The 56,357-nt window shown below is 43.2% G+C and carries 39 protein-coding genes and 1 pseudogene; 22 read left to right on the forward strand and 18 right to left on the reverse strand.

Translation table 11 applies throughout. The features are described 5' to 3' along the window. Positions 1-236: 236 nt before the first annotated feature. Both F6K52_RS04735 and F6K52_RS04740 read left to right on the forward strand, forming a co-directional pair. Positions 237-350: pseudogene (locus F6K52_RS04735) on the forward strand (agmatinase); the annotation flags it as partial. Between the two features lie 88 nt (positions 351-438). Further along, entirely contained in the window at positions 439-1,224 is a 786-nt protein-coding gene (locus tag F6K52_RS04740; protein ID WP_293074738.1) for a Sir2 family NAD-dependent protein deacetylase, read from the forward strand. A gap of 339 nt (positions 1,225-1,563) precedes the next feature. Here the strand turns inward: F6K52_RS04740 and F6K52_RS04745 are convergent, their stop codons facing one another. From F6K52_RS04745 to F6K52_RS04760, 4 genes are all read right to left on the reverse strand, one after another. Beyond that, positions 1,564-3,480, reverse strand: coding sequence for a bromoperoxidase (locus F6K52_RS04745; protein WP_293074741.1), 1,917 nt, complete (start codon positions 3,478-3,480; stop codon positions 1,564-1,566). A gap of 427 nt (positions 3,481-3,907) precedes the next feature. Continuing rightward, positions 3,908-4,600 (reverse strand): 5'/3'-nucleotidase SurE, encoded by a 693-nt coding sequence (gene surE, locus F6K52_RS04750; RefSeq protein ID WP_293074744.1) that lies wholly within the window; start codon positions 4,598-4,600, stop codon positions 3,908-3,910. A 105-nt stretch (positions 4,601-4,705) separates the two neighbouring features. Beyond that, positions 4,706-5,872: a class I SAM-dependent methyltransferase gene (locus F6K52_RS04755; RefSeq protein ID WP_293074747.1), complete on the reverse strand. Its 1,167-nt coding sequence runs from the start codon at positions 5,870-5,872 to the stop codon at positions 4,706-4,708. Between the two features lie 282 nt (positions 5,873-6,154). After that, positions 6,155-7,672 (reverse strand): glycosyltransferase, encoded by a 1,518-nt coding sequence (locus tag F6K52_RS04760; RefSeq protein WP_293074751.1) that lies wholly within the window; start codon positions 7,670-7,672, stop codon positions 6,155-6,157. 443 nt (positions 7,673-8,115) lie between these two features. Between F6K52_RS04760 and F6K52_RS04765 the strand changes: the two genes are divergently transcribed. Together F6K52_RS04765 and F6K52_RS04770 are read left to right on the forward strand one after the other, a co-directional pair. Continuing rightward, the gene (locus F6K52_RS04765; protein ID WP_293074754.1) at positions 8,116-9,483 is read left to right on the forward strand and encodes an NAD(P)/FAD-dependent oxidoreductase; all 1,368 of its coding nucleotides are present in this window, start codon (positions 8,116-8,118) and stop codon (positions 9,481-9,483) included. Positions 9,484-9,805: 322 nt separating this feature from the next. Then, the gene (locus tag F6K52_RS04770) at positions 9,806-10,777 is read left to right on the forward strand and encodes a homogentisate phytyltransferase (protein ID WP_293074757.1); all 972 of its coding nucleotides are present in this window, start codon (positions 9,806-9,808) and stop codon (positions 10,775-10,777) included. Positions 10,778-11,287: 510 nt separating this feature from the next. On the opposite strand, the gene F6K52_RS04775 is transcribed toward F6K52_RS04770, so the two are convergent. Continuing rightward, positions 11,288-11,488 carry a hypothetical protein gene (locus F6K52_RS04775; protein ID WP_293074761.1) on the reverse strand — a complete coding sequence of 67 codons (201 nt, stop codon included), beginning with the start codon at positions 11,486-11,488 and terminating at the stop codon, positions 11,288-11,290. A 279-nt stretch (positions 11,489-11,767) separates the two neighbouring features. Between F6K52_RS04775 and F6K52_RS04780 the strand changes: the two genes are divergently transcribed. Continuing rightward, entirely contained in the window at positions 11,768-12,322 is a 555-nt protein-coding gene (locus F6K52_RS04780; protein ID WP_293074859.1) for a Uma2 family endonuclease, read from the forward strand. 343 nt (positions 12,323-12,665) lie between these two features. Here F6K52_RS04780 and F6K52_RS04785 read toward each other — a convergent pair whose 3' ends face one another. Both F6K52_RS04785 and F6K52_RS04790 read right to left on the reverse strand, forming a co-directional pair. Continuing rightward, on the reverse strand, positions 12,666-13,025 hold the full coding sequence (locus tag F6K52_RS04785) for a hypothetical protein (RefSeq protein ID WP_293074764.1): 360 nt from the start codon (positions 13,023-13,025) through the stop codon (positions 12,666-12,668). Positions 13,026-13,030: 5 nt separating this feature from the next. After that, positions 13,031-13,237 carry a hypothetical protein gene (locus tag F6K52_RS04790; protein WP_293074767.1) on the reverse strand — a complete coding sequence of 69 codons (207 nt, stop codon included), beginning with the start codon at positions 13,235-13,237 and terminating at the stop codon, positions 13,031-13,033. Between the two features lie 55 nt (positions 13,238-13,292). On the opposite strand from F6K52_RS04790, the gene F6K52_RS04795 reads away from it, so the two are divergent. The 3 genes from F6K52_RS04795 (at position 13,293) to F6K52_RS04805 (ending at position 16,868) form a co-directional block, all read left to right on the forward strand. Beyond that, on the forward strand, positions 13,293-13,550 hold the full coding sequence (locus F6K52_RS04795; protein ID WP_293074769.1) for a hypothetical protein: 258 nt from the start codon (positions 13,293-13,295) through the stop codon (positions 13,548-13,550). 106 nt (positions 13,551-13,656) lie between these two features. After that, entirely contained in the window at positions 13,657-13,821 is a 165-nt protein-coding gene (locus F6K52_RS04800; RefSeq protein ID WP_293074772.1) for a hypothetical protein, read from the forward strand. 674 nt (positions 13,822-14,495) lie between these two features. Then, complete coding sequence (locus F6K52_RS04805; protein WP_293074776.1) at positions 14,496-16,868, forward strand: peroxidase family protein; 2,373 nt, start codon at positions 14,496-14,498, stop codon at positions 16,866-16,868. A gap of 303 nt (positions 16,869-17,171) precedes the next feature. On the opposite strand, the gene F6K52_RS04810 is transcribed toward F6K52_RS04805, so the two are convergent. Further along, on the reverse strand, positions 17,172-18,098 hold the full coding sequence (locus tag F6K52_RS04810; protein ID WP_293074780.1) for a helix-turn-helix domain-containing protein: 927 nt from the start codon (positions 18,096-18,098) through the stop codon (positions 17,172-17,174). 750 nt (positions 18,099-18,848) lie between these two features. Between F6K52_RS04810 and F6K52_RS04815 the strand changes: the two genes are divergently transcribed. From F6K52_RS04815 to F6K52_RS04835, 5 genes are all read left to right on the forward strand, one after another. Further along, entirely contained in the window at positions 18,849-19,055 is a 207-nt protein-coding gene (locus F6K52_RS04815; RefSeq protein WP_293074783.1) for a hypothetical protein, read from the forward strand. Between the two features lie 127 nt (positions 19,056-19,182). After that, on the forward strand, positions 19,183-19,320 hold the full coding sequence (locus F6K52_RS04820) for a hypothetical protein (RefSeq protein WP_293074785.1): 138 nt from the start codon (positions 19,183-19,185) through the stop codon (positions 19,318-19,320). 326 nt (positions 19,321-19,646) lie between these two features. Then, on the forward strand, positions 19,647-23,261 hold the full coding sequence (locus F6K52_RS04825) for a LamG domain-containing protein (protein WP_293074788.1): 3,615 nt from the start codon (positions 19,647-19,649) through the stop codon (positions 23,259-23,261). Between the two features lie 11 nt (positions 23,262-23,272). Next, entirely contained in the window at positions 23,273-27,127 is a 3,855-nt protein-coding gene (locus F6K52_RS04830; protein WP_293074791.1) for a hypothetical protein, read from the forward strand. Positions 27,128-27,174: 47 nt separating this feature from the next. Continuing rightward, positions 27,175-27,717, forward strand: a complete 543-nt coding sequence (locus F6K52_RS04835; protein WP_293074793.1) for a hypothetical protein — start codon at positions 27,175-27,177, stop codon at positions 27,715-27,717. Here the strand turns inward: F6K52_RS04835 and F6K52_RS04840 are convergent. Continuing rightward, the gene (locus F6K52_RS04840; RefSeq protein WP_293074797.1) at positions 27,712-27,870 is read right to left on the reverse strand and encodes a hypothetical protein; all 159 of its coding nucleotides are present in this window, start codon (positions 27,868-27,870) and stop codon (positions 27,712-27,714) included. The genes F6K52_RS04835 and F6K52_RS04840 overlap by 6 nt on opposite strands. A gap of 130 nt (positions 27,871-28,000) precedes the next feature. On the opposite strand from F6K52_RS04840, the gene F6K52_RS04845 reads away from it, so the two are divergent. After that, a complete protein-coding gene (locus F6K52_RS04845; protein WP_293074800.1) occupies positions 28,001-28,507 on the forward strand; it encodes a hypothetical protein in 507 nt (168 codons plus the stop codon). Positions 28,508-28,550: 43 nt separating this feature from the next. On the opposite strand, the gene F6K52_RS04850 is transcribed toward F6K52_RS04845, so the two are convergent. After that, on the reverse strand, positions 28,551-28,808 hold the full coding sequence (locus F6K52_RS04850; protein ID WP_293074804.1) for a hypothetical protein: 258 nt from the start codon (positions 28,806-28,808) through the stop codon (positions 28,551-28,553). Here F6K52_RS04850 and F6K52_RS04855 point away from each other — a divergent pair. The 3 genes from F6K52_RS04855 to F6K52_RS04865 all read left to right on the forward strand — a co-directional run bounded on the left by F6K52_RS04855 (position 28,799) and on the right by F6K52_RS04865 (position 42,281). Further along, the gene (locus tag F6K52_RS04855; RefSeq protein WP_293074807.1) at positions 28,799-39,826 is read left to right on the forward strand and encodes a Calx-beta domain-containing protein; all 11,028 of its coding nucleotides are present in this window, start codon (positions 28,799-28,801) and stop codon (positions 39,824-39,826) included. The genes F6K52_RS04850 and F6K52_RS04855 overlap by 10 nt on opposite strands. Positions 39,827-40,044: 218 nt before the next feature. After that, positions 40,045-41,391, forward strand: a complete 1,347-nt coding sequence (locus tag F6K52_RS04860) for an FG-GAP-like repeat-containing protein (protein ID WP_293074810.1) — start codon at positions 40,045-40,047, stop codon at positions 41,389-41,391. A 233-nt stretch (positions 41,392-41,624) separates the two neighbouring features. After that, positions 41,625-42,281: a PEP-CTERM sorting domain-containing protein gene (locus F6K52_RS04865; protein ID WP_293074813.1), complete on the forward strand. Its 657-nt coding sequence runs from the start codon at positions 41,625-41,627 to the stop codon at positions 42,279-42,281. On the opposite strand, the gene F6K52_RS04870 is transcribed toward F6K52_RS04865, so the two are convergent. After that, positions 42,253-42,624 carry a hypothetical protein gene (locus F6K52_RS04870; protein ID WP_293074816.1) on the reverse strand — a complete coding sequence of 124 codons (372 nt, stop codon included), beginning with the start codon at positions 42,622-42,624 and terminating at the stop codon, positions 42,253-42,255. The two genes, F6K52_RS04865 and F6K52_RS04870, sit on opposite strands and share 29 nt — an antisense overlap. Positions 42,625-43,182: 558 nt before the next feature. Here F6K52_RS04870 and F6K52_RS04875 point away from each other — a divergent pair. Continuing rightward, positions 43,183-43,722, forward strand: coding sequence for an RICIN domain-containing protein (locus F6K52_RS04875; protein WP_293074818.1), 540 nt, complete (start codon positions 43,183-43,185; stop codon positions 43,720-43,722). 218 nt (positions 43,723-43,940) lie between these two features. Here F6K52_RS04875 and F6K52_RS04880 read toward each other — a convergent pair whose 3' ends face one another. The 3 genes from F6K52_RS04880 to F6K52_RS04890 all read right to left on the reverse strand — a co-directional run bounded on the left by F6K52_RS04880 (position 43,941) and on the right by F6K52_RS04890 (position 49,576). Continuing rightward, positions 43,941-45,710, reverse strand: coding sequence for an AAA family ATPase (locus tag F6K52_RS04880; protein WP_293074821.1), 1,770 nt, complete (start codon positions 45,708-45,710; stop codon positions 43,941-43,943). Between the two features lie 4 nt (positions 45,711-45,714). Continuing rightward, complete coding sequence (locus tag F6K52_RS04885; protein WP_293074824.1) at positions 45,715-49,116, reverse strand: pentapeptide repeat-containing protein; 3,402 nt, start codon at positions 49,114-49,116, stop codon at positions 45,715-45,717. A 313-nt stretch (positions 49,117-49,429) separates the two neighbouring features. Next, positions 49,430-49,576, reverse strand: coding sequence for a hypothetical protein (locus F6K52_RS04890; RefSeq protein ID WP_293074828.1), 147 nt, complete (start codon positions 49,574-49,576; stop codon positions 49,430-49,432). 163 nt (positions 49,577-49,739) lie between these two features. Between F6K52_RS04890 and F6K52_RS04895 the strand changes: the two genes are divergently transcribed. The 3 genes from F6K52_RS04895 (at position 49,740) to F6K52_RS04905 (ending at position 52,349) form a co-directional block, all read left to right on the forward strand. Further along, complete coding sequence (locus F6K52_RS04895; RefSeq protein WP_293074832.1) at positions 49,740-49,931, forward strand: hypothetical protein; 192 nt, start codon at positions 49,740-49,742, stop codon at positions 49,929-49,931. 164 nt (positions 49,932-50,095) lie between these two features. Then, positions 50,096-51,745 carry a uroporphyrinogen-III C-methyltransferase gene (cobA, locus tag F6K52_RS04900; protein ID WP_293074835.1) on the forward strand — a complete coding sequence of 550 codons (1,650 nt, stop codon included), beginning with the start codon at positions 50,096-50,098 and terminating at the stop codon, positions 51,743-51,745. A 286-nt stretch (positions 51,746-52,031) separates the two neighbouring features. Further along, a complete protein-coding gene (locus tag F6K52_RS04905; RefSeq protein WP_293074838.1) occupies positions 52,032-52,349 on the forward strand; it encodes a hypothetical protein in 318 nt (105 codons plus the stop codon). Positions 52,350-52,579: 230 nt separating this feature from the next. On the opposite strand, the gene F6K52_RS04910 is transcribed toward F6K52_RS04905, so the two are convergent. The 3 genes from F6K52_RS04910 to F6K52_RS04920 form a co-directional block, all read right to left on the reverse strand. Beyond that, positions 52,580-53,152, reverse strand: a complete 573-nt coding sequence (locus F6K52_RS04910; protein WP_293074841.1) for an ISAs1 family transposase — start codon at positions 53,150-53,152, stop codon at positions 52,580-52,582. Positions 53,153-53,226: 74 nt separating this feature from the next. Then, positions 53,227-53,748 (reverse strand): transposase family protein, encoded by a 522-nt coding sequence (locus tag F6K52_RS04915; protein WP_293074844.1) that lies wholly within the window; start codon positions 53,746-53,748, stop codon positions 53,227-53,229. 314 nt (positions 53,749-54,062) lie between these two features. Beyond that, positions 54,063-54,278 carry a hypothetical protein gene (locus F6K52_RS04920; protein WP_293074847.1) on the reverse strand — a complete coding sequence of 72 codons (216 nt, stop codon included), beginning with the start codon at positions 54,276-54,278 and terminating at the stop codon, positions 54,063-54,065. 56 nt (positions 54,279-54,334) lie between these two features. Here F6K52_RS04920 and F6K52_RS04925 point away from each other — a divergent pair, with 56 nt between their 5' ends. Beyond that, entirely contained in the window at positions 54,335-55,735 is a 1,401-nt protein-coding gene (locus tag F6K52_RS04925) for a transposase (RefSeq protein ID WP_293074850.1), read from the forward strand. A gap of 258 nt (positions 55,736-55,993) precedes the next feature. Here F6K52_RS04925 and sfsA read toward each other — a convergent pair. Then, on the reverse strand, positions 55,994-56,357 hold a 364-nt coding region (sfsA, locus tag F6K52_RS04930; RefSeq protein ID WP_293074855.1), incomplete at its 5' end, for a DNA/RNA nuclease SfsA.

Raw genomic sequence — 56,357 nt, forward strand, 5'->3', positions numbered from 1 at the left:
TTATTGACAAGTTATGACCTATCTTTTTTTACCATAATTCGCTCAATTTAAGATATATCAAGGGTTACAGGGCGCTTGTCGCCCCCCCAGATTACAACAAATAAATGCGGATCAGCATAAATCCTGCATTCTTGTTTGTTGGTTGCAATTCATCTCACCGCCAAATCGAAGATTATGGCGGGAGCCTGAGGGGGTGAAAAGGGGGTTGAAAGTTAGGCTGGGCGTCCCTTTGACGTTGGCGATCGCTAGTTCAAACAGGCAAAACAATTATTGGTTTTGATTTGTGCGAGGTTGCGCCTGGTAATGTTGGAGATGAGTGGGATGGAAATGTCGGAGCTAGAGTTCTGTAAAAGCTTGCTTGTTTGCAGGGTGTTCAAATAAGTTGTTAACTCGAATCGAGAAATGTTCTAAAGTTAGAAAGTTGAGCTTTGTAGACGAATGGGTGATATTCTGAGTGTTGTTGCTGATTGCATTCTCAAGGCAGAGTCTATTCTTTTCATTGTTGGAGCCGGTTTATCTGCAGACTCCGGGTTACCTACATATCGGGGTGTTGGTGGACTTTTTGAAGGTGTTCTCACTCAAGAAGGTATACCAATCGAAGAAGCTATCAGTAAAAACATGTTAGAATCTTGTCCCGAAGTAACGTGGAAATATCTGTGGCAAATTGGAGCAGCCTGTCATAAAGCAAAATTCAATCGTGCTCATGAGGTCATTGCACAAATCGAGTCTTGGAAACCAGGTACATGGGTATTGACGCAGAATATAGATGGGTTCGAGCGCGCAGCCGGAAGTAAAAACTTGATTCAAGTACATGGACAACTCTCCGAACTATTTTGTGTAAATTGTTCTTACAGGACAACTGCAGAAGAACTCCTAGCCGGATATAGTAAACCGATGGATTTACCACCAAAATGTCCAGTTTGCGAAGGATTAATTCGTCCGGATATTGAGTTATTTGGTGAACATCATATGAGTTCGTCGGAAGAAACTTTCAAGATCCTAAATAATGCTCCCATTGATCTCATGTTTGTGATCGGCACCTCCAGAGACTACCAATACATTACTAAACCTTTGTATAAAGCTCGTAGGTTAAATGTGCCCATAGTAGAGATAAATCCTGCTGAGACCGTACTTTCAGAAATAGCTAATTACCACATCAGATCTACTGCTGCCGATACACTAGATAAATTGTGGAATATATGCCAAAAACGACTGGTAAGCTAACTCTTTGCAGGGGTGGGAGTAAATACCACTTTGCTTATCAATTCCTGGGAGTTTCAGTGAAGTCTAATGCTTCGATAATTAGCTTTTACGTCCTTTATAAAATCCGATAATCTTTAAATTAGAAATTAAACTTATGCAAGGAAAAAATTTTATAACAGTATATCATTTTAGTATAATTACTCGTAAGCTATCAGCCGTCAGCTAATGCGCTACGCCCACGCTACGCGAAGAGCTATCAGCTGATAGTTTACAATTACCCTTAATCAAAATCTTCCCCATCTCCCCATCTCCTTAATGATGGGTATTCAACGAAATCCCCATCATTAAGCAGGTCAGACCTTAACGGGCACCAATCCGAATCACGTCTCCATCGAAGGTTGGCAGTGACAGCACAAAGGGATCAGTGGAATAGGTCAATGCTTGTTCTTCTAACATACCGATGGCAATTTCTTCACCCATGCGCACACTATCATAGTAGTCAGTAAAGTAGTGAACGCCAGCCATATTGCGACCAATAGAAATATTGGCAGCCAGTTTGTTCAACTCACCCTCCAGAGTCAGAAAATCCCTGGATCGCTCTGAAACAAGTGTCGCTTCACCTTTGGTGTAGGCAGATTGATCAGGGGCACGGAACACAATAGCCTGATCTTTGGGGCTAAAGCGTTTAAATCTGATCTGTGTCCTTGCTTGTCCGGGTTGTGGGTTTTTGACTGGTGTTTCTACTAAAACTGCACTGGTATCAAAGAATGCCTTAAGCATGGTCACACATGCTCCAGCAACAGTGGCATGTCCTGCACCATAGGCAGGGTGCATGGGAGACCCTTCAGGAAATGCCATTGGTAGTAGATAATTCGGTGAGCCAGAGCCATTTTGCTTGGCTAGTTCCAAAATTGAGTTGAGAGTACCGTTGGTTTCTAGTTCACGTTGGAACCTTTTAATGTACTTGATTAATGCTCTGGGTACAGTAGCTTTAGCTTCATTAGGTAGGTCTTGAAATCGCCGTAATAGTTCAATCCGGGCTGCCAATGCCTCTGGTCGCAGGCGAATATGGTTATTGAACTTCTGGAAACGGACAGCTTTGAGTGCTCGTGTGGCAACTTCAGTAACTAAAGTTAAGATGTGTGGACCGCCATAGAGGGCAAAACCACCAGCATTGCGACGGGTTGCTGGATTACCTGCTGCTACACCACCCCCAGAAAGATGATCAAAACCAGGATCGAAGGGTGTTTGCATGCCCAGCAGAATGATGCAAGCGTTGAGATACGCTTCATAGAGAGCATCGTAATGAACATAAGTAGCTAAATCCCGGGGAGTAGAGATAAACCGACGAGCTGGACGATCTGGTAGCTTAGGGTTTTGATCCTTCTGTAAAACATAGCTTTCTGTTTCTTGGTTAATCCCACGCTGAACCAAGACATAGTCTTCCATGTTGGTCATGTAATCTAGGTTAGGTGTTGCAATGGGAAGCTTTTGATCAATTTGCAAAGCACCATAGGTAATTTTACCTTCTGCAACGCTGCCACCACCATTGAGATCAACATTACCAATCAGTAGAAACTGAGAGAGATAGGGACCGACTTCCACTCCTGGAGAAGAGCCTCGGAATACGGTTTGCTCATCAAGCTTGCCTCTGGCATTCACCTTACGAGGTCGTCCAGTTTGGTTGCGAATATAGTCGAGGGCATTGAGACGATTGATAGAACTCTCAATTTGGCTATTCGCTGCTCTTTTCTCAAAGTCATTGAAGGGCTGATCCCTCAGTATGGCTAATTCGTAGACTTCTGCTATCTCAAAAATTAGCTCTTGGTTAGCCTTTCCGTTAGTATCGATTAACGGTGGTGCCGGAGGCATGGTAACCGCTTGTGGATCTGGTCCGTTTAGCTCAAAGACAACCCCTGCAGTTGGTGCTTCCCATTGTCTAAAGTTCTCAAGTAGATCAGGGTCAGTCTCAGGCTTAATAGTGTAGTCTTCACCTGTAAATACTACCTCAAATTTAGCACCATGACGTACCGGATCAGTGAAGGGATCAATAAAGCCATCGTCTATTGCACGGCGAAACGCGACAAAATCCTGTGGGTCTTGTAGTAGCCCTGTATCAGGGTTGTGGGGTAGCCCTTTAGTAAAGGACATAAAATACTGATCATCAGCATGTCGCTGTTCATCCCCATTGGCTTTATGGGTAGGATAGTCTCGACTTCTGGCTAATTTTGCAGCGTCGAGGCGAACGTCAAAAGACTTCTCTGAACGATTTGCCATGGGAACTCCTTAGGAAAAAGAATTTTGATATGTTTTGAACATGTCTATATCAAATGTAAAAAGTAATTTATAGCTCTGACAGTACCCACAAGGGTACTTTTTTCAGCCAACAAAAAATGGGTTGCTTTGTAAGCATTAAGCCCTTAGCTGACAGCATGATAGCTGACAGCTAAGGGCTGAAAATAAATCTCTGGCGAGAGAATTTTATACTTCGAGATTTTAGAGAATTGAAAGTTTGGGGAAAACCCCAACGCCAACGGCTGAGGGTAACTGCACCTCAAGTAGCGTGCGTGGCACAGGCTTCGACGCTGGGAAGTAGGGCATATGCTTAGGCAGAATATAGGCAGGAAAAGGCTTTAAAATAGGTGGTATATTGAACGGGTTTTCCCTAACCTTATAATAAATGTTATAACGGGCTTATTTGAATTTATGATAATCTAATCTGGGTGATCGCAATATTTCCTGACAAACACACATCAACGTCTGTTCCTGAATCAGATTTGCGATTGATGTCATCTCCCACATAAAGATATCCATCCTCTTGCTTTACAAATTCTGTGAGTAGGGGACGGGTACAGAGGGAACAAAAGACTATCTCTGGCTCGGTTGCGTCTGGTTCTAGGTGGGGAAAGTTGACGCTCCAGAAGGTGCCAGGCTCAGACGGTTGGTTTAATAACTTGTGCAATACCTGCACCGTCCATTGTGTTGCTCTTTCCCAGTCAAGTTCCCAGTCAGTTCTCTTAAAATGAGAAAAAGCGATCGCGTTCAGGCCGTGTATTGTGGCCTCTCTAGCCGCCGCTATGGTTCCTGAGGGATAAATGTCTGAGCCCAGATTGCAGCCCCCATTAATCCCAGAGACAACAAACTCGATATCGTCGTAGAGATAGTTGACCCCCAAACGCACACAATCAGCGGGGGTACTGTCTACACTCACCTCAGTCTGCGATCGCCATTCCACTGGAATAACTGTGCGAATATTGACCTGATGGCCACAGCCGGACTGGTGGTGTTTAGGCGCAACCACCGCTATGCGATCGCTTGTTACTTGGAATAATGCTTTGTGCAATGCGTGAATGCCGGGAGCATCAATCCCATCATCATTGGTTACTAAAAAAGCCATAATCCCAGCTCCACCGATAAACAAAATGAGGATAGCAGATCAGTCAGAGCAAATACCATCTCTACTGACCTACTAACCACTTAAAGTATCAATAAGCTACAAAAGCTAGAGTCTGGTGGCGTCTAACCACATGACACCAAATAGGTCATGACCCACACCATAGCCTGGTTGTTGCGTCTCTTCTAATTTCCGCAACGCTTGAGCTAGCATAGACTCGACCTTCTGTCGGTACAGCTGTTTGTCAGAAATCTCTTGTAATTCTTGCTGAGCCGCTGCCTTAAATCCTTGAACTTCAGGGGGCAACTCAACGGTCGCGACCGCCAAAGGCTCACCCAATAGCTCTGTGGCGTCACTCACCAAACGGTTCCACCAACCAGAGAATTTGCTGAAGAAATCTAAGATATGCTCTGGTGCCGCTCCTAACTCGACTTGAAAGATTAGTTGGCTCAAGTCTGTCTGTTGTGAGGGTGAGAGCAAACTATTGACTAGGTCCCGATACTGGGGCAACTTTGGGTTAAACTGCCTCGTTGAGGTATGGCGACCAACCATAATCGAGCGATCGAAAAACTCAAACTTCTCAACAGGACAGCCTACGGCATTCGCTGCCTGCTGCATAATTTCTTGCAAGTGTTCATGGGAGTAAAAACTCATCCATGTAGGGTCTTTATCCCCTTCGCTCTGGAAAAAGCTCATGGAGTAATTCCAACGGCTGTTCTGCCATTGGGGTGTCCACTCGATACTGTAGCGCCCCAAAACATCCACAATCACAGCACACCGGGAGCGATTCTCGCAAACATTGGTCACAATCATCGTTAAGGCTTGGTCAAGCTCCTTGTGAGTCAGATGAGAGTAGGGAACGCCGCAAGAAAGATATAAATCCAAGGGCCGAGCGAGCTTGCTAGTCCGAATATCCGCACATTCAAACCCAACGTTACTGTGGTTACCATATAAATTTATGGCAGTTTCCACCATTTGGTTACTAATATCAACTCCCAAGTACTCTAGCTCATACCTACCACTTAGTTCAGGGTCTTTTAACAATAGCGTTGATAGCAAAACATATCCATCACCTGTGCCTGCACCAATATCAACAACCCGTAGTTTCTCCCCCTTATTTTTTCTCACTGGGGCGATCGCCTGCTTAAACACTGAACGAGAGAACGGCTCCTCCCAATCAACTTTTACACCGTCACGACGACTCTTAGATAAGTAATGTTGAACCGCATTGCTTTGATCGTATACAGTCTTAATCTGCTCTGGAGTTACTTTCATAACAAATGTATGTTTCTACTAGAACTTCAAACGTCTATCGACTCAGATCTGTCACTTCAACGAACTGCTAAGTCTCTCTGGAGCAGGCTTTTAATGAATTTTAACTTTGTTCTTAAAGCATTGTATCATAAAAAATCGTAACAACAAAAAAATGTATCAAAAGAAAGCGCGACAGCTATAGCAATCCTCAATTATTTGTATTTTATTAAGACTCGTAAATCATCCCTGGGCAAGGGTTGTAGCGATATATTCCGCCACTCTTCGGCTAATATATTTGACGAATCAGATAGGATTGCTATAATCTTCAACAAAATACCAGTAGCTCAATTCTTCCAACGAAATATCATTATCTGGCTGTGGATCACAGAAATAGGAATGGATCGGAAGTAACTCAGCAGCAGGATTTGCTGATGGTTCAGAAATAATCTGTTTGATTCGGCTCAAGTAGTTTAAAGCGGTGCTATCCCAGGTGTAATAGTCCAAAACATACTGCTGACAAAGTTTATGCAACCTTTGCCACAGGTGTTGATCACAGAGTATTTCCCTGATGCCTCTAGCAATATCTGCTGGATCATTGGGATCAACTAACATCCCATAGTCTTCATCTCCTACTTTTAGACTTTCACCAACACCACTATTTTTTGTTACCACTATCGGTAATCCAGCTGCTGCTGCTTCTAAAGGAGCAAGACCAAAGGGTTCAAACAGGGAGGTAAGAGTAAACACGGAACCACGCTGAGCAAAATAGCGATAGGAAGCGGCTAGTGCTGGTTGATCGGGTACTGAAAAAGCGCTAACTTTACCCCACAAATTTTTTTCTCGTACTACTTCCCGGATCGGACCGATTACTAGTTTTTCGGTCTGTTCATCCTGGGCTTTTTCCTGCAAGGGGTTATCCAATCCACCAGTAATCAGCACCACATTGGCTTTCTGTTGCACTATCACATCCTCAGCAAATGCTTGCACCAAACCTAGGAGGTTTTTCTTGGGGTCTAAACGGCTGGATGCCAAGATAGCTGGTAGATTGCGCCGTGACTCACTGATGTCCCTGCGCAATCGCTCTTCAATCAGTTGATAAGTCGCTTCTTCATTATGAGCGATCGCATCGGAACCAAAAACAGAGCTATTCACTCCCGGTGCAATCACGGCAAATCGATGATCATCTTCTATATCCACTGCTCCACGATAAGCATGATGACTGTACTGTTGGAACCGCTCTTGTGCCGTATTAGTAATATTGAGGGCTGAATGGTTCATGCTCAACCGTTCCGCTAGGATTCGGTATCGGAAATTGTAATAGTGATCGATTTGAGCCAGATTCTCAGGAGTGACCTGGAGTTTATCCATTTTTTGAGCCCCCAGGGAATGACCTGTGAAAGTAAAAGGTATCCCTGTCTGTTGCTCAATCAGCACCCCACACACTCCCCCATCACTGTAGTGGGTAGTCATGATATCGGGGAATTTACCTTCCTCTCGATAAAACTCCAGGATGTTTGCTACCCAGTCTTGGAGGAGATGGGGCCATAACAATTCTTTGCGCAGGAACTGTTGTGGTCCGGCTGGCAATCGGATAATCCGGAGGTTGTCTACACTCCCATAGCCATCAAAGGTCTCGGCAAATTCTGGCCAATCCGGATCAAGGATTTGGCGGGTGAGAATATCTACTTGGTGACCTTGTTTTGCGATCGCATCTGCCACTTGCCTGACATAAACCAACTGACCACCGAAATCGGGATGTTCGCTAATGTAGCTATTTTTATGGTCAAAATTACCGTGAGGGTTGAGAAATCCAATGTGCATCACACTGACTCGAATAAAAACCAACTGTTATAGCGCTACGCGCAATGGCATTGGCAAGAGGCAAGAGGCAATAGTTGACTAAAACAGCTTTTGCTGATTGTATCAATGTCCTTTTAATGGGTAGTGCTTTAGCAAACCCTTACAATTCCTGGGATTGACAATCCAGCTTGAGCTTGTTTTGGGGATCTTATGTTAACTAAAAATTAAACTTATAATTTTATTATGAAATTGGGTGCTTTTCGCGATACATTTAACACTTTTTAATGTTAAATTATATTAAGAAGCATCGGGAAAAACGAGACCTCTTGCGTAAATAGCCAACAACAGCGTGATAACTACGATAGTTACCTCCTAATAATTGACTTTTGCAAAAGGTCTTCGGTTCAGGCAGGGAACTTATTCGTAATCAATAGTAAATAAATTCAGGAGAGGTAAGACATTATATGGTTAGTTCTACGGTTAGTTCTACAGTTAGTGAAGCAAAGACCACTACTCCTCACCATGTGGTCATTGTTGGTGGCGGATTTGGTGGACTCTATGCTGCTCAGGCTCTGAGAAAGGCACCAGTGAAAGTAACTCTAATCGATAAACGGAACTTTCATTTGTTCCAGCCCCTACTCTACCAAGTGGCTACCGGGGGCTTATCCGCTGGTGATATTTCCTCACCCCTGCGGGCAATCCTGAGTCACCATAAAAATACTCAAGTGCTGATGGGGAAAGTAATTGGTCTTGACCCGAACCAGAAAACCGTTCAACTAGCAGACAAAGAACTATCTTACGACTCCCTGATCGTGGCCACTGGCGTTAGCCACCACTACTTCGGTAATGATCAATGGGCAAAAGACGCTCCTGGTTTGAAAACCATTGAAGATGCTCTAGACATTAGACGTCGGATTTATTCTGCCTTTGAAGCCGCAGAAAAAGAAACTGACCCTGAGAAACGTCGCGCTTGGTTGACCTTTGTGCTAGTAGGAGGCGGACCAACTGGAGTGGAATTAGCCGGGGCGATGGCAGAATTAGCTTACGACACCTTAAAAAATGACTTCCGCGACATTGATACTTCCGAGGCGAGGATTTTGCTGTTGGAAGGGATGGATCGGATTTTGCCTCCTTACCCACCGGAGTTATCAGTAAAAGCCCAAAATTCTCTGGAACGGTTAGGAGTAACAGTACAGACAAAGACTCTAGTTACTAATATTGATAATGATATAGTTACCATGCGTCGAGGAGAGCAGGTAGAGGAAATTAACGCCAAAACTGTTCTGTGGGCAGCAGGGATGAAAGCGTCTGCCATGGGCAAGGCGCTAGCAAACGCGACTGGTGCGGAGTTAGACCGGGCTGGACGGGTGATAGTACAACCGGATATGAGCTTGGCCGGACATCCGGATATTTTTGTGATTGGTGATTTGGCGAATTTCTCTCATCAAACTGGTAAGCCCCTACCAGGAGTTGCGCCAGTGGCGATGCAACAAGGTAAGTATGTCTCTACTCTGATTCAGAAGCGCCTTAAGGAGGAGACCTTACCCGATTTTCATTACCAGGATTATGGCAATTTAGCGGTGATTGGACGCAATGCCGCAGTAGTGGATTTGGGGTTTGTTAAGTTCTCTGGTTTCCCCGCTTGGCTAGCCTGGATTTTTATCCACATCTTCTTCCTGATTGAGTTTGATAACAAGTTGCTGGTCATGATTCAGTGGGCATGGCATTACCTTACCTTTAAGCGCGGGGTTCGTTTAATTACCAACCTTGAGGAAGAACCAGCAGGCAATTTCGAAGAGAGAAGAGATTATCGGACGCCGGTACAGGTGTAGGACTTTAGGGATTAGGGATTAAGGTAAGCTATCAGCTATCAGCTATCAGCTTATGTGCTACGCACACGCTACGCGAACAGCTATCAGCGGTCAGCGATTAGCGCTACGCGCACGCGTGCGCATAAGCTGATGGCCGTAGGCCAAGGTAAACCGAACAGCTTTTGAATAAAATAAGCTGACGACTGACCGCTGTTCGCGTAGCGTGGCCTTTGGCCAACGACTGACCGCTGACCGCTGACCGCTGACCACTGACCCTTACACTAGGCTTTAGTAATTAAACTATTACTCTCACCCCTAATCCCTAATACTATTAACCTAATCCATGAGTCAGATTTCCTCTAAAACATCTACTCCTTCCTCGATTAATCTATTGGAGCAACCAGCCGCTTGGCTGTACAGTTTATGGAAATTTTCTCGTCCCCATACGATTATTGGGACGAGTTTAAGTATTTTTGCCCTCTATGTCATTGCTGTGTCCATGACTAACAGTGGTTGGACTTGGCAAGGGTTCGGTCAACTGCTGGGAGCTTGGATTGCTTGTTTGTGCGGCAATGTCTATATCGTAGGACTAAATCAATTGCACGATGTGGAGATTGACCGGATTAATAAACCCCATCTTCCAGTGGCTGCAGGGGAGTTTTCTCTGCAACTCGGTCAGGGGATTGTAGCGGTAACTGGTATCCTAGCGCTACTGTTGGCTTGGTTATTGGGACCGTGGTTGTTGTTGATGGTCAGTATTAGTTTGGCAATTGGTACATCCTATTCCTTGCCACCAATCCGGCTGAAGCGGTTTCCCTTTTGGGCAGCGCTATGTATTTTTTCAGTACGGGGAGCAATCGTTAATGTAGGTCTGTTTTTACACTTTAGTTGGGCATTGCAACAGGCACAAGTGATGATGCCCACCGCAGCAGTGTGGGCATTGACCTGGTTTATCTTAGTCTTTTCCGTTGCGATCGCAATATTCAAAGATGTCCCAGATATCGATGGGGATAAGCGTTTCAATATCACTACCTTTACCATCCGCCTCGGTAAATTGGCGGTATTTAATATAGCACGGGGGGTGATTACTGCTTGCTATCTGGCGATGGTGCTAGCTAGTGTGCTGCTCCTCGGTTCAGTAAATATCCTCTTCTTGGTAGGGACCCATCTGGTCGCATTAGCAGTAATGTGGTGGCGCTCTTACCAGGTAGACTTGGAGGATAAAAATGCGATCGCTAGTTTTTATCAGTTTATCTGGAAACTCTTTTTCCTGGAATATTTGATATTCCCAGCGGCTTGTCTTTTTAGACTATAAGATTTCTCAATTAATCGAATAAACAGCGCGTAAGCATTCAGCTGTCAGCCGTCAGCAGTCAGCCGAAGGCCTTTGGCCACGCTACGCGAACAGCCCTCAGCTAATCAAGGGGAAGTAGTAAAAGCTATAGTGTGGCACAGGCTAGAAGCCTGTGAAGTATCAGCTGATAGCTGATAGCTGATTACTGAAAGCTGTTCGCGTAGCGTGTGCGTAGCACATAAGCTGATAGCTGATAGCTGTTCGCGTAGCGTGTGCGTAGCACATAAGCTGATAGCTGATAGCTGTTCGCGTAGCGTGTGCGTAGCACATAAGCTAATAGCTGAATACTTACAAAAAAATAGCCGTGGAAATACTATCCACGGCTATTTCAATTCCACAATAAGTCCGTTGAAATTGTTTTAGGTGCGCTGCATACCTATGTCACTCAGTTCCTAAACCTAACCTGATGTGATCCTATTTGAGCAGACCGGAATTTTTGACTGGGGGGAAACCCCCCAGAAATTCAAGGTGTTATGGCAACAGCCAATACTTGTTGAGTGTAGTCATCACTTCGCCTGGAACGTCAGTCGGCTCCAGAGGAGTCCATTCGCAAATCTCTGCATAACCTAGGGCATACATCCTCTGCATACTATAAATTACTGCTTCCCGAGACCCTTTCAAAGTGTGCTGAGCAGCTTGTTTTTTGAAGTTTTGAGTAAATCCTTGTCGCATAATTTAACAATTGAACTCATTGTGGTTATTTAATGATTATTGTAATGATTATATTTTTGTTTGTCAAGGGTTTTTAAAAAGTTTTTTTTAGGGAATTTTAGGATTAATAAAAAACAGCAATGTTATGAAATATAGCAATTATCAAACTTGTGTAGAATTGCTATAATAACTAATATAGTTACAGCAGTTTGCATAACTATCAGCTACACAGGATTGTCTTTCCTGCTCCCTATTCCCTATTCCCTGTTCCCTTTGCTCATGACACAATCAATCTTGAGGATGCCAGAAAATGCCAGATTAACATCCCAACAGTTTTACGACCTGTGTTGTGCTAATCCCGACTGGAAACTAGAGCGAACCGTACAAGGAGATTTGGTAATTATCGCTCCAACTGGTGGAGAAACAGGAGCAAGAAATGCTAATCTCCTGATTCGTTTGGGAATCTGGAATGAACAATCTCAACTAGGAATAGTTTTTGACTCATCCACAGGATTTCATTTACCTAACGGAGCTGATCGTTCACCCGATGTAGCGTGGGTTAAGCGGGAAAGATGGGAGGCTCTGACACTGGCACAACGGGAAAAATTTCCACCCCTAGCACCAGATTTTGTAATCGAATTAATGTCTCCCAACGACAACCTGAAACCAGCCCAACTAAAAATGCAGGAATACTTAGAGAATGGCGTAAAATTGGGTTGGTTATTCAACCGATTAGCCAAGCAAGTGGAGATTTATCAATTTGGGAAACCTAAATTAGTATTAAAGCAGCCTGATAAATTATTAGGAGAACCAATTTTGCCTAATTTTGTTCTCAGTCTCGATGGTTTTTGGTAATAAATTGGTAAGCTATCAGCTAATGCGCTATCACAGGCTAGAAGCCTGTGCCACGCACGAGTTTTGAATAACAAAAGCTGACTGCTGACGGCTGACCACTGACGACTGAATACTGACAGAAAAATACCCCGACAAGATCTACATTACTATAATCTCTCGGGGTTTTGATGTTTTTGGTTATTACCTCGCACTCCTTGGCTTACAGATAGCGTCGAGTGGTTAAGCGTTGTAACCTATTGAGCGGCTATGCCAAAGATAATCAATTTCTAAGGGTGTGGTTATTTCAGGGAAAAACTAGCTGAAATAACAATTGATTATCTAGTAATATAGCTTGGTGCTTTTATCATTCGCACTCAAAGTCCACTGGTCCGTCTCCTTCCACTAGAAAGAAGGCACCATACTCAGGCAGGGGCAGGACTATATCCTCATTTGGGTCTATGACGGTTGACTGGTGCATAGCTGAGTCTCGTACTTTTACTACCTTGGAAGATTCGTTATGTAGTTTAGCAAGCAGATAGTCATAATCAGGAGTAACTTCAACTACGCAAAAGTGCTCATCGGGATTCTGCAGGTAAGTGACCTTTCCTCCGCAGCAATACCCGGCAAGTGCTTCCCCGGGATTAAGCGCGAAGGTGACGATTACTGTTAGTGCTACTAGGGCTACAGTTAACACTTTGCTTAGGCTAGTTTTGATTGTCTTCATGTTTTTTATTGCTGTTTATTGTTGCTATTTCCAGCTAGTTGAAGTTGGTGGGTTTGTCTGGAAATCGTATTATACCATTGGTTTGAGCGATCGCTAGCCAACGCCCTTCGGGCTAATCGCCTTTGGCGGAAGCTGAGGCCGTAGGCCACGCTACGCGTTCGCGTAGCGTCGGCTTTGCCGAAACGCTTCCGGAGCGTTTTTACCCAATCCATCGGGCAAGTATTGCTATCGGTGAGCGTAATTGATGGGAGATTGGAAGATCTTTTAATGGCGTTGCTTAATAATGGAATGATTTTAAGAGTTTTGTGGAATGGGCATCTTGCCCGTTCAGGATCTTTGTGGAATGGGCATCTTGGTGGAACTGGCATCTTGGTAGAACTGGCATCTTGCCAGTTTCCTCCTTATTTTCGTGCGGGCAGGATGCCCACTCTACTGTTATTCAAAAGAAGATTTAGCAACGCCGCTAATTCTGGATCTACCAGTGACGTTAGTGAACTTAAGCCGTCAAGTCCAGTCACCCCTTGAGTTAGGATTTTTGTAAATTTTATTGAAGCCTTGTCTTTATATTTTTTTTTGTTTATCTAAGTCAAAGAGTTATCATACCACATCCGTTGGCAATAATAAAAATGTATTGGATGCAAGGCAGAAGGCAGAAGCTAGAAGGCAAAAGGCAGAAGCTAGAAGGCAAAAGGCAAAAGGCAAAAGGCAAAAGGCAAAAGGCAAAAGGCAAAAGGCAAAAGGCAATAGTCAAGAGGCAAAAGGCAATAGTCAAGAGGCAATAGTCAAGAGGCAATAGTCAAGAGGCAAGAGGCAAAAGAGTTTCAGGGGTTTTTTTATTTAATCAAAGGTCGTTATGCGCTAAAAATTATCATAAAAATTACACCTAAAAAAAACGATGTTCTGAAAGAAATGCTAAGGGATAGCTTTGTATGTAAACTATAAGCTATCAGCTGCAGCGTTTTTATAACTATTAGGTACACAGATTTTTTTCGGTCACCTGTTCTTTGATAGAAAGCTCTTATAAGGCAAAAAAAGTAGTAAATGTAAACATATCAAATACATTCCATCAGAGAATTAAAGATTTGATATAGACTATGGAAACGTATTTACAATCCTCTCAGAATAACTTAAGTTAGTATCCAATCAAACCTGTTAAACTACTTTAGTTTATGACTCAATCTAGATAAAAATAAAAAAATATATAAAATAATTTAGCAATTATTAAATCTATAGTCTAAGCTTTCAGAAGCTCTAAAGGTAACAGAATATTATTCGTGACGTTTGTCAGCTAACCACAGTCAACCCTAAAGGTCAACCATAAAACTACCTAAAAATAGCTAGACTTTCAGGGGTCGATTCTAGTATCAGCTGTACAACAAAACATCCTAATTTAACGTAACCTCTAGGATTTTTTTTCTTACGATTGGGAACTCTTATAGATAAGCCTTAGGTTTATTTAAATGTAATGTTATGACAAATCTCAACAGTGTTCTTCAACGAGACCCATTTGCGGACAGTACATTAGTTGTAAACGATGAAGGGATTACCATTCGCCGGATCGACGGCAGTAGGAATAATTTAGACCAAGTTTCTTTGGGTATCCCTAATACGCCCTTGCTGCGTTTGGGTCCAATTGAGTATGAAGACGGAATCCAGTCACCGGCGGGTATTGCATTTGATGCAGAAGGCAATGCTCTGATTGGTATAGATGGCAATACTGTTACTCGCCAACCGATTCCGATATTTACCCAAGCCGAAGCAGACCGATTAAATGGATTGGGATTGAATGTCATATCCAATACAGAGGGATTAAGCAATGTACCTGATGCGCCTTTTGTATTGCTTAACCCACCCGATCGCCCTAGTACCCGAGTGATCAGCAATGCCACTTCTAACTTAGAAGAAGGAGAGTCTGATCCCAATGGCAATGACTTAAGTGCTTTCATTTGGGCTTTTGGTCAGTTTGTCAACCACGACACTGATTTAGCAGCGAATGGGTCAAAAGAAGAGAACGAAAACCGGTTAGAATCACTCAATTTCCCCATTGACATTCCCGCAGATGACCCGAATTTTCCACCAAACACTCCTCCCACTCAAGAAATTTCTACACAGGCAGATGGTGGCTTGCAGTTTGACTTTGAACGGGATGCCTTTTTACCCGGTACTGGGGAGTCTGGGAGCCCAGGACAAGCCATTAATATTGTTACCTCTTGGCTTGATCTTTCTGTAGTTTATGGGTCTACTGAAGAAGAATATCAAGCAATTCGTGCTTTTTCAGAAGGTCGCCTCAACGTCTTCTCAGATGAAACAGTTACCACTAATGACGACTTGTTACCCCTTAACATCACAGGTGCTGATGGAGAACTGATCAGTGGTAAAGGGGCTTTTATGGATGTGGGTTTTCTAGCGGGGGATACACGAGTTAACGAGAACGATAGTTTGGCATCCCAGCATACCCTCTGGATGCGTAACCACAACCGCCTTGCCCAAGAACTTTATCGGTTTCATACTGACTGGACAGATGAGCAGATATATCAACGCTCTCGCCAGATTAATATTGCCCAATATCAAACTATTGTGCTGTACGAGTGGCTCCCCCTGATGTTGGGTAATGTGATCACGGACTACAGTGGCTATAACTCTAATCAAACTCCAGAAGTTACTAGTGAATTTGCTGCTGCTGGTCTTCGTGTTGGTCATACCCAAACCAATAACCGTATCGACACTATTGATGCGGATGGTAATCTCACAAGTTTGCCATTACTGAGCACATTTAGTTCACCAAATATCAATGATAGTAGCGATATAGATAATATCTTGCGCGGTGCGAGTCAAACAATTACTGAAGACGTTGATACTAATATAGTTTTTGACCTGCGCAATGCTTTAGTACCAGGAGCGATCGGATTTGACCTTTACTCTGCTAATCAGCAACGGGGACGAGATCATGGTTTGGCTGACTATAACCAAGTGCGAACCAGTCTCGGTCTACCACGGGTGACTACTTTTGCCGAAATTACTTCAAATTCAGAGTTGGCAAATACTCTCGAAAACCTCTACAACACTGTAGAAGATATCGACTTATTGATTGGGCTATTTGCAGAAGATGCTGTTGCTCCATCGAGTGCCGGAGAAACTATTCAAGCAATGCTATGGGAGCAATACGAGCGGATACGGGATGCTGACCGCTTTTGGTTCGAGAGACCGATTGAAGATGGCGGTTTCTTTACCCAAGAGGAAATTGCAGCGATAAAGGAAGTGACCTTTGCTGACATTATCAAGCTCAACACCGAAATTACTACAATTGCAGACAATGCCTTTATAATCAGCTCCGACAACAATCCTTCCTCTGATGGACTGCTAGATTTAACCGGCTTGTCGGGACAAGCTACAGCAACTGTGACTAGAGAGGCGGACTATGACAATTTAATTGGCTTTTATGTAATTGCTGATCAACAGGGAACGATAATTGATTCGATCACTGGTCAATCTTTTACGCCTGGCCAAGACGGTTATGCAGAAGCGGCTATTGATGCTAGCGTGGTTGAATTCAACGTAGAGGAAAACTTGACCACGGTGAATTTTGATGTTACTCTCCCTGGTGGCTCTCTCCTAGCTCCCTACTTAGTTACAGATGGGGATTTGGATGATGTAGAAAATGGCGATGCTGAGGTATTATTTGCTTTCACAGCTGCTAACAGTGATGGCATGAGCCACATCCTTGAACTTGGAAATAGCAGTGACAACACATTCACATTCGCCTTTGAAGATTTAAGTGCTAATGACAGTGAAGAAAGCGATCGCGACTTTAACGATCTAGTGATTGACCTGACTATTTTATAATAGTTAATCTTCCAGTAGGGTGGGCAAAGTAATCTAATCCTGAATACTCAGTAAGCATTCAGCTATCAGCCCTCAGCCGTCAGCTAATCAACGGGAGGTAGTAAACAAGCTGGGGGGTGCTGCTACGGCTGGTTGAAAATCCCTGCTCGTTTTACTGATCCGACCCCGTGCAGTTAAAGCGCCTGCTACCTGATAGCTGATAGCTGACGGCTGAACGCGCACGCGTGCGCGTAGCGCATATGCTTACAATACTCACGCATAACCAAACGCTTTTTGCCCACCCTACAAGCTAGTGCCACTAATTTACTGAGCAGCTAAGCTAAAACTCCTTTGTACAACAGCACCACGTTTCCCGAGGGATTTTGGTTGCTGTTGATCCACACTATACAAAACACCTCCCGCATTCCCTGATCTAACAGTCAGTTTTTGTTTAGCAATCCAGGTTTTCTGATATCCCTTGGGTAAGGTGTCTTCCAACTCGATTTTGCCATCAACTACCACTCGTACCCAAGTTTGCTCTGTAATACTCAAGCGTACTTTAATTAATGGATTAGATGGGGAAGGTTTGGGTGTGGGGGGTGGTTTAGGTTCGGGCTTAGGGGCTGGTGCTGGTTGTTCTGGTTTATCTGGGGTTGTCTGCTCCTGAACAACGGATGAGTTTTCGATCTGTTGATTAGTGAGATAGGTGAAAACGGTGTTGAGTAGATAAATTAGTCCACCAGCAACACTGACCAAGCTTACTATTATGATGTAAGGATAATAGGGTTCTATGCTTTTGGCTACAGTCTTAACAGTCTTGCTTTTGGCTAGAATCTTAGGAATCTTTTGAGGAGAGTTTGGAGTCTGAGATTTCTCTTCTGAAGAGGTACCGGTATACAAGACTAAAGCACCAGACTCAGTGTTGTCGGTGTTATCGGTATTATCGGTATTATCGGTATTATCAGTGTTCTCGGTTTTCAAGGACAATCCAGAATTAACTGGAAATGTTTTGGCTATCCCTGGACCATCTAGACCGAAAAACTCTGCATAGCGACGAATGAAGCCTTGAATGTAAACTGGCTCGGGCAACCGCTCCGATTGCCCTGCTTCAAGGGCTTGCAATATATGCAATCGAATAAAGGTTTTGTCAGCGACTTCCTGAATAGGTATAGATTTCTCCTGCCTGAGTTGGCTGAGATAAGTCCCTATTTTCTGGAGTTGCTCCTCTTGCTCTAGACTTAAGTGGCTCACCAAATCTCTCCACCCATTAATCCACGTTAACAATTTTTATACATAAACACCGGATAGTAACATCTCCTGGGCATCTCACCATAGAACTTATAAAAAGTTAACAAAAATTAACAATATCGCCAATTGGCTGAAGAAATAGGAAAACTCTCTCATTGTAGGGTATGGTTTCCATTGGCATCCTCCCCCGGCGGGAACAATCGGAGCGCTGGGGGATTTCCAGGTTATACCGAGTTGCATTCAAAGAGAGTAGATTGGTTGGATAAAGAGATGGGGAAATGGGGAGATGGGGAGATTGGTGGAAGAGGAAGTTATACCTTTGACCCCAACTTGATATCAGTGTGAGTCTTTACCCTTTCGTTGAGTTGGCTTACTTTAACCATTCAGCCGTTGGCTATTCCCTTACCGTAGTCAACGCCTGACAGCTGTTCGGTGTAGCGTGGCCTTTGGCCAACGGCTGAATGCTGTTCGGTGTAGCGTCCGCGAGCGCGCATATGCTTAAGAATTATCAGCTAATCTTTGGCAATAATTTCAGGCATGATTTTGTTTGCTTTATTTATCGTAAATTTATGCTTTAATAAGACTTTTATAAGCCAATATTATTATTGGTAAAGTTTATTAATTTATCTATAATACTTAGCAGTATTTTAACTTGTTATTTCCTAAAGCAAAATCAAAGTTTTATCGTTTCGCTCTACTAATCAAAGTTTAGCAAAAATAGCGTTTTGTGTAGCTATAAGGTACACAAAATTTTTGCCTCTTCCCTCTTCTGACTTCCCTCTTCCGACTTTCCTCTTTTCTGCTCCCTGCTCCCTGCTCCCTGCTCCCTGCTCCCTAAAACCAAGACATTTGTACCTCACAAGTCGTAGAATTGCTATAAAAGACATGTTGGAAACAAAATGTCAACTTCTCACGGTGGTTATAACTGCCAAGTCATTTTTTTTTCCCCGACTAAAGTAAGGATTTAGGGTGTAGGGTATTGACAAGAGCGATACAAAGAGATAGGATTGCGATCGTGACCAAATAAAAGCCGATAGAACTAAATCAACAACGATTCAAGCAGTTGCCGAAGGAGGGAGTGGTAGAAATGCTCATTACTGTAGCGAAGGCTATAGCTCAGCAGCAAGCAACAATAGAAGAACTGAAACAAAAAATAGATAAACTGTCTGTAAGTAGCAGAATTAGAACGCAAAATTTTATCAAAGCCGCTATCACACAGACCTAGTCAAAAAAAAGAAAAATCAGAAATTAATAAAAACAAGATACAGGATAAAAATCTAAACGTCAACCATGCAGATAGCAAGGACATCCAGGAAAAACCTGGAGTGGCTCTCGGCCTAAGAATCCTTGGCAAAATACTGCTAATTTATCGGCTAATTGATTAAGTTTAGTAAATATTAAGTTTAGTAAAAAAAATGCTCTACTTAGGGGTGGTCTGTGATAGATGTTGAGCAAGCTAGACCGGCTCAACTTGATAAAACTGCACTTGCTCCTGGTTTGATTCCATAACCAACGTTGCTGAATCCTTAGATAGAATTCAAGGGAATTTTTATGCTCGCATACGGATTTATAACATTATTGAGTCTAGGTTCTGAGTACTACTTTAAATACGAGATTGATGCTCAGACTGGTTTCCAGATTTATTGGATTACAATTCCTGAGGGACTCGATAAAGAGCGCTATAGCAAACAAACAATCTCCGAGTTTCTAGCCGAATCATCAGTTGCACAAATTCTAAAACCTGGAGAAACCCTTGATAAGAGCATTTATCAAGCTAACCTAATCTTACCGGGATTACCTGCTTCACCTTTCGATGCATTTTATAATATTGAACTAACCTACAACAGCGATTCATTTACGTTAGGGGTTCAATCTACTGACTCTTTTGGATTTAGTCCGGAAGGTTCAACTTATTTCAAAGATTTAAATCTGAGTTTTACCCAGCAACTTAATTCCGAAACCGCCACTGTCAGTGGAACAGTAACGGCGGTTTTCTCTGGTCAAGATATTGTCCTTGAGGCCGGGGTGAGCGATGGCTCTGAACTGATTTTTAATTACAATGCCAATAATCCTCAGGAAATCCCGATTCAACCCTGGGGCAATTTAGAGTTGACGACTTTTACGGTGAAACCTGGGTCAAATCCTCTTCAACCCCAGGTGCTCTATTGGTTTGGTGAAAAGTCGGGAGAATGGGTTTATGATTGCTCCTTGAGGAATAGCGAAGATGCACCCGCCATCGACTTACGGATTCAAACGGAGCCAGAAACAGTGGAGTGGGGATTAGGCTCTATCGCTGTTAAAGATGGCTTGATCGAGAGTGAAAATGCCACCCTAGAAGCGGCAAACCTAAGTTCTGCTAGCAAACTGATCAAGGCATTCCAAGAGAGCAACGAAATCACTATTGCAACCTGGATTAAGCCTAGCAAAACGGGTCAAAAATACCCAGCTATAGTCGTTACTCTATCCGAAGATCCTCAAAATCCCTGTGTGACTCTCGCTCAAGGGGATTCAGAATGGCTAAAGGATTATGGCAATCGCTGGTCGGGGGATTGGTACCATCACGACGAGTATAGTGTGCTATTGCGCACCAACACTAATGATAGAAACCGATATTGGCAAATCCTGACCACAAGTCCCGACACAGTAACAACCGACGAGCTAACCTATGTTGTCTATACTTTCTCACAGAATAACTTCGGGGATGAGAGTGATAATGCCAAGGTGTATCTCAATGGGCAGCTAGACAATTCTAAATGGATTAATAGCGATAATCAGGAGCGTCATTTTTGGAGAAATTGGAATCAGCAGAGTAATCGTTGGAGAAATTGGACTCAGAGGAGTAATCGTTGGGAAAGTCGGGATGATGATGACGACAATCGTTGGGAAAGTCGGGATGATGAGGAGGATAATCCTTGGAAAGATAGGAATTATGATCCCGAACTTCAGCCTTGGACAAATCACCCTGCTGTTAAGTTAGCGTTAGCAAATGATGTTTTATTTAGCGATGGCAGGGGCAACTCCCGAAGGAATCAAGATTTCCCTTGGGAAGGGGAACTCTACGAGGTGGCAATTTATGACTCTGCCCTGACACCAGAGGCGATTTACCAGCGCTACTACCCCACTATTGAAATTTTGGGCAACCTGACGCTGACTAATATGCCCAGTCCTTTGAACCAACCCCTAATTGCTCAACTGACTTTGGAGGGTATGCCGGATGTAGAGCATTATTCAGAGTCTAAGCTCAATCTTAAGGTTGACACCTCTGAAATCCGGGAAGTTACTCCTGAGTTTGACTTCACCAAGATTGCCCTGGAATGGGAATCAGAAGCTGGAAGCTCCCCAAGCTGGTACTTTAAGTGGGGACAAGTGGATAGCACGTTATGGAAAACCTCAATTCCCTTTACGGCAGTTCAAGCCGATGCACCGGGTAAACTTGCCCTCAATTCACCGGAATTCGATTTTCAAATTGGATTAGGACAAATTAATACCCTAGAGGGGTTGTGTCTATTCCTGAAACCAGATACCACCGGGGAGATATGGCAGATGTCTTCCATCACCTCTGTGCCTGAACTAGTACTCCCCCAATTAAGGGATTATCGCCCATTTGATTGGACGGTAGATTTCAAGCTACTCTTTGCTCGTAACGATCAACAACGGAGTCAATTTGACCCCCTGGGGATTGAAGATGGGAAAGTGGTTCTCAAGGGCAATTGGTTGGGAGAAAACCTTGTACTCCATGGCTGGTGGCGCAATGAGCAGTTTGTCCTGGAAGGGCAAAGAAATTTAACTCTACCGTTTGAAGTTACCTTGGGTCCTATCTTTGAACCCGGTACTTCCCAAAAGATTATCGACCAGGTAGCGATCGCATCAGTGATGAACGCCACTGTAATCCTGGAACTGACTGAGTTAGGCTTTTTGGCAAAAGTCTCTGGAACCTTTGATTGGACAGATCAAGCAGGGACGGTAAACACCTTTACAGTGCCGGAGTTTACCCTAGTCCGCCCACCGCTGACTCCCAATCACATCCTGGAAGCGATTTTGGCAAGGTTAAACTCCCAAATAGATGTCATCTTTGCACAACAGTTTCGCCATCAAGCGGACTACTACTTTACGGTGGTGGAGGAAAAACCTGTTATTTATTTGGGCAATGGCAACGACTCTGCTGGGATTACCCAAACCACAACATTGCCCCAGTTATTCAGCACTGCTGCGGAGTCCAATAACATCTCCAGCACCACAGGCATCTTTACCCTTACAGAAAATGCCGATCAAAGCTGCACCCTGACCATCACTCCTCCGGAAAGCACTGACAATTGGCTAGATCAACTTAAGACCGATTACGACAACTTTATTGCTCAACTAGATACCAACAGTAATCTGATTGCTGGTACCCTCACCCTGGTAAAAACCCGCATTGCTGAACGGATGCCGTTGTTGGTTGAGGAAATTCTCTACTACTACTACGGCTTGGATAGCGTTAATGGCTCAGTGGATTTGCAAGCTGGAATGCGGTTACGGGTCGATTACCAAAACTATCAGTTTGTTCATCCAGCCCAATATACGGCTAATTCAGGGTTTGTGGGCAGTGGCACGTCCTACTATAGCCTCAACAGTTATCGGGATGGCACTAACCTAATGATTAATTTTGATGGGTTTTTGTCCCAAATTCAGCCCTATGTGACCACAGATATTGCTACGGTAGGGGCTGGAAGTAGTCTGGATACCTTTAAAGTTGGCTATCAAAAACCCTACTTGCGGCTGGTGTATCCTAGTTTGGCAGCTCCCTCTGCAGGTTCCCTCGATCCCGGACAGGCCGCAACCATTATGGGGGCAACAACAGTAACAGACCTGGATAAAAAGACAAACGTTGCTAGCTTTTATTTCCGAGGACGGGCAACAGTGATTCCAGAAATTACGGTGGTGCTACAGGAACAACCGGTATTTGTTCCGGTGGGAACGACTTTACGACAACTGATGGAGCAACATGTCAGTATTCCGTCAGTATCCCTGGGAGAATCCCTACTGAACTCTACCGGAAAACCGAGGTTGAGTCGCCTGTTACACGAAGGGGTGTCTAACGAACCTAGCTATCGGTTTATCTACCTCGACGAAAATAGTCCAGTGCTTGATTTGCCTCTGGTCAAAGGCGATCGCATTGTCCTGTAGGGGGTGAGCAGATGACTACCTTTACCCAATCAACAGCACAGGCGCTCTACGTTTTATCTGAATCCGTTAACCCTACCCTGCCCTATAGCATTGGTTTTTGGGTGAATGAAGGATCGATAGAAGGTTCTCAAACCCTTTCCCTGGAAGAAACTTGGACAATAAAGACGGGAGTATATCTATTTTTCAAAGCGGCTCTAGAAGGGAATGATGCTATAGACCCTTCCGTGTTGAGCGACCGCATTGGTGAATTTCTGATTACACCTTCGGTACGCAATACTCGGTTTTTGTGGATTGATAACCCAGAGGAGTTAGTCTCTCGCTGGCGATTTCATGCCCTGACCCTTTCCCCGACAGATACTGTAGAGCGACTGACCTTTTTTAATTTCCGCAATTATGAATTAGCGATCGCTAGTGGTGTAATTTGTCAGTTGAACGCAACCAAAGACGGATTTGTGTTTGCCCCCGATCCGTCTCTACACAACCTGCCTAGCACCGAGACTGAATCACCGGACACTGAATTACCGAAAAGTGACCCCTTTTATTTGTCCACAGGTTATGGTGCTCATCAACTCAAAGGGATTGAGGTCAATGAAGCAGGGGAAGCGATTCCGCAAAGCGGACGCTACGCGATCGCATTACCCTTTAGTGGAGAGTTGGCCGGTTGCCTGAGCTTTGCCCTGACCTTGCAAAACCGATCTCCTGGCACAGCCTCCTTTGAGGAACTAGTTTATCTGGATGTTACCCTGCGGATGTTTTTCAAATCCGCAAACTCCTTACTAGACCAGAATGACCCCTTGTCTGGTTTTGCAGGATTGAATAGCGACCAGGAATTCCTGATTTCTAGCCATCGATATCCCTTTTTGGGGGAAGATAGCGATGCTGCTTCCCATTATTCTCAGCAGGGGGATGGTAGCCAAAATCTGACCTTATATAGTGCCCTAGATCCACTCCAACCTTTGAATGGCGATCGCACTTACTTTGCCTTTGTAGAGCCAGGAAACTTGAACATTTCGGATTTATCCTTGCCTTCTTGTTATCGCACTAATTTGGGATATTCCATCCATGTCACTCCCCATGGTCATGGGGACAGTCGGCTAATCTTTGCAGAGCGTCCAGGGCAGAATTCTAGCATCTTTGGTTCACCTTTGTATCTAGTCCCCCAAGGTAAATATACTCTCTCGGTTCCCGATTACGAGAGTACCCCTATCTCCAGTGGTCAGGACTTTTCGATACGAGATGAAGATAACTTTTTGTGTGGATTAGCGGGGATTGAATACATTCAACTGTCGAGTCAACAGCTTAATATTCTGCATCTGGAAGCTGGAAAACCGACCTTTGCGCCGGATTTCGTTCCGGAGCAAATTGTAGAAACCAATGAAGCTGGGCAGCGTCTAGAATCGGAAACAACTACAGCTTGGGGATATATTGAATATGAAGATGACCAAGTCACGAATTTACCGGTCTATTTTTCCCAACCCAAGCAGTCATTGCTGTATCGAGCATCAACGTTTCAGGATGGAAACCAAGACCCAACTGATGATCCCCTCAGGTTTTTGGAGGTTCCCGTTACAGGACTGCCCAGGGGAGAGTATTTACCCTTGTTTCCCTATGGTGGCGTAAGTGGAACCCTGGCTCACTATCAGCAAATGGAGGAACAAATCCTCAATCCCCAGCGCCGCAAAAAAATTAAAATTATTGCTGAAACAGACACTACTCAACTTAGCGGTCAACCTCAAGGAATACTAGGGGGGATAGGGACATTTAGTCCCCAAGCATTCAGTGCCTTGAGTAGATCAGCTACCCCTGAAGCTCAGGCCATGACAGCTGCTGCTGCTACTACCTCAACAACAGAAACCATCACCGGTACAACTTCCCTGGGATTGTTGGCAACCTATTCCTCTGATTACCAAACCCTCAATAGTCTATTACTGGCGAAGGATACCGACAATGAGGATGTGAGTTTGCAGGACCTAGAACGGGGTTCATCCCTCCGTTCAGCTTTCCAGTCCAGTCAGATGTTCCTGGTGATCACTGACCCGACTTCCCTCAAAACCTTTGATACCAATGAACCTACTCAAGTTATCAAAGAGCATTTTCAGAACAATCAACTGACTATTCAAGGGTGGACCTTTGATCTCAATCCAGATAATTGGCGACAGGGCACAGGGGATACGGATACGGTATTACTGTTTAAGTTCCTAGATAAGCCCCTGATTGATATTCTCAAGGATACCGCCCTGTGGGAACAACCGGAGGTATTTGTCGGGACGGCAACGGATGCTGATGAACGGGTCAAGGAAATTAAAGCAGTGCGCGATCGCTTAGTGACATTCTTTGAAAATGCGATCGCAACCGCCAACGACCCCAATGCTGCTGAAAAAGACCGGGATAATGCTGCCCCTCTAGCCCGGGTTGGCAGCAGCACCTTTTGGTCAGGGATGATTGCGTTAAATGTCAAGCTCCCAGCTGGGACAGGACTGCCTCCAGACTTGAAAGCCCTAGAATGTGGCATACAAGACCAGGATAACTTCTACGCTCAGTATGTCGGGAGTAATGGCACCCCGATTTTGCCCCAAAATGGGGAATTGGTAGCGGAACAGTCTTCTTTGTTTGGATTGCTGGACTATCAAGACAACTCCGTGCCAGAAACCGGTCCCTTGGGCTATGCCTTCCAGGTGGCCAACTTACGGGTGCAATTCCAAAATTCTCAAATCACGGCATTTTCCAGTGAGGTCAATCTTACCCTAGATAAACTCTTTGACGAAGCCACCCAATTACTCAATAGTCGTTCAGGACGGAATATCGTCATTCTCCAGGGCTTTACGGAAGAACACGATGGCGTGATTACCTATAGCTTTAGCTTTAGCGGCGAGAACTATTTTGCCCTACCCGATAGTCATATTCTCAATAATGTTGACATCGTTAAGGCCACGTTTTCCACAGACCCCCCAGGCAATGATACTACACTCACCATTGGACGGTTTACCCTCTGGGGCCGTCTCAATTTCCGTGACCTAGAGACCTTTGATGGATTATCCTTTGGGTCAGATACTTCCCTGTCCGATGACGTGTTAACTGCCAGCAACCTGGTCAACCGCAGTGCCCGTGCTCTGGAAGACGATTATCAAGTAGGGATTGATACTCTCAATCAAGCATCAGCGGAGTTGCAGCAAAAACTGGATGAGCTAGCCAATAACGAACAATTCCTCCAGTTCTCAAAGCTAACCATTGTGATGAACTGCAAGCATACCAATGGTGCCCAGGATATCACCTTTAGTGTCGATGCCAGCCAAATTGCCTTTGATTTGGCTCAGAGTAAAGCCCGCCCCCATAGTCTCTACAGCAAATTTCCCCTTAAGCTGACTAACTTCGTCTATCTCGACCCTGCTCAACCGGATAGCAAGCCTAAAGGGTATCTTACGGTGAAAACTCCCTTGGGCACTGGTTCTATGCCCGACAGTGGCTTTGGTTTTAACTTCGAGTTTAATTTGGGCAGTTTGGGGGCATTGTCGGGTTCAGCTCAGTTTGTGGTTAATCTGTTGATTATCTGGGAACCGAATCAGGATGGTTCCCAGGAGAAAGCCACAACTTTTGTAGGATTGAGGCTACCGGGAATTGGTGGGGATGTGCTCGGTTTTCCTCTCCAAAGTGTACTGAAGCTGTCCTTCAAGACGGTGGAATTACTGGTTGATTCCACTAGCACTTCTGGTACAGCTTACTTGTTGAAAATTAAGAAGGTTGCTCTTAAGTTTTTTGTCCTCTCATTTCCCCCCAGTGGACAAACGGAAATTGTTATCTTTGGCAATCCTGATGCCACGGATAGTAATGATGCTGTTGGCTGGTATGCGGCCTATGCTAAAGGTTAAGGCTTTAAGGAATAGCTTGAATTTAATTTAAATAAACAGGAGATAAGATGGCAGAGGATAAAATCACTGATTATCAAGATATTAACGATATCCCAACCTTTATGGAGGAAGTAGAGACTACCTATAGCATTACTGAAGAATTGCCCATCAACTTATCTGACAATCATCCATTATCTGATATGTGGGCAAAATCAATTACTGTTACGGAAGGTACATCACCGGATCCTTGTTATACTGCTACTGGATCAATTAATGATCAGTTTCCTTTCAATTTTGCCGAGGATTTTCCCTTTGATAGTAAAGATTTTAGTTTTCTAACCAACCAAGACGTTGCTCCTGAACTGGCAATGAAGTTGAAGATTGATGTCTTCCAACCTATACCGGAACCTGAAGATAGGAGGGGGATTAAAGTTACGGTATTTTCGGTACCCCAATCCGATGATTATCCCAATGGAGTTATTGTTAAAAAAGGCTTAACCTTCGTGGATGAAAATGGAAATACTGTAACTGATGATAATCTATCAACAACAAAGATTCCAGAAGAATCAGTGGTGCCAACGGAAGCAGACGTTAAGCTCGATCAATTATAGCCTTTGTATCTCGGTTGTAAACACACGAATTGCTGAAAGAGGCAAGAGGCAAGAGGCAAGAGGCAAGAGGCAAGAGTAACCCACCCCTAACCCCTCCCAGGAGGGGAAAGCAAGAGGCAAGATGGGAAAGATATCCGGAGTTTTATTACCCAATAAAAAAATAAATTTTAGGTTTACTTTTTATTGAAAATATGATATATAATAAACAGTAAAATCTCTAACTTATAATTGTTGTAAATTGATAGTTGTTGAAACTAAATATTTTTGAATAAGGAGCAAAAAAATGTCAGAAACTAAAGTATTTTTTGGTGTTTCTCTAGAACTGGCTGGGAAGACAATTTCCCTAGAACCTAAAAATGCCATTAGTGAGCTTAAAGAAAAGGGAATTGAAGTTGAACTTCCGGCAGGGGAGAGAGTCTACCTTGGTACGGTTGGTACCTCTATTGGTAGTATTATGAGTACTCTAGGTGTCGAGGATACTAGTTTTATAGTGACCGACAAAGATGTTGAGGCTGATGACACACTGACAGAAGGAGCGATCAAAGCGAGTTTCTTGCCCGATATAGCTGTCTTACAGAATGCTGCTGATCTCGTTTTAGAAGCTGGTTTATATGTGGATGAATTTCATGTCAGAATTCCAGGTGCTGCCACAAGTGGAACAGTAACCAAAGAGAAAACAGCTTACACTGTTGGACTATCAGCAGAATGGCAAGATGATGCAGGTCAATTAATTGATGGATTAGACCTTAAATTAAAGGGGGTCTATTTCAAAGTTAGTAATGAAGAATAGCTATCAGCAATCAGCAATCAGCGATCAGCTATCAGCTAATGCTTCACAGGCTAGAAGCCTGTGCCACTTGGCTTTTAAATAAAATAAGCTGACGGCTGACGGCTGTTCGCGTAGCGTGAGCTAAAAGCTGACGGCTGTTCGCGTAGCGTGAGCTAAAAGCTGACGGCTGACGGCTGTTCGCGTAGCGTGAGCTAAAAGCTGACGGCTGACGGCTGACCACTGACCGCTGACCACTGACCGCTGACTTTCGATAATTCCATTTTTGCCTAGTAATCTTTTCTGAATCGAACGATGACTGCAATAGTGCAAAGAACAACCAGTGTTAGCTTTGGTATGATCTCCGAGCTAACCGTTGCTGGTGAAACCGTCAATTTGATCCTGGAGAAAATTGAAGACCGCAACGTAACGGTTTATCAGGGCGGTATGATTGCTGGACAGCGACTTTATGTCGTGGCGCTTTTGGAAGAATTAATTCCAGAATTAGATGCACCAGACTCGATTCAGAACTTAGCCATTACTAAAATGGCGGTGGAATTGCGACCGGATAAAGGGGCATTTTCCTTTGAGGCTGCTATTGAAAATGCCTGGTCGATTACCCTCGATTCGGGGCCAACCTTATCCATCAAACAGCTTGCCCTGTCAGTGTCGTCGGTCAAATCTTCTGGCTCAACCAATGGCACTCAACAGAATACGGCAGAATCCCTCTCCCAGCAGCGAAAACTGTCATTTGAGGGGCTGTTTGAGTTATTTGGGGGCGAATTTGCGGTTAAGGTCGCCCATCAATTTTCGTCACAGAGTGGCAAAATTGCCAGTCAGTGGGCATTTTCTGCCACTGCTGAAAATATCAGCATTACCGAAGTCATCAAAGCTTTTGGATTTTCCCAGGATAAACTCGATGAGTATGGGTTGCGGGATTTAGTAGTTTCCCTGGCATTTGCGCTACAACAAACCCGCTATCAAGACAGTAATACCCAAATCGTCGAATCCCGCTATACCTTCACCGGATCCATGGATTGGGATACTGGCATTGCCTTAGTGCCAGGGGAAGAAACCCTGCAAATCCAAGCGGCGATTGAAATATCCAAAACCTCCAGTAATAGATCCGGGGGAACCTCTACGACCCTAAAAGGCGCGATCGCAGGAACGGTCAAAGCCTCGATTCCCTTTTTCGATACCTTACAACTCTCGGTTATCTATACCTTTAGCCAAACCAGTAGCACCTCTAGCTCTGGTCGTTCATCCCAAGCCCTGGCAAATCGTACCGGTGAGTTAATTTTCCAACTCCAAATCAGTACCCTGTTGTTGAGCGCAGTCTACACCGATATCAATAATCGTAAACTGTTGCGGTTTAGCGTTAGTTTGGTCAGTGGAAAGAATCCCACCATTGGTGACCTGATTGCCTATATTGTCAGCGTCTATGACTCCAGCATTATTGACTTTGAACTCGATCCACCCTGGGATGAATTTGCTAAAGAAGAGATAGCGCTAGATAAGTTTAGTCTGGAGATAGACCTAACCGATAAATCCATCACCATTTCCTACAAGGCTACCTTGAATGTCTTGATTGCTAAGGTATCCAATGTGGGGCTGTCTTACCAGTTTGGGACTAAGTCATCTCAGGTTAGTACCCAACAAAATAATGCCAGAACAGCATCCAATAAGAAAATAGCGATCGCAGTAGACTTAAGTATTCCTGGAGAACCCAAAAAGCGAGTTCAGTGGGACCCAGTCAATGAAAATCCCCCACAAGTGCCCAGCACTAAAGCCCCGATCTTCGAGCTGAAGTTCCTGGCTTTGGGACAACGGGTTGCCTTTGCACCAGAAATTGTGCAGCAAGCTCGTACTATTGAGCAATTCACCACGGTGATGCGCCAAACCTTGGTACCCCTTCCCCCTATTAAACGGCGGCAAAATCCCCTCACAGCTCTGCAACAGTCCTTACCCTCAGCCGTCAGTTCTGACCCCAGTCAACCGATTCAATTTTCAGGTCAGCCAATACAGTTTAGTGCAGAGAGTGGGTGGTTAATTGGTGCCCAATTTGTGATTTTGGGTTCCATTGAGATCAGTATAATTTTCAACGATCCCTTTATCTATGGGCTGCGCATTAGCTTGTCGGGACCCCCGGTACAGAGTTTTGCTGGATTTGAATTTGAAATCCTCTATCGCCGCATTAGTGATACTGTCGGGGTCTATCGCAGTGAGCTGGTTTTACCGGACACCATGCGCTATATCGACTTTGGCGCTGTTCATATTACCCTGCCAGTGGTTGCCATTGAAATCTATACCAATGGGGACTTTGGTATCGATGTGGGCTTCCCTTGGGGTGGTGACTTTTCGAGATCCATTGCTGTTAATGTCGGCATCTTTTTAGGGTTAGGGGGCTTCTATTTCAATAAACTTAGTGCAGAAACAGCCACCAGTGTTCCCGACATTGTTAGTGGCACCTTTGACCCGGTATTGGAATTTGGCATTGGCTTACAGGTCGGGTTGGGGAAAATTATCAATAAAGGTCCTCTGCGCGCCGAATTCAGCATTACCATCCATGGGATTTTGCAAGGGGTGTTTGCTACCTATAATCCCACCGATACTAATGAGAAAAAGGCCACCTATTACCGGATTCAGGGTGGTGTAGCCATTGTTGGTCGCATCTATGGTGTCGTGGACTTTAAGGTCATTAAGGTTGATATAGAAGTCCTGGTTAAAGCTGCGGTGCTGTTTGTGGTGGAGGTATACAAAGCGATTCAGGTGGCTCTGGTGGCTACGGTTTCTGTCAAAGCATCGGTCAAGATTGGCTTTGTCCGGATCAGATTTAAGTTTAAATTGACCGTGCGGGAGCAATTTGTCCTCGGTTCAGATAGCACACCACCCTGGCAACTCGCTGCTGGTTCTGGGGGAGCCATGGCAGCAACTGTTCCCGTATTTACTGCCCGTGCTCAAACCCTGCATCCCTATCGAAATCGAATCAAAAAAAATGGTAGGGCTAATCGCTTTGCTTTTGCTAAAGCCCAGACCATTAGTAGCACAGGAACAGTTACAAATGTAACTACTACAAATGCTACTACTACAAATGTCACTACTGAAACATCTGGTGGACGGTCATTGCGATGGGATGATGGCACAACGGGAATTAAGCTAGAAATCCTTACCGACCAGGTGCGCCCGGAAACTGTAAAAGACGACAAGCTTCGCCTCGATATTTATTTTCAACCGTCCTTTACCAAGACCGAAACAGGGGTAAGTGGTATCGGGTTATTGTTTATGGAAAACTCGATTCCTCTAGACGATAGCAATAGCACTACTGGGGATAGCAATAGCACTACTGGAGATAGCAATAGCACTACTGGGGATATTAATACAGATAATGATACGGACTTTGATGAATTAGTTAAAGCCCTCTTCAAATGGGTGATTTATGCCTACTTATCAGATAGTGAGCGTAATGATTTGAATATCAACACAAGTGCTGTCAATGTTGATGCTCAAGTCTTAACCTTGGAATTGTTAGAAGATGTTTATACCCTATTCGTTAACTACTTAGAGGAAGAAGCTGCGGATGAGTTTTGGGAACCGCTAATTCGATTCTTGTCTAGGAATTTTATATTTGATATCACCGACCGCCCCATCGATAATACGGAAATTAGTGGTACCATTTTCCCGATGTTTCCTCAACTTCAGATGGAACTCAAGGATGGTGCTGATACTGTTATCAATACCGTTGATTTTGATAGTACAAAATATTCTCCTGATCAAATCAAGGCGATTCAAACCTATTTCCAATCCCTCAACTATAACCATAACCAGAGCACAGAAGAAGTACTGGGACAATTACCGACCAACAATGAATCTGGAAGTTTAGCGATCGCTGAACTTTTATTTATTGACTACTTCACCTTAATTATTCGTTCTGCGGTGCAGCTTGGCATCGATCATGTTAGGGATAAAAAAGAGGGGGTTGATGAAAATGGCCAGATTACCCTAGGCAATTTATTAAATAATTTCAATGGTGGTGAGTCGTTCCAATCCTTAGCGGGAATGACCTCACGATTCTTGTTGCATGGATTGCGAATACCCACCTTTACAGATAACACTACAACCATTGATGGACAACAAGCGGCTTATCTTGCTACAGGACAACAATTTACTGTTACAGTTACGCGCACTGCTCCCGCAACAGACGGGGATAGTGAGACAGTAACCATTACCCCCAATGAAATCCGGTTATCCAAACCGGATATGTTGACTTGGATTCGACTAATTGATGATCCCAGTGAGAACAGCGATAGTGAAACGTTAACCCCTGAACTGAATTATCCTTTCCCCGATACTGCTCCCTACAACACCATTGAGACGATTAAGCAGTTTGATGCAGCAGCAAGCAGTGGAATTTTGCCCACAACCTCTCCAAATATTCCAACAGTGGTAGGGCTTTATAATCCCACTAACCAACAATACACTATTCGCCAGAAAACTTACTGGAATGAATCTATCAATGCAGCAACTATTAACAATCTGCTGTGGGAACTTCCTTCCGGTTTATGTGATTATCTCAAGTCTAAGTCTGACCAGACAACGTTAACTCTTCTCTACAATCAGCAGCCAGTTCAAGATGGGGAAACTTTAAATACTGCGGAGATTGACCCAGGATATATTTGGGCAACTAAATTAACATTGGAAATCCGTCAAGTCTCCACCTCAGATGGGAGCGGATTTTTGCCCACGGTATACGCTATTGAACGGATTGAAACCGCTAGTCGGCAATTGCTGCAAGATATTCTGACAGCAAACGTAACTCCGACAACCTTGACCTTGTTGTATTTGGATGACAGTGGTGACTCGAAAGTTTTGACCCGTAATGGCAGTGCTGAAGTCTTGATGCTGAAGACGAATTTATCTCTAGATTCTGGGGATAATCGTACTGTGACACTAGACTCGTCTACGACCTTCCTACCATTCCTAACACTGGTACAGGAAAGCACCGTTGTAAATAGTGAAGGCTATTACCTCAACTATAGCTATACAGAAAATGATGAACAAAAGGGCTTACCAGATTCTCTGTTTGCTGATGGGGATACGGCTCAGGTAACTCTGTTAATGACCTTTAGCAGTACTGCTGCTAGCTATAACAACTGCCTTAATATTCCATCTGGTCATCCCCAGAGTAGTACACTCAATGGTGTCAGCGAAATTTTTGCCACCAGTAGTCAAACAACTAATGTGTTGAGGATTCCGGCGGGAAATCTTGGTTTTAGACTTACCCGTACTGCCATTGAACCTCAAGACAATGATACTGCGACCGATGAGATTCAAAACCTCTATCAGCTTTTGAGTTATCAGGTGCCCAGTACAGCAGCTGACTTTAAAACCGAGCAAGACCGTCTACCGATTGGACCTATTGAAGAGGATGAGGATAATACAACATGGGTCTATGAAAAAGTCTTGCCGGTTTATGCTTTAACCACCGCCGCCAACACAGCGTCTCAAGCATTACCGGAAATTCTCAAGGATACCCTCAATCCCTATTACGGCATTGGAGATACCTTTACGTTGGATTTTCGCTGGCAAGATATCTATGGCAATCGTTTGGGAAGCGATGGGGACTTTGCAGAAGGTATTAGCCAAAAATTAGGGTATTTCGACCCGATTTTGGGAATCAATCAATGGCCCTCGGTGGGTGAAAGCTATCAGATCACCAGCAAGGATGATAAGACTGCTAATTTGATTCTGGAATTGGTGTTAGACCAATCTAAATATATTCCCACTCCTGGAAATCTTTTCACTGAGGTACTGGATCAGATTAAAACTGACCGCGCCACCTATCAACAAATTTACTATCAGGTTCATGACTCGAACTTAACGTTTACGGTGAGTACATCGGTGATTCCCAGCGGTGACCAGGAGTTGACTGATGCCCAGCGTGCCGCCTTCACGGGGTTTGTGGATAATGTCTATAAGTATTTGGTCACCTTAGAATATCTGCAGCAATTTGCCTATACAGTCTCTGGTAACAGTGAAGACCTGGAATCCGTTGCTAATCAGTATGGTTGTGATATTGGAGATTTAGGGGATAGTAATGGTGCAGTTAGTGGTATTTTAACCAGTGGTCAAAGTATTCAGATTCCTGTAGGTATTCGGGTTGAGCCAACCAACAACTTAAATGCGATCGCAACCAAGCTCAACAAAGATTACGGCATTCAAAGTGACAAAGTTGAGGAAATTGTCACCAAATATGCAAAAACGGCGGATTTATTAGCGGTTGGTGGGATTATTTCTTACACCGATACCGCTAATCATTTCGTAAGCTATACCGTTCAAGATGGGGATACCTTCGAGTCAATTGCGATCGCACAACTCGCCCTAGAGGAAGACCACCTGATCGAAATCATCCTACAAACCATTGCTCAAGGGTTAGATACGACCCAAACTTTAACCAATGGTGTCCTGATCAAGGGTCTAGAATCATCCCACGTCAACAATTACGTTACCCTAAACGCCACCCTAGAGGAAATTGCCTATGGGGTATTGCAGCTGGAAAATGCTGACCTGGATCTGGAGTTTGACCAGATCCTGACTGACCGGATCAATGAGATTATTGCAGAGAATGAATCGACGGTATTGCTGGCAGGGGTTACGGTTTCAGCCTTGGATAGCACAACCCAGGATGGCGAGACGTTGGGCAATCTTCGAGACCGTCTGTTAGCAGCATCCCAGGATGTGGTTGAGGCCATTCGTGGTCTGGAAATTTTCCCCACGGACACAACATTAACGGTCACGGTGACCAAGAATGATGAAGCAACACCAACTCCGTTTAATGTAGACATCAAGATTATTACTGACAAGACCTGGAGTGCGATCGCTACGGCATTCCCCAATACCTCTAGGATAGAAACTGTTGAAACGGTTATTCTTGCCAATGCCCAACGCCAGGATTTACTGGTGGCAGGTTCGACAATAACAATAACAATGCCCGATAGTAGCCTTGATTACACCATCCAGGCTCAGGATAGTCTATATCACATTGCCCTTAACCAGTTTATCGCCACTACTGATGTTCGCTCTATCGATGTGCTGAAATCCAGCATGGTTGCTGAAGTGGGTGCCCTAGACTATACCATTGCTGAGGCAATTCTGCCGGAACAGAACACCATTGCTTACCTAACTCAGCAGCTTCATCTACAAACCAACCTTCATCGCACGGTTTTGGAAACGGTACAAGCCGTGGGCAATATCAGTGACATTCTGACTGAATCTGCGATCCTTAGTCAATTAGCTGTGGTTGCTGCTGCTGTCAGCGATATGACTGGGTTATTTGGTACGGAGGATGTAATCCTGGCTGACGTGCTGTTGAACTACACTGTCACCAGTGGGGATAGCTTTGAGCAAATGATTGCTATTGCTGCTGCCCATGATGGTCAAATTATTACCGATCAAACCACAGCAGGGGATATTGCTCTTCAAAATCCCACTTTAGCCTTAGAGTCCGGGGCAACTCTCTACATTCCGGATCGCTTTACCCTGGATACCTCTTCTGCACAGAACCCTGACTATCTAGCAGTGGTATCCACAGATCAAACCACATCCCTGAGTACCTTAACCAGTACCATGGGAACGGAAATTACCCCAGCAGCCGTAGCGGTGGCTAACCAAACCCTGGCAGGACTCTTGAGTGGCAATACTGCTATCGATGTCCGTCCGGTTTTGGCATCCCTGACTAAGATTAGTTACAACAGTGACGATACGGTAAATAGCGACTTAGAACGGTTAGCGCTCTTCATCGATAGTCAAACTATCCAGACCGGAACCGATGAAACCTTCTACACTCTGACCTCTCGATGGGCGCAAACCCTGGTTAACTTCAAAAATAATATTGATGGCGATGCCAGTCAAACCCAGCAAAGCATTGGGAATAGTATTGATGGCGATGCCAGTCAAACCCAGCAAAGCATTGGGGCTGTGAATGCTATTTATGAGCAACTGGAGAACTTGGAAGGGGCAAATCGCATTGCGTTACGGGCCTTACTTGATCCCAATGATAGTGAATCTTCTTTGAGTATCTTGAAAGCAACACTGCTGGATGGAGGTGCCCTTAAACCCCAATTCCAGCCATCAACGGTTCATAGCGAATCTGATACCCTAGAACTAGAAAATGATGTCCTGAATGCGATCGCTAATATCGAAACTGCCCATGGTCAACCCGATGATCAGGTATTGATCGACACCTTACAGACATCATTGGAGATTATTCATCGCATGTATGACCTCAGTTGTCTGAAAACAGCGGTGGATCTGTTAGAAAAGCGATCGCAACGCCCCCTAACTGTGGCAGAAGTAGCAGAGGCGCTCCAAAATGAATCGGGTCTAATTGAGGCCAATCAAAATTGGATTGTTCCCCCAGCAGTAGCTAGCACAAAGGTTGATCTCACCTTCCGGGATGACGATAATAGTCTTATGTATCCAACGGATTTACTTTTCCCGGTCACCGTACAGCTGGAAATGCGACGCAACGAGGATTTGATGCATTCCGACGATGTGTCTGAAGCTGAGGTAGTATCAGCCTATTTTGCCCCCAAAACCGTTGTGCTGACCAGCTCTTCCGATGATGAAAATGCTGAGTTTAGTGAACGCCTGGCCTCCCTTGACCCCTTTGCCAAGGCATTTGAGCAAGCACTACCTAACTTAAAGCTAGCAGTGGGGAGGGATGCTGGGAATATTGATAATGCTAATCCTCAAAACAGTGATACCCTGTGGGCAGTTCATCTGGGGGATACCGGGATTAGTTACGATATCAAAGAGGATTTCCCCTACTTCTTTTCCGCTGCGCCTTTGAGCAATACCTTAATGTCAGGGGAAGTAAACCTTTACAGCTACACCCAAGATGGTGGACTTGACCAAACCTCAACAGAAACCGTGCGAGTGGATGCGGTAGACCTGAATGGTTTAGCCCGTAACTATTTACGTGCTATTGAAGATATCCTGAAACCGGAAACAGCTATCCCTGCAGTGAATGATACTATTGAAGTGGATGATCCCACTTTACAGGATGAGCTTAGGGGCATTTTAAAGGATCAGCTTAGGCGGATTTTAGATGTCAAAGCAAGTTTGGCCGATTCGATTAGTAAAAATGTGACCCATGTATTGGATACTTCTGTGGATACAACTTCCGAAGAGTATACTACTCGCCAAACCTTAGCGGTGGAAGCACTCCAAAAGGAATTGCTGACAAATTTAGCGGATGCTTACGACATTGAAACCATTGTTCAATATAACGTGGATGTCGCGATCGCTGATCGCTATCAATGGTCTGATCAAGATATTCCTCGTTTATCTGGGCAACCAGTGATGAACGGGGCTTATTACACCAATCCTGAAAGTACACCCAACTCCACTAGTTCTGACGCAGAAAAGCAAGCTCTGCTTCAATCGATAGATTTCACCTTATCTCCAGCTAAAATTGAACTGAGCGATGCCAACAATGGTAAGTCTACGCTAACCTTTTTCTTTAATACCCAAACTCCTCAGCGTTACGAAGATATTGCGGTTAATCTGAACTATCAGGTTAATGAGTTGGAATACAATATTAATACTACTAATTCCACCTCCTCTTGGCTCAATTTTATTCAACCTCTCAACGATGAGCCTAATCAAATTGGAGATGTTCAAATTCCCATTCCTTTGCGAGATTTTCCCCTTCCTCCTTCTCTGATTTCCCATACAGCAATTCCTGACCCCGACAGCTTTGCTGGTGAGATTCTCAGTGCTGAGGATATTCGAGACTGGAATTATGTTTTCCTCTATGAACATCCCGATGTGGCTCAAGATACCATTGAATGCCGGATTGAATACAATGGTTCCTCTAAATTAACGATTAATGATGTCTCTTTGAAGGAAGACGAACAAAAGGCAGTTTTCACTATTACCTTATCTCCTCCCTCTGAACAGACTGTTAGTGTTTATTATGAAACCCAGGATGGAACCGCAAAAGCACCAGGAGATTACACGGCAATTCCCAAAACTCTGCTGGAATTTGATCCAGGTGAAACCACCAAAGAAATTGAGGTGACAGTCAACAGCGATGATGTTGTTGAAAATAATGAAACCTTTACTATTTTGCTGAGTAATGCAGTTAATGCAGACATTGCGGACCCAGTGGGTGTTGGCACAATTATCGATACGACCAATACTATTGATCCACTTTTGGATACCCTGGTGCGGTTTAACAATCTATATCCAACCCTAGCCAGTGATCTCAAAACTTTGGAAACCGGGTTAACCTCTAACAACCAGACTACCAACGTGACTACGGTTACTTCTGCTGCTTATGCCCTCAGTGCCTTTGCGACTCTAGCAGAAGACGTGGCTAGGTCATGGCAAATTTGGCAACCGATTGCGATCGCACAGGCATCTCGCCAGACAGTTCACTACAATATTGATGAAAACCTATCCGCTGACGAAGAAACCAAAACAGTTATCATCACTCCCACTAACAATATTCCCGTTACTGATCAACAAATTACTGATCAACAAATCTTAGATATTGAGTTACCAGGGTATGAGTTAAATGAGACCAGGCAAAACGATGTCACCACTAACTCCCCCACAGTACCTTATACAACAATTGAGTATGATTTCACCAAATTGCTTGATGCAACTGGGGTAGAAACCTTTGGGGAGTCGGCATTACCAGACCGTAAGGTGACTGTAACTAATTTGGATGTGTTGGACTATCAAAATGCCTGGGGTGCTATCCGTCTCGCCCGCAATAAAAATTTGATTGATGGCCGGGAAACCAATGCTGCTTTCATCTTCCAGACTCCTGAAGTAAGGTTTAAGAATCGGATTACTCCTCTAATAGTTAATGATAAGCGTTGGGATATTGCAGACCTGGGCGATTCCAGAAGTAAAGCCTTGGATAAGCATCTCGAAGAGTTATTCAAAGTCTTGCTCCCAGCTATCATTAACCGTCCTTATGATATTCGGATTAGCTGTCAGTATGCCTTTGCTTTAGCTAGCAATACTAGCGCCACTGGTAATGAAGAAGAACTATTAGCTTCCTTACCTGTTTTACTAACTCCTCGATTTACGGTTCAAAAGTCTGGGGATTCCACTATGTTAACAGTGACTGAACAGCTGCGAACAAATATTGTCGGAGAAATTGACTATTGGCAGGAACAGAAAAACCCCAATAAAACCAGGGGACGATATCTATTTAGTTTTAGTTTCTTTTCCAATCCAGAAAATGTGAGTACTACAGAGAATCCTAATTTGCCTTTGTTAACGGTGGAAAACTTGAATCTTTTGCTGACAGATATTAGTGAAGAATAGTAAGTTATCAGCGGTCAGCTATCAGCTATTCACACAGCTAAGAATTTTTATAGGGATAAAAACTCTACGAAGGGATTGTTTGACCGGACTATACAACAATGTTAAGATTACTCTGGTTTTAATACTAAACATTTCAAAACTAAAAGGTTAATAACATGAAAACCTTGGTAAGGCGTATAAGTACAATTATTTGTACTATAACCCTAGCCTTTACTTTAATGGCTAAACCAGCTCAAGCTTATTCCGATATAGCCCTGGTACGACAAGCTCCAGGTTGGGGTAGTATACCTGTGGCTTCTTCCAATGGTGATGGCAGCTTTACTGTTACTAATGCCGGAATTACCAACTTTATTGATAAGTGGGCACCCACAGGTGGAGTTAAGGTGATAACTGGTGACTTTAACGGCAACGGTCGCACCGATATCGCCCTGGTACGACAAGCTCCAGGTTGGGGTAGTATACCTGTGGCTTTTTCCGAAGGTGATGGTAGCTTTACTGTTACCAATGCCGGAATTAGCAACTTTATTGATAAGTGGGCACCCACAGGTGGAGTTAAGGTGATAACTGGTGACTTTAACGGCAATGGTCGCACCGATATCGCCCTGGTACGACAAGCTCCAGGTTGGGGTAGTATACCTGTGGCTTTTTCCAATGGTGATGGCAGCTTTACTGTTACCAATGCCGGAATTAGCAAGTTTATTAATCAGTGGGCACCCACAGGTGGAGTTAAGGTGATAACTGGTGACTTTAACGGCAATGGTCGCACCGATATCGCCCTGGTACGACAAGCTCCAGGTTGGGGTAGTATACCTGTGGCTTTTTCCAATGGTGATGGCAGCTTTACTGTTACTAATGTCGGAATTACCAACTTTATTGATAAGTGGGCACCCACAGGTGGAGTTAAGGTTTTAACTGGTGACTTTAACGGCAATGGTCGCACTGATATAGCCCTGGTACGACAAGCTCCAGGTTGGGGTAGTATACCTGTGGCTTTTTCCAATGGTGATGGCAGCTTTACTGTTACCAATGCCGGAATTACCAAGTTTATTGATAAGTGGGCACCCACAGGTGGAGTTAAGGTTTTAACTGGTGACTTTAACGGCAATGGTCGCACTGATATAGCCCTGGTACGTCAAGCTCCAGGTTGGGGTAGTATACCTGTGGCTTTTTCCGAAGGTGATGGTAGTTTTACTGTTACCAATGCCGGAATTAGCAACTTTATTAATCAGTGGGCACCAGCAGGTGGAGTTAAGGTGATAACTGGCAACTTTAACTGCGATAGTCGCACCGATATCGCCCTGGTACGACAAGCTCCAGGTTGGGGTAGTATACCTGTGGCTTTTTCCGAAGGTGATGGTAGTTTTACTGTTACCAATGCCGGAATTAGCAACTTTATTAATCAGTGGGCACCAGCAGGTGGAGTTAAGGTGATAACTGCTGACTTTGGTTTTCGTGAATTGCAGTACATTTGTGACCAAGGTGACCAACAAGACCAAGGTGACCAAGGTGACCAAGGTGACCAAGGTGACCAACAAGAAATGGTTTTACAGCATTGTAACAGTTGAGCTTGTTGCACCTGATCAAGCATTGGTAATGCACCTGAGTTGTGATGGGGTTGGTCTCCGACTCCAGCAACTCCGAGATTGTTGTAGCGGTTAGCGATGACCCGAATCCACCGCCAGGAGTAGCCAGTCACCTCGGCTACTTCTGGCGGTCGTTTTACCTTTGGCCATTAACCAGAGTATAATGTCTTTCCCAGAGTGGAATAAGACCTATCGTTCGACGGAGGGGTATCAATATGGTTGCTTTAAAAGTGTTCTCAGTGGCTACAGTTGCCGTCGTTTTGAGCAGTTGCTTAATACCTGAAAAAGCCTTGGCTAGTCGTCTTGATTTCACAGCTGAAGCGATTGGCAGTTCAACTCCTTCAATAATCCTAAATCCCAGTATTGGTCAAACCCTACAAAACGGCGATTTTACGATAGAAAGGAATGGGGATAACATCCTTGGTAATGGGATTGATGAACAGACAAGTTGGAGCTTTGATTTTTCTGAATTCGCTACATCAATCAATAACTTATCCCAAGCGAACCTAATTTTAGACCTGACACCAAACAACGTCCTGATCACTGATGATACATTTGGGATCATAGGATTAGATCCTATTATTATTGCTCCGCCCCGCAATTTACCAATAGGAACCAAGCAATCGCTATCTTTAAAATTACTGGAGTTTTACAAGTCAGAAGAAATCGAGAAGGTATTTAATGCTAATAGTGGCAAAATTTCGGTATCTTACAGAGATGATGCCATTGTATCTCGTGCTGATCTGTCATTGTCTACAGTTGAAAGAGTTCCCGAGCCTACTTCTATTCTAGGGATTTTAGCTTTGGGAGCTTTAGGAATTAGTTCCTTATTTAAGCACAAGCTCAAGCAGCAGAAACAAGCAAAGCAGTAATATCAATCAAGTCATGATAACTAGTCAACCGGACACAATATAAGTGACAGCTCCTACACTGCTGACGTGTTGATATTGAAGAGAGATTTTTTGATAACAAGTTCAATAGTTTTGACTTGGAAACAAATGCCCAGTACTCCCAGAAAGTCAAAGCATCTGAAATCGTCCAGAGAAACAGATCAGTTAGTCCTCCAGACTCCATCCGATACTTAGATTGTAGGACTGTGAAATTCTTTCCTAGCATAGCCTTCAGCTTTTTGGATAGGCGACTTTGTAGGGCTGTGTTATCCGGTAAGTCAACTGCAAGAGCCATTCGAGAACCACTGAAGTAGTTAATGAACATTCCTGTCTGCTTGTCCACTTCATCCGCAGTATAGGTGTCCAGGGTTAAGTCGTGGATTATTCCATTGACATAGGAAAAGTCAGCTCACAAGTCAGTCACAAGTCAGTCACAAGTCAGATCATCTCAGGCGGTAAGTCAGTATGCAGTGGGTTTTGATGAATATATGAGGTTCAAACAAATAAAACCTCATGTTCAAAAACACTCAATTGCAGAAGTTAAATCATGTCAATCTACAAGTTAAGTAATTAATTAAATAGCCAAGCAATCACTCTCTTAAATATGTATTCTGACCACGATTCTGAGTTGGCACCACTCGCTCAGTCTGATGAGATAACTACTTATTCTGATCATGACGAAACAATGGCGAATTGAGAGTATGGCTAATGGTGAATCAGGTGATGCATCTAAGCAACCCCAAAAGAACGTGCCTGGGAGGTCGTTAAAAAGTCTCTATCAACTAGAACCCATACCTGTAAGTGTGGATGATAGGTATATCGAACTCAGGTAAGTTGATTTTGTGGCACAGTTATTGATCAATTTTTTTCTAAAACTAAAACAATGTCTCATACCACAATGTCTAACAAAAATATAAATAGAATTTTCACTTTTGGTATAGCTGTTGCGTCTTCTGTGCTTGCTTTTGCCAGTACTGCTAACGTTGCCCAAGGACAAACAAATTATCGCCTCAAAACCCTGTTTACAGGCAGTGATAAATGTTTGGATATCATTAATGATTCCCAAGACAATAAACCGATTCTTGATGACTGTGGTAATTATTCAGGACAATTTTGGCAAATACAAAAAACAAACAAGTCTGGATATTATCGCCTCAAAACCCTGTTTACGGGCAGTAATAAATGTTTAGATATCATTAATGATTCTAAAGACAATAAACCGATTATGGCTGACTGTGGTAATTATTCAGGACAATTTTGGAAAATAGAAAAAACAAACAGGTCTGGATATTATCGCTTCAAAACCCTGTTTACAGGCAGTGATAAATGTTTAGATATCATTAATGATTCTAAAGACAATAAACCGATTATGGCTGCCTGTGGTAATTATTCAGGACAATTTTGGCAAATCCCTAATTTTTAACTGTTTGAGCTAGAAATTATCCTTTCGTTCAGGGCTGTTTAATTCTCCGGTAGAGTGATTGATAAAAATGGTGATCGCTGTTATTGAAAATGCCAGCGGTCACTTTATTACGTGGATAAATCGGCTTTGCCGGATGTGGAAGTCCTGAATGCGATTGGCCGTAGGCCACGCTACGCGATTGACCGTAGGTCAAGCTAGGCAATCGCATGCCCAGACATTTAGTCTTCATCATCTTTTAATACTAATATTTTTTTATCCTTTTCTTCTATTCCCAGTAAATTAGGAAGGGTCGTTGACACTAAATTGAACAAGTCTTTTCTAGCTAAAACTCCACTAGTTGTTACTAACAAAAAGTTGACAATACCCCAGTATTTTTTTACAGGAATTATTCTTGCTAAAATTTCAAATGAACAAGTGTTTGATTGATTGTTGTCTTTAATAATTGAAATGCTAGACTTAAAAATATTTCTCTGTTCAGATCTATGTGAAACAAAACTCATGTCTACGAATTTCGTTTCTCCTCTATTAACCGGCTCAATTTTTATTTGATTAGTTTCTTCTTTTTGATAGTTAATACTAGTTGAATGTATAGTTATAAGTAAAGATTTTATCTTGGCTTTACCTGTATTACTAGCTCTAATTTTTGCTTTACCAGTTTCGTTCTGTTCCAAAGACTTAGGCATCTGAACTACCACTTCACCACCCGTGAATTTACAGGTAAATCTATCTAAAGGTGGGTGTGTGTAGAAATAAAGATAAGGAGCTAGTAATAAAAGGCAAGTTATAGTTATCCACTTTAATCGTTGAAACCATTTATTTACAGTTTTTGGAATATCTTGAGTTTTTCGACCCCAATTTTCTATCAATTCTCCAATAATATAGTATTCAGAGCCTTGTTTGCGAATTTTATAGAGAGACTCTAAATCATCTACTCTGTCCCAAATGATTTTAGATGAATGCCCTAATTGATTACTAATTTGTTTTACTGTTAAACCCGACTTGTTGGCAAGTAAAATTAATATTTGTTTTGAAACAACATCCAAATTTTCATTGTCATAAAAATTATTGAGACTTATTTCTACTGAATCCTCAATGTCTTTCACAACTAAATCTTGCCATCCCTTAGCCAATTGTTGATTTCTAGTATATATATCTAATTCAGTTAATACTTGACATGCTGCTTGAGTATAATATGGTTTGCACCCAGTCCAGTCAATAACAGTTTGAACAAATATATCTGTGTTTGTACCTGCGTTTTTACCTGTAGAAACAAAATATTGCTGTAAAGGTATTTTAACTAAATAATTTTCTATAGCAAATCTTGCGGGTGATTTAAGATAAAAAACCTGGATATTATTGACGAGAGGCGAGGTTTTATCTTTAATTTGTTTGTGCCAATATTCTGCACCAGCTAAGACGAAAACAATTTGAGTACAAGACTGAATAATACCTCTCAGATTTCTAAACAATTGCTGGCTATTAGACATTTCTAGTAGTAGTTCTATTTCATCTATCAATATTACTAGTTGAAGACTATTTCGGAGTAAGATATTGTTGATATACTCAAAGGTTTTTACAAGGCTATTATGTTGGGGATAAACTATTCCTTGGTTACTAGAAAATAATTGAGTATCATTTTGAATTTTATGACAAGTTAATTGTAAAAAATCTTTTGATTCTACATTATTTAAATCATGTAGAGTTAAATAAGCAGCTATACAATTAGATGCTTTTGCTTCCAAGTTTTGGATAGCATTTTTTAAACTTACATCAATTAACTCTGATTGATACACATTAATCGAGCCGTTGATAATATCTCTAATCAAATAAAGCAAGGAAGTTTTGCCTATTCTTCTTTCACCAAATATTGCGACACTAAGACCACTTACAATATAACCCAATAATTTAGCTGTATCGTCTGTCCGTCCACAAATTAAACGTTTATAATCTTTGCTATCGACTGTAGAGGTAGTATAATTAATATTCATTTTTTCAATGATTAGAAGCCATTATTGTCCACTGCTTGATTAATTCTGATGAAAATAGATAACTTCCGTGATGCTTGTCAACAATTACCTGCCAATCTAGTAAACGTTTAATGTCTACATGACTGACATTTTTAATTTTTTTGTTTCGAGATAAAGCTAAAATAAATTTCTTTTCCAATTCATTAAATTTTTCCCAAAATCCAGAATAATATCCTATAAATAAATCTTCAACTATCTTATCTCTAGCAGCTAATACGTCTTCATTAGTAATATGTTTACGATTAGCTTCTACTGCATTACTGAAAGATTCGTAGCATATAGCTTGGCAGTAGTAGGGTTGTCCACCGCTCAGCTCGGTAATATGTTGAATAGCCTCCTCTGTATACTCATATTCCAATCTTGCTGCTGGTTCAACAATCAAGTTTCTTGTTTCTTCAACGGTAAGTGGCCGAAGTCGTAAAAAACGGAAATGATTGAATAAGGGAGAACTTCGTTGTGAAACATATGTAGATAGCTCAGTGGTCGCAGCAACAACAGCACAGAAATCATTACCTATTTCACTCGACTGAAGTGCTGCTCTAAGTATGTTTTGCAGTCTTTCATCAATAATATTAGATGAGTCTTGCTTGACTTTCAAAATATAATCAGCTTCGTCTAGTAGTAGGACAATTCTTACTTCTGGTAAATTAGTTTTTACTACCTGAATAATGTTTTTTATACTTACAGTGAAATCAGAGTGATTAAAGCGATATTTTTGAACGTCATCTCTAGCCAACATGTTGTGTTCTGTCAAACTAATGATAACTTTATCAATAATGAGCCTAAGAATACTGTCTGTTGTAGATTTATCACTTGTGTTGAGTACTACATAAACAGGAACCAAAGGGCTGGTTAGTCTTCTTTTCAATTGGTTTAGAAGACTAGTTTTCCCTGTGCGACGCTCTCCGATAATTAAAGTGTCTTGCTTAGTCGGCTTAGTTACCGCTTGTATAATCTGCTCAAGTTCTCTTTGTCTCCCAAAAAAGGTTGTTTCTCCTTCGACAGGACTTCCATAAATATAAGGATTATCCTGTATTGCATTAATATATATAGGTGCTTTCTGAAGTAGATGATTTATTTTGTAATTGACAACTATTTCTTTGGAAACTTTCATTAATAGTTTAAATGAAAACTCCGCAGATTCTTTGCTTCCTATTACCGGTAAAGTAATTGGATTTTCTCCGAGTACTTCATATTCTGCCGATTCTTCTATAATTTCAATTCGTACTGAATTGAAAGCCTCATTATCAAGATTAGTTATTCGCAAAACCAACTCACCAGGTTGGTTCACTAACATACCACTTCCTCTGATAGTTTCAACTTCAAGGTTCCCTATTGGATCATTGATCAATTCAGCCTTTTCAACATTTTGAATACTTTCAACTTCTCCAAAAATACTAGTTGACGTAATTTTATTGATATTAATAACTCCACTCTTTTGAAGAATTGTATTATTTGCACCATCAATATTTTCAACTTCTTCAATATTTCCTTCTAAAATTACATTCTCTGCTTGTTCAATATTTTCAATTTCTTCAATATTTCCTTCAATATTTACGTTGTCGATTCCTGTAATTTCTTCAATAGTTTCGACTTTGCCTTTTATATTTACTTCGGCATTACTCATAATATTACCAACTCGTTGTATCTTGAAAGTTGGTTTATGAAAACTAGGACGCTGTAGCGCTGTTTCTATAAGATTTTCCAGACTCAAAATTCGGGTATTTTTCTCTGCAATTAATTCCTGCACTTCGGCTTCTGCCAACGCCTTTATCTCGTTATAAATTGTAAAATACTCAGCATACAGATTAGAATGGTCAGCATCAGCTGCAGTTACTGCACGAAGTAAGAACTTATCCTTACCTCGCTTTTCAATTCCCACAATCTCCAGTTCAGCATCAGGATTATTTTCAGCCAACCGCTTAAAAGAAATTGCCATCGCACGAGGGTCAACATCCTGATTATGATAGAGGTCTAGAGTATCAAGTATTGGTTTAATGAAGTCAGCAAAATCCCCATCCTCAAATTCCTCCTCCCAATTATCCGGCTTACGACGGGGGTTAGGGTTATCTTTAGTGGGTAAGCGCATGAAGACATACCGACATCTCACCCCCTGCAATTGGGTATAACTGGTGATACCCCAATCTTCAATCGTGGCTCCGGTAAGTGTTGCACCAGTTAAATTAGCCTTATCTAACTGGGTTTGTACCAGTTTGGCTCTGGATAAGTCAGCATCTTGCAAATTGGTTTGATTTAAATCAGCACCGATGAAGCTAGCATCAGCCAGATTTGCTCCCTGTAGGTTAACCCCTCGTAGGGAGAAACCATCAAAGTTTTTGTCCTGTCCCTGAAGCGTTCTAACTAATTCTCTAACTGGTACACTACTCAAATAACTTGTTCCAGGAAGCACTTGGTCAAGTTTGCTGGCTTTGTACCAGCGAGAACAGGTAAGGATAGCCCTTCTGAAATCTGTACTCTTCAAGCTAGCTGCTGTAAAATCAGCATCAGTTAAGTCAGCACCTCTAAAACTAGTACCCCCTGTAGCTGCAAAAGCGATCGCAACATTACGAATCCAAGAATTTCTGGAGTCCTTTTTCAGGGTAAACCAGCCAATATAAACACTGAACATAACAGTAATTACTGCTATCTCTGTAGTTTTTGCTACAGAGATAGCAAAAGCTACAGAGATAGCAAAAGCTACAGAGATAGCAAAAGCTATAGCAAGGGCAACAGCTATGGCAACCGCAACAGCTCCAGCAACTGTTTTCGCTATGTCTATGGCTACAGAGATAGCAAGGGCAACAGCTATGGCAACGGCAAAAGCTCCAGTAAGAGTCAGAACTGCCGCTATGGCAGAGGCAAAAACTCCAGTAAGAGTCAGAGCTCCCGCTACAGCTCCAGCTCCTACTACAAAACCAGTAATAGTAACGAAAAAAAGCCCAGCTACAGCCACAGCTACAGAACCTGTGGCTAAATTTTTACGGATAGTAAAAATAAGGAAGACTGCCAGCACAATTAGGAAAATACCGCCTACAATGACGTTTTCGATACTGCTACTTCCAAATGCAAGTACTACTGTACTTACTACTGTACTGCCAATTAATGACGAACAGATCCCGGCGAGTGTTGACAACATCCATGAAAAAATAACCAACCCAATCGCCCAAGGTCTCTGTAATCCTGCCTTCGCACCACAAAACTTTGCACCTCTGAGGCAAGCATTAGTAAAATTAGTCCCCCGAATATCCGCCTCACTAAAATCTACACCAGCGAGGTTCTCACCCTTAAAAGACTGACCTCTGAGACTTACACGTCTGAAGTCTCTTCTACCGTTGTGATATCTCCTCAGAACCTCACTAGCTTTCATCAGGTGTATTGTCGGTAATATAATGCACCCCTTAACTACTCCATTAGAGGCACACATTCTGGAAGAATAGGAGTATTGGTTGCAATTGTAGCTAATATCATCACAGATAGACAGCAAGAGACTGAATTAATGCAACAACCAGAACCCACCAAAAAAAACGCCTAACCGTCAACCTACCAGCAGAACTAATCAACCGAAGCAAAGACACCGTTTACCCACATACACTCCCCTCACAACCCTGCTTACAAGGGTAGGTTTTTTACAAAGGAGCAAGTATGTACTTTGATTACGTATAAAATAATTAAAATTTGTATCAAAATACACAATACCGGGATGATTCTCCCCATTTCCCGTTTTTACTGACTCCCAGGGCTTGCGCGTAGGGCACCTTTGCCTCTTGCCTCTTGCCTCTTGCCTTGCGTGTAGCACTATAAAACTCTACCTCTACCGACTGTCTCAATATTTTTTTACAAAACTTTTTAAAACATGCTATAATATGGTAATTTTTATGCTAAAATAAAACCGTGGACAAAAAAATCCACGGGAAGAGCCAGCCTAAGAGTTTTCCTAGGCCACAGGCTGGCTCTGGCTACCCCTTAACGTAAAGGAGATAACTTAATATTATGTCGCATCATCTAAGCCTTTATCCATGGGTCCTGATTCGGCTATTACCACCGATGCCACCAGTCGTTTTCGCTCGGTTCAACGACTGTTGTGATGCCAAAGGTTATTCCCAGACCCTGAAACACCTGCTGCCTAATGCTAAGTTTCTAATAGTTTTAGATATAAGTCTGCCCATGGAGCCAGAGGAATAGGCAGTGTCACAAGGGTGGGGAGATGGGGAGATAGGGAGATAGGTAGATAGCAGCGCATCGCCATTCCCTATTACCTCTTCTCTGCTCCCTGCTTCCTGCTCCCTGTTCCCTGCTCCCTAAAAACCCAGAAATTTGTACCTAACTGAATTGCAAACCGCTGTATAATGACTAATCACAACAAGGGAAAAATTTACATCGTAGGTGCTGGTCCAGGAGATGTTAAGTACTTAACCGTAAGGGGAAAACAACTGCTGACTCAAGCTCAAGTGTTGGTCTATGATGCTTTGGTAGATTCCCTTTTATTGCAACTGGTGCCCTGTGATTGTCAACTGTTCGATGTAGGGAAACGGGGTGGACGCCCTTCTACACCCCAAGCTAGGATTAACCAACTGCTGGTAGACCAATGCCGACAAGGCAAGCAAGTCGTAAGGCTAAAAAGTGGTGACCCGTTTATTTTCGGGCGCTCTAGCTCAGAAATTCAGGCATTGATTGCTGCTGAGTGTCAGTTTGAGGTGATACCAGGCATTTCCTCAGCCCTAGCCGCTCCCTTACTAGCGGGAATTCCTTTAACAGACTCCGTTTTGAGCAAATGCTTTGCGGTTGTAACTGCTCATCAGCCAGAGCAACTAGATTGGGAAGCACTAGCAAGAATTGACACCCTGGCAATTTTAATGGGAGGACGTCATCTGGGGGAAATTGTCCAGCAGCTGCAACGCTATGGGCGATCGCATCAGACCCCCATTGCTCTGATTCGGAATGGTGGACGCCCCCAGCAACAGGTTTGGCTGGGTACTTTAAGCACTATAGTAAACCAAACCCTTGGTATCTCCCTCTCACCTGTGGTAATTGTAGTTGGTGAAGTAGTGGGGTTAAGGGCATCTATGGGATTAGCTGATCAAGACCAGTCGAAGAGTGAAGGTTGTCAAGACAAGCATCAACGGGCAACGGCAACTACCGAAGCGCTTACTGGAAAAACCGTCTTAGTTACCCGTTCCGCTAGTCAATCCCAAAAATTTAACCAGCTCCTGGAACAAGAAGGAGCGACTATTATCGAAATGCCCACCTTGGTGATTACTCCTCCTTCCAGTTGGGCTGGATTAGATTATGCGATCGCTAATCTCGCTAACTTCGATTGGTTGATTCTCACCTCTAGCAATGGGGTCGATTACTTTTTTAAACGATTACTGAATAATGGTAAAGATGCCCGTGCTTTAGTTGGGATTAAAATTGCTGTGGTGGGTAAGAAAACTGCGGCGAGTCTGAAACAACACAATTTACAACCGGACTTTATCCCACCAAACTTTGTGGCTGATTCTTTGGTAGAACATTTTCCAGAGTCTTTAACTAACAAACAAGTGCTTTTCCCCCGAGTGGAAACCGGTGGGCGAGAGGTGTTAGTCAAAGAACTAACGGAAAAAGGTGCTCAAGTGGTAGAAGTTGCTGCCTATGAGTCTCGTTGTCCAGATTACATGGCTCCTGCTATTTTAGATGCTTGGCAACAGAGAGCAATAGATATTGTTACCTTTGCTAGTTCTAAAACCGTCAAGAATTTTTACAAACTTCTCAAGCAAGCTTTTAACTCTTCAACGGAAACTAACCAAGCCTACTCTAATGCCCACGGCGAAGAATCTGCACCCTCAAAAACTCTCCATTCCCTTTTAAAAGATGTCTGTATCGCCTCGATTGGTCCCCAAACTTCCAAAAGCTGTCGCCAGTTGTTAGGCAGAGTAGATGTGGAAGCAGTTGAATATACTTTAGAAGGTTTAACTGAGGCGATTGTAGCATGGGAGACTGGGAGACGGGGAAATAAATAATATCAAGTTCGATAGCGTTTCTCCTAGCTATGAGGTACACAGGATTTTTTCACTCTTGCCTGCTTACTGCTCCCTGCTCCCTGCTCCCTAAAAACCGATAATTTTGTACCTCATAGTTATGATAATTGCTATAAGTCCTGTTTAAGGGAATCCCACCACGAACAAGAAGCCACAATGGCGAGACAGAAAGAATTTATTTAGATAGAGTAATCCTGTCAAAGATTTTACAAGGTTACCTAATTAGGTAATCAGAATCATTCACTTTTTTGAACAGGAGATTGTTCCAATGGATAACTATCTAAGCACTGATTTGGAGTTCATCACAAATTTGTCAGAGGATGAACTCAACGAGATTGCGGGAAGCCAAGGCAGCTCTAAAGACTTCGGCAAGGGCAAAGTTGACGATGATAGCAATGATGGTCGCGATGACTTTGACTTTGACTTTAAATTTGGTGACGATGACTTTGACTTTAAGTTTAAGTTCACAATACCTAAGCGCTTTGTGCCTAAGAATCGCTCCTTTGTGATGAAAAAGTTTCCCTTTAACTTTAAATCTAACAGCATTGTGGTCTTTAAGCAGGTTTTTACCATTAATAGTCACTAATATAGCGCTACGGGCAATGGCATTGGCAACCGGCAACCGGCAACCGGCAACAGAGGAAACAGATCCTCACAAGAATCTAATAAGCAGGAAGCCCCGCGTATGCGCGACCGGGTCAGAAGCTACCCCAGCGAGCAATCCCTCGCTGGGGTAGCCTTTATGGTTGGGAACGAAGTTACCGCAAGAATAAGGCAGCCTTATATGGTTGGTCGGTTATGGGTAAAAGGGCAGGGCTATTTCATTCTGAAAATGCGCTTGAGTGTGTCTAGTCCAAACTGGCACCGTCTTTGCGCCTGAGCCATATTTGAAAAGTCATGAGAACGATAGATATTTAGAGCAAAGTTACGAGCAACGGCAAAGATTTGAGGTAACTGATGCATGCGAATACGTGAAGCATCTTCACCCTGAGTAACGTCACGCACATAATGAACCTTGTTCTCTACACCCCAATATCCTCGAATGCGCTGGGCAAAGGACTCAGCAGACTCGACGAAAGAAGCAACATAGTAGCGTGTTTCCTTTTCCAGACGGTGTTGCCCCCCCTTTTTGAATTGTCGAACACTTTCGACTCGAATCAGAGTCTTTAGCCCTGGCCAGGGCTGGATATTGTCGAGTTGGTTGCAGATACTAACGACCCGTTTCTCGATCCGACCATGTCCTTTATTGATGTCAGTATGACTGTGTTCGGCTACAAAGTAAGCTTTGACGCTTTTGAATAGATTGCCCTGATTGCCTTTAATCGCCCCCAAGTAGTGATTCTCAGTATCAATGATCAACTGAGCCGTTTTTTTGAGTGCTAATCGCATCAAAGGCGAAGACCACACCCTTAACAGCCAGTTGCGTAATAAATTCTGGTAAGGCTTTGATTTCGTTCGTTTTACTATCCACTTGATAAGGCTCGAGAATCAAACCCCGCTCGACCAGGTAAGCACTGACTAACATAATGGCGCTTGTGAGGGGGAGAATCAGGATTGTCCCTTTCTAGTTGGTATGAGCCCCGTAAGACTTTGCCATCGACAGCTAAGGTTTCCCCTGCCAAGGGTTCAATGCCAAAGAACCGAGCTAGGGCCACAGAATACTGCTGATAATCCAAGGTTAATAGGACACGACGAATCGTGCTGTAGGAAGGAATTCGCCGCTTTGGGGGTAGAAAAAGTTCAATAAGTTCCTCCCGATAGCTGTTGAGCCAATCGCCAATCGCTAGAAACCCTCGGTTCCCAGCCGCTATAGCCAGAGTAAACAGAGCTAGACATAGAGCGACTTGATGCCGTTTACCTGAGACCTTGCGCACATCTGGGATATCACAAAAGGCTTCTAAAATCTCGATCGGCTCTGGGGTTGACTCCTCTTGGGAGAGGCTAGGCAGTAAAACAGCAGGGGCAGATTGGGGGGGCTTCCGCATGGTCACTAATCAAACTCTCGGTTAACTTGTAAGCCTAGCATTTCTTGGCTTTCATGAGAATGAAATAGCCCTGGGTAAAAGGGTTAAAACTTTATGATTAAGGCTGCCTTAATAAACAGGTTTCATCTCCGGTCGGCTATGGGTAAAAGGGTTAAAACTTTATGATTAAGGCCAGAGACGAAACCTGATTGTGAGTGGAGCCTTTATGGTTAGTCGGTTATGGGTAAAAGGGTTAAAACTTTATGATTAAGGCTCCACTCTCCTTACGGTAACTTCAAACCTTAATAAACAGGTTTCGTCTCCGGGAGGAATGCTCACAGTGGCAAAGCGCCACTTGTATCTTTTATTTGACTTTTGATCCAACGCTCTACAAACTCACCTACGCTAACTCCAGCCTCTTTAGCTGAAAGTTGTAACCACTTCCAAGAAGTGCCTGTGAGCATTATATTGTGGGGCTTCTTTAACTCATCATGTAAGACGGGAATGCCCTTCATCCTTTTTTGTGATTTTTTTTGAGATTGACTTGACATTGCTAGATATTGCGCATATACTAAAAACATGATAGCAAAAAGGTCGAAGTTGTCAAATGGTTAAGAGAAAGGCACAAATAGGAGTACAGCAAATTTGGCTACATCCTGACACAGAGACAGAAGCAATCCTAAACTACCTTTGCCAGCAGTCAGGGAAACTTTACAACATGGGACTGTATTTAACTCGTCAGTTATTTTTCAAGACCGGCAAGATATTGACTGGGAAATTTGACTTGTGTTACGAAGAAAGTATAAGTAAATCATTAATAGCTAAGTCGCTTCCTTCTACTCCGGCTCAACAGACTTTATACAGTGTGATAGAAGCCTTTAAGTCCTACAAGAGTCTCAGAGATCTTTGGTACAAAGGTCAATTGTCCTATAAGCCTTCCCCTCCGAAATACTTAAAAGGGTCTAAGCTGTTTAAAGTTGCCTATCCTAATTCTGGGGGACAAAAACCAAAGATAAAAAATGGAAAGCTGGTTTTTTCTCTTGGCTTAACCGTAAAACGCTGGTTTGGAGTAAAAAACTTCTCTTTACCCTTTCCTAGCAACTTGGAAGGAAGAAAAATCAAAGAGTGGACTATTCTCCCGAAAAATGGTGCCTTTTACTTGGAAGTGTCCTATGAGATTCCAAATCAGACCCCAGTCACTCAAAACGCCAACGAAGCATTAAGCATAGACCTTGGGACTTCTAGTAACTTAGCTGCTTGCGTTGACACCTTAGGGAATTCGTTTTTGATCGATTCTCGTGCAATGAAATCCTATAACCAGCATTGGAACAAGCAGGTTGCTACTAGAAAAGAAGGGAAGCCGCAGGGATATTGGGACAAGTGGCTCGACCAAGTTACCAGGAAGCGAAACCATCGAGTTCGGGATGGAATCAACAAAGCTGCCCGACTAATCATTAACCACTGTCTAAAACACGGGATTGGAACGATCGTATTGGGCTGGAACGAAGGATTTAAGACCAGCGCAAATATGGGAAAGATCAATAATCAAAAATTTGTACAGATCCCATTAGGTAAACTAAAAGATCGATTATCTCAACTTTGCGATTTATACAAGATTAAATTAGTACTAACTGAAGAAGCTTATACTAGCAAAGCTTCGTACCTAGATGGAGACTCCCTACCTATGTTTGGCAGTAAGCCAGCCGGGTGGAAAGCATCGGGACGAAGGATTAAGCGCGGTTTGTACAAATCCGCAAGCAACTCGATCGTAAATGCAGACTTGAACGGCAGTGCAAATATACTGCGAAAAGTAGCCAGAAACCTAGGCTTAGACTTAGGCAGACTGGGTAGGCGGCCTTTGACGACCGCAGCGAGGATTAGACTTTGGGCGCAAGCTCGCGTCTACCCTGTCCGCAGAATCCCCGCGTCTAATGACCGGGGAGTGTCAATTTTATTGTCCAATAAAACAAAACCATACAGGTTTGCATCTCAAATACAAACGCTATAGTTCAGGTTATGGATGCTAGACTTTAGCTATTTGGGATAAGAGAAGATTACTCAGAAGGCGTAATAGTGGCGTAGTTTGCTAAGGTTGGATTTGAATGAACATTAGATCAAATCCAGTGTCTTGATGCAGTCGCTCATGGGGAGGGGCTGCATCTATAGTTGATTAACTCTTGCATGAATGCTTCTTGTATGCAAGCCTTTTCCTGCAATACGTGTGTTCACAACCCAGATACAAATTCTATATAACCTAGTAACACCCTCAGCACTCAAAGGTTGCTAACCCCAAATAGCGAACTCCTGACGGGGTAATTTCAAAGCGACAAGGCAACACTTCCAAACCCTTGCTAACTGCTTCTCTTAAGAGTTTACCATAGTCTGGGTCATAGTTATCACCAGGAGAAAAGTGCAAACAATCAGCACGATTAATAAAATAAAGCATCACCGCTCGTGCTTCGGGAAGTACTGCCATTAGTTCTTCCAGATGTTTTTGTCCACGAGTAGTAACTGTATCAGGAAATAAAGCACGATTCCCTTCAGCTAAGGTAGCACTTTTCACTTCTAAATAAATCGGGCGATCTGAGCCAGTCAGTAAAAAATCAACCCGGCTTTTCCGTTCTTTTCCA

Origin of the sequence: Moorena sp. SIO3H5, assembly GCF_010692395.1 — a bacterium.
Lineage (GTDB): Bacteria > Cyanobacteriota > Cyanobacteriia > Cyanobacteriales > Coleofasciculaceae > Moorena.

Excerpts from the sequence above, each read along its gene's own strand:
- F6K52_RS04880 (WP_293074821.1), bottom strand. The coding sequence starts at position 45,710 with ATGAATATTAATTATACTACCTCTACAGTCGATAGCAAAGATTATAAA.
- F6K52_RS04770 (WP_293074757.1), top strand. The coding sequence starts at position 9,806 with ATGAGTCAGATTTCCTCTAAAACATCTACTCCTTCCTCGATTAATCTA.
- cobA (WP_293074835.1), top strand. The coding sequence starts at position 50,096 with ATGACTAATCACAACAAGGGAAAAATTTACATCGTAGGTGCTGGTCCA.
- F6K52_RS04835 (WP_293074793.1), top strand. The coding sequence starts at position 27,175 with ATGGCAGAGGATAAAATCACTGATTATCAAGATATTAACGATATCCCA.
- F6K52_RS04870 (WP_293074816.1), bottom strand. The coding sequence starts at position 42,624 with ATGTTCATTAACTACTTCAGTGGTTCTCGAATGGCTCTTGCAGTTGAC.
- F6K52_RS04910 (WP_293074841.1), bottom strand. The coding sequence starts at position 53,152 with ATGCGATTAGCACTCAAAAAAACGGCTCAGTTGATCATTGATACTGAG.
- F6K52_RS04790 (WP_293074767.1), bottom strand. The coding sequence starts at position 13,237 with ATGGATTGGGTAAAAACGCTCCGGAAGCGTTTCGGCAAAGCCGACGCT.
- F6K52_RS04860 (WP_293074810.1), top strand. The coding sequence starts at position 40,045 with ATGGCTAAACCAGCTCAAGCTTATTCCGATATAGCCCTGGTACGACAA.
- F6K52_RS04915 (WP_293074844.1), bottom strand. The coding sequence starts at position 53,748 with ATGCGGAAGCCCCCCCAATCTGCCCCTGCTGTTTTACTGCCTAGCCTC.
- F6K52_RS04825 (WP_293074788.1), top strand. The coding sequence starts at position 19,647 with ATGCTCGCATACGGATTTATAACATTATTGAGTCTAGGTTCTGAGTAC.
- F6K52_RS04895 (WP_293074832.1), top strand. The coding sequence starts at position 49,740 with ATGTCGCATCATCTAAGCCTTTATCCATGGGTCCTGATTCGGCTATTA.
- F6K52_RS04785 (WP_293074764.1), bottom strand. The coding sequence starts at position 13,025 with ATGAAGACAATCAAAACTAGCCTAAGCAAAGTGTTAACTGTAGCCCTA.
- F6K52_RS04755 (WP_293074747.1), bottom strand. The coding sequence starts at position 5,872 with ATGAAAGTAACTCCAGAGCAGATTAAGACTGTATACGATCAAAGCAAT.
- F6K52_RS04740 (WP_293074738.1), top strand. The coding sequence starts at position 439 with ATGGGTGATATTCTGAGTGTTGTTGCTGATTGCATTCTCAAGGCAGAG.
- F6K52_RS04760 (WP_293074751.1), bottom strand. The coding sequence starts at position 7,672 with ATGCACATTGGATTTCTCAACCCTCACGGTAATTTTGACCATAAAAAT.
- F6K52_RS04795 (WP_293074769.1), top strand. The coding sequence starts at position 13,293 with ATGGCGTTGCTTAATAATGGAATGATTTTAAGAGTTTTGTGGAATGGG.
- F6K52_RS04875 (WP_293074818.1), top strand. The coding sequence starts at position 43,183 with ATGTCTCATACCACAATGTCTAACAAAAATATAAATAGAATTTTCACT.
- F6K52_RS04925 (WP_293074850.1), top strand. The coding sequence starts at position 54,335 with ATGGTTAAGAGAAAGGCACAAATAGGAGTACAGCAAATTTGGCTACAT.
- F6K52_RS04885 (WP_293074824.1), bottom strand. The coding sequence starts at position 49,116 with ATGAAAGCTAGTGAGGTTCTGAGGAGATATCACAACGGTAGAAGAGAC.
- F6K52_RS04805 (WP_293074776.1), top strand. The coding sequence starts at position 14,496 with ATGACAAATCTCAACAGTGTTCTTCAACGAGACCCATTTGCGGACAGT.
- F6K52_RS04830 (WP_293074791.1), top strand. The coding sequence starts at position 23,273 with ATGACTACCTTTACCCAATCAACAGCACAGGCGCTCTACGTTTTATCT.
- F6K52_RS04820 (WP_293074785.1), top strand. The coding sequence starts at position 19,183 with ATGCTCATTACTGTAGCGAAGGCTATAGCTCAGCAGCAAGCAACAATA.
- F6K52_RS04920 (WP_293074847.1), bottom strand. The coding sequence starts at position 54,278 with ATGTCAAGTCAATCTCAAAAAAAATCACAAAAAAGGATGAAGGGCATT.
- F6K52_RS04855 (WP_293074807.1), top strand. The coding sequence starts at position 28,799 with ATGACTGCAATAGTGCAAAGAACAACCAGTGTTAGCTTTGGTATGATC.
- F6K52_RS04780 (WP_293074859.1), top strand. The coding sequence starts at position 11,768 with ATGCCAGAAAATGCCAGATTAACATCCCAACAGTTTTACGACCTGTGT.
- F6K52_RS04745 (WP_293074741.1), bottom strand. The coding sequence starts at position 3,480 with ATGGCAAATCGTTCAGAGAAGTCTTTTGACGTTCGCCTCGACGCTGCA.
- F6K52_RS04775 (WP_293074761.1), bottom strand. The coding sequence starts at position 11,488 with ATGCGACAAGGATTTACTCAAAACTTCAAAAAACAAGCTGCTCAGCAC.
- F6K52_RS04905 (WP_293074838.1), top strand. The coding sequence starts at position 52,032 with ATGGATAACTATCTAAGCACTGATTTGGAGTTCATCACAAATTTGTCA.
- surE (WP_293074744.1), bottom strand. The coding sequence starts at position 4,600 with ATGGCTTTTTTAGTAACCAATGATGATGGGATTGATGCTCCCGGCATT.
- F6K52_RS04865 (WP_293074813.1), top strand. The coding sequence starts at position 41,625 with ATGGTTGCTTTAAAAGTGTTCTCAGTGGCTACAGTTGCCGTCGTTTTG.
- F6K52_RS04765 (WP_293074754.1), top strand. The coding sequence starts at position 8,116 with ATGGTTAGTTCTACGGTTAGTTCTACAGTTAGTGAAGCAAAGACCACT.
- F6K52_RS04845 (WP_293074800.1), top strand. The coding sequence starts at position 28,001 with ATGTCAGAAACTAAAGTATTTTTTGGTGTTTCTCTAGAACTGGCTGGG.